General features: G+C 69.4%; 44 protein-coding genes and 1 riboswitch (2 of these 45 cut by a window edge). Of the genes, 21 read left to right on the top strand and 23 right to left on the bottom strand.

The genetic code is table 11. The features are described 5' to 3' along the window. On the top strand, nt 1–1,447 hold the 3' portion of the coding sequence (locus HEP74_RS04120; protein WP_185815310.1) for an NADP-dependent malic enzyme. 848 nt of this gene lie to the left of the window's left edge; 1,447 of the gene's 2,295 nt are visible here — the last part of the coding sequence; its start codon lies beyond the left edge, outside the window; it ends in the stop codon at nt 1,445–1,447. Between the two features lie 454 nt (nt 1,448–1,901). Here the strand turns inward: HEP74_RS04120 and HEP74_RS04125 are convergent, their stop codons facing one another. Then, the gene (locus HEP74_RS04125; protein WP_145703540.1) at nt 1,902–2,141 is read right to left on the bottom strand and encodes a helix-turn-helix domain-containing protein; all 240 of its coding nucleotides are present in this window, start codon (nt 2,139–2,141) and stop codon (nt 1,902–1,904) included. Between the two features lie 203 nt (nt 2,142–2,344). On the opposite strand from HEP74_RS04125, the gene HEP74_RS04130 reads away from it, so the two are divergent. Genes HEP74_RS04130 through HEP74_RS04140 form a run of 3 tightly spaced genes read left to right on the top strand, consistent with a single transcriptional unit; the run spans nt 2,345 to nt 4,993 of the window. Further along, the gene (locus HEP74_RS04130; protein ID WP_185815311.1) at nt 2,345–2,542 is read left to right on the top strand and encodes a zinc-finger domain-containing protein; all 198 of its coding nucleotides are present in this window, start codon (nt 2,345–2,347) and stop codon (nt 2,540–2,542) included. 11 nt (nt 2,543–2,553) lie between these two features. Continuing rightward, nucleotides 2,554–3,666, top strand: coding sequence for a glycosyltransferase (locus HEP74_RS04135; protein ID WP_185815312.1), 1,113 nt, complete (start codon nt 2,554–2,556; stop codon nt 3,664–3,666). Beyond that, complete coding sequence (locus tag HEP74_RS04140) at nt 3,647–4,993, top strand: O-antigen ligase family protein (RefSeq protein WP_185815313.1); 1,347 nt, start codon at nt 3,647–3,649, stop codon at nt 4,991–4,993. Before HEP74_RS04135 ends, HEP74_RS04140 begins: the two co-directional genes overlap by 20 nt. A 541-nt stretch (nt 4,994–5,534) precedes the next feature. On the opposite strand, the gene HEP74_RS04145 is transcribed toward HEP74_RS04140, so the two are convergent. Continuing rightward, nucleotides 5,535–6,479 (bottom strand): LpxL/LpxP family Kdo(2)-lipid IV(A) lauroyl/palmitoleoyl acyltransferase, encoded by a 945-nt coding sequence (locus tag HEP74_RS04145; protein WP_185815314.1) that lies wholly within the window; start codon nt 6,477–6,479, stop codon nt 5,535–5,537. 119 nt (nt 6,480–6,598) lie between these two features. On the opposite strand from HEP74_RS04145, the gene waaA reads away from it, so the two are divergent. Next, nucleotides 6,599–7,918, top strand: a complete 1,320-nt coding sequence (gene waaA / locus HEP74_RS04150) for a lipid IV(A) 3-deoxy-D-manno-octulosonic acid transferase (protein WP_185815315.1) — start codon at nt 6,599–6,601, stop codon at nt 7,916–7,918. Nucleotides 7,919–8,152: 234 nt separating this feature from the next. Here the strand turns inward: waaA and HEP74_RS04155 are convergent, their stop codons facing one another. The 3 genes from HEP74_RS04155 to HEP74_RS04165 form a co-directional block, all read right to left on the bottom strand. After that, nucleotides 8,153–9,517 (bottom strand): TolC family outer membrane protein, encoded by a 1,365-nt coding sequence (locus HEP74_RS04155; RefSeq protein ID WP_185815316.1) that lies wholly within the window; start codon nt 9,515–9,517, stop codon nt 8,153–8,155. A gap of 18 nt (nt 9,518–9,535) precedes the next feature. Then, on the bottom strand, nt 9,536–10,195 hold the full coding sequence (locus HEP74_RS04160) for a protein-L-isoaspartate O-methyltransferase family protein (protein WP_185815317.1): 660 nt from the start codon (nt 10,193–10,195) through the stop codon (nt 9,536–9,538). 129 nt (nt 10,196–10,324) lie between these two features. Beyond that, complete coding sequence (locus HEP74_RS04165; protein WP_185815318.1) at nt 10,325–10,984, bottom strand: TetR/AcrR family transcriptional regulator; 660 nt, start codon at nt 10,982–10,984, stop codon at nt 10,325–10,327. 249 nt (nt 10,985–11,233) lie between these two features. On the opposite strand from HEP74_RS04165, the gene HEP74_RS04170 reads away from it, so the two are divergent. Beyond that, complete coding sequence (locus HEP74_RS04170) at nt 11,234–14,251, top strand: ligand-binding sensor domain-containing diguanylate cyclase (protein WP_185815319.1); 3,018 nt, start codon at nt 11,234–11,236, stop codon at nt 14,249–14,251. A 38-nt stretch (nt 14,252–14,289) separates the two neighbouring features. Here HEP74_RS04170 and HEP74_RS04175 read toward each other — a convergent pair whose 3' ends face one another. The 11 genes from HEP74_RS04175 to ilvC form a co-directional block, all read right to left on the bottom strand. Continuing rightward, nucleotides 14,290–15,219, bottom strand: coding sequence for an IS110 family transposase (locus HEP74_RS04175; RefSeq protein WP_221893159.1), 930 nt, complete (start codon nt 15,217–15,219; stop codon nt 14,290–14,292). A 373-nt stretch (nt 15,220–15,592) separates the two neighbouring features. Further along, complete coding sequence (leuB, locus tag HEP74_RS04180) at nt 15,593–16,684, bottom strand: 3-isopropylmalate dehydrogenase (protein WP_185815321.1); 1,092 nt, start codon at nt 16,682–16,684, stop codon at nt 15,593–15,595. Continuing rightward, nucleotides 16,674–17,252, bottom strand: coding sequence for a 3-isopropylmalate dehydratase small subunit (leuD, locus tag HEP74_RS04185; protein ID WP_185815322.1), 579 nt, complete (start codon nt 17,250–17,252; stop codon nt 16,674–16,676). The genes leuB and leuD overlap by 11 nt, the downstream gene beginning before the upstream one ends. Continuing rightward, entirely contained in the window at nt 17,252–17,425 is a 174-nt protein-coding gene (locus HEP74_RS04190; RefSeq protein ID WP_185816766.1) for a hypothetical protein, read from the bottom strand. The genes leuD and HEP74_RS04190 overlap by 1 nt, the downstream gene beginning before the upstream one ends. Continuing rightward, nucleotides 17,422–18,837, bottom strand: a complete 1,416-nt coding sequence (gene leuC / locus HEP74_RS04195) for a 3-isopropylmalate dehydratase large subunit (protein WP_185815323.1) — start codon at nt 18,835–18,837, stop codon at nt 17,422–17,424. The genes HEP74_RS04190 and leuC overlap by 4 nt, the downstream gene beginning before the upstream one ends. A gap of 36 nt (nt 18,838–18,873) precedes the next feature. Next, nucleotides 18,874–19,656: a class I SAM-dependent methyltransferase gene (locus tag HEP74_RS04200; RefSeq protein ID WP_185815324.1), complete on the bottom strand. Its 783-nt coding sequence runs from the start codon at nt 19,654–19,656 to the stop codon at nt 18,874–18,876. 4 nt (nt 19,657–19,660) lie between these two features. Further along, nucleotides 19,661–21,220 (bottom strand): 2-isopropylmalate synthase, encoded by a 1,560-nt coding sequence (locus tag HEP74_RS04205; RefSeq protein WP_185815325.1) that lies wholly within the window; start codon nt 21,218–21,220, stop codon nt 19,661–19,663. Continuing rightward, the gene (locus tag HEP74_RS04210) at nt 21,217–22,323 is read right to left on the bottom strand and encodes a threonine dehydratase (protein ID WP_185816497.1); all 1,107 of its coding nucleotides are present in this window, start codon (nt 22,321–22,323) and stop codon (nt 21,217–21,219) included. The genes HEP74_RS04205 and HEP74_RS04210 overlap by 4 nt, the downstream gene beginning before the upstream one ends. A gap of 195 nt (nt 22,324–22,518) precedes the next feature. Continuing rightward, on the bottom strand, nt 22,519–22,767 hold the full coding sequence (locus HEP74_RS04215) for an ACT domain-containing protein (protein ID WP_185815326.1): 249 nt from the start codon (nt 22,765–22,767) through the stop codon (nt 22,519–22,521). Continuing rightward, nucleotides 22,751–24,472 (bottom strand): acetolactate synthase 2 catalytic subunit, encoded by a 1,722-nt coding sequence (gene ilvG, locus HEP74_RS04220; protein WP_185815327.1) that lies wholly within the window; start codon nt 24,470–24,472, stop codon nt 22,751–22,753. Before ilvG ends, HEP74_RS04215 begins: the two co-directional genes overlap by 17 nt. A gap of 42 nt (nt 24,473–24,514) precedes the next feature. After that, a complete protein-coding gene (gene ilvC / locus HEP74_RS04225; protein WP_185815328.1) occupies nt 24,515–25,525 on the bottom strand; it encodes a ketol-acid reductoisomerase in 1,011 nt (336 codons plus the stop codon). Nucleotides 25,526–26,069: 544 nt separating this feature from the next. Here ilvC and HEP74_RS04230 point away from each other — a divergent pair. The 3 genes from HEP74_RS04230 to ggt all read left to right on the top strand — a co-directional run bounded on the left by HEP74_RS04230 (nt 26,070) and on the right by ggt (nt 31,289). Next, on the top strand, nt 26,070–26,684 hold the full coding sequence (locus HEP74_RS04230) for an ECF-type sigma factor (protein WP_185815329.1): 615 nt from the start codon (nt 26,070–26,072) through the stop codon (nt 26,682–26,684). Next, complete coding sequence (locus HEP74_RS04235; RefSeq protein WP_185815330.1) at nt 26,681–29,431, top strand: serine/threonine-protein kinase; 2,751 nt, start codon at nt 26,681–26,683, stop codon at nt 29,429–29,431. The genes HEP74_RS04230 and HEP74_RS04235 overlap by 4 nt, the downstream gene beginning before the upstream one ends. A gap of 142 nt (nt 29,432–29,573) precedes the next feature. Further along, nucleotides 29,574–31,289: a gamma-glutamyltransferase gene (gene ggt / locus HEP74_RS04240; RefSeq protein ID WP_185815331.1), complete on the top strand. Its 1,716-nt coding sequence runs from the start codon at nt 29,574–29,576 to the stop codon at nt 31,287–31,289. Nucleotides 31,290–31,377: 88 nt separating this feature from the next. Here the strand turns inward: ggt and HEP74_RS04245 are convergent, their stop codons facing one another. Beyond that, nucleotides 31,378–32,955: a BCCT family transporter gene (locus HEP74_RS04245; protein WP_185815332.1), complete on the bottom strand. Its 1,578-nt coding sequence runs from the start codon at nt 32,953–32,955 to the stop codon at nt 31,378–31,380. A 458-nt stretch (nt 32,956–33,413) separates the two neighbouring features. Here HEP74_RS04245 and HEP74_RS04250 point away from each other — a divergent pair, with 458 nt between their 5' ends. From HEP74_RS04250 to HEP74_RS04275, 6 genes are all read left to right on the top strand, one after another. Next, nucleotides 33,414–35,264 carry a methyl-accepting chemotaxis protein gene (locus HEP74_RS04250; RefSeq protein ID WP_185815333.1) on the top strand — a complete coding sequence of 617 codons (1,851 nt, stop codon included), beginning with the start codon at nt 33,414–33,416 and terminating at the stop codon, nt 35,262–35,264. A gap of 217 nt (nt 35,265–35,481) precedes the next feature. Next, a riboswitch (TPP riboswitch) is annotated at nt 35,482–35,582 on the top strand. Nucleotides 35,583–35,691: 109 nt separating this feature from the next. Beyond that, nucleotides 35,692–37,569 carry a phosphomethylpyrimidine synthase ThiC gene (gene thiC, locus HEP74_RS04255; RefSeq protein WP_185815334.1) on the top strand — a complete coding sequence of 626 codons (1,878 nt, stop codon included), beginning with the start codon at nt 35,692–35,694 and terminating at the stop codon, nt 37,567–37,569. A gap of 71 nt (nt 37,570–37,640) precedes the next feature. Then, the gene (locus tag HEP74_RS04260) at nt 37,641–38,306 is read left to right on the top strand and encodes an ion channel (protein WP_185815335.1); all 666 of its coding nucleotides are present in this window, start codon (nt 37,641–37,643) and stop codon (nt 38,304–38,306) included. 254 nt (nt 38,307–38,560) lie between these two features. Then, a complete protein-coding gene (locus HEP74_RS04265) occupies nt 38,561–40,903 on the top strand; it encodes a winged helix-turn-helix domain-containing protein (RefSeq protein WP_185815336.1) in 2,343 nt (780 codons plus the stop codon). A 121-nt stretch (nt 40,904–41,024) separates the two neighbouring features. Next, complete coding sequence (locus HEP74_RS04270; protein WP_185815337.1) at nt 41,025–41,921, top strand: helix-turn-helix transcriptional regulator; 897 nt, start codon at nt 41,025–41,027, stop codon at nt 41,919–41,921. Nucleotides 41,922–41,970: 49 nt separating this feature from the next. Then, nucleotides 41,971–44,847: a TonB-dependent receptor plug domain-containing protein gene (locus HEP74_RS04275; RefSeq protein WP_185815338.1), complete on the top strand. Its 2,877-nt coding sequence runs from the start codon at nt 41,971–41,973 to the stop codon at nt 44,845–44,847. A 487-nt stretch (nt 44,848–45,334) separates the two neighbouring features. On the opposite strand, the gene HEP74_RS04280 is transcribed toward HEP74_RS04275, so the two are convergent. Together HEP74_RS04280 and ppa are read right to left on the bottom strand one after the other, a co-directional pair. Further along, nucleotides 45,335–46,450: an HDOD domain-containing protein gene (locus HEP74_RS04280; protein ID WP_185815339.1), complete on the bottom strand. Its 1,116-nt coding sequence runs from the start codon at nt 46,448–46,450 to the stop codon at nt 45,335–45,337. Nucleotides 46,451–46,612: 162 nt separating this feature from the next. Beyond that, on the bottom strand, nt 46,613–47,146 hold the full coding sequence (gene ppa / locus HEP74_RS04285) for an inorganic diphosphatase (protein WP_179567039.1): 534 nt from the start codon (nt 47,144–47,146) through the stop codon (nt 46,613–46,615). A 194-nt stretch (nt 47,147–47,340) separates the two neighbouring features. Between ppa and HEP74_RS04290 the strand changes: the two genes are divergently transcribed. Continuing rightward, entirely contained in the window at nt 47,341–47,829 is a 489-nt protein-coding gene (locus HEP74_RS04290) for a hypothetical protein (RefSeq protein WP_185815340.1), read from the top strand. A gap of 59 nt (nt 47,830–47,888) precedes the next feature. Here the strand turns inward: HEP74_RS04290 and HEP74_RS04295 are convergent, their stop codons facing one another. Further along, nucleotides 47,889–49,916, bottom strand: a complete 2,028-nt coding sequence (locus tag HEP74_RS04295; RefSeq protein WP_185815341.1) for a sodium-translocating pyrophosphatase — start codon at nt 49,914–49,916, stop codon at nt 47,889–47,891. A gap of 257 nt (nt 49,917–50,173) precedes the next feature. Between HEP74_RS04295 and HEP74_RS04300 the strand changes: the two genes are divergently transcribed. Next, nucleotides 50,174–50,713, top strand: a complete 540-nt coding sequence (locus HEP74_RS04300) for a hypothetical protein (RefSeq protein ID WP_255427886.1) — start codon at nt 50,174–50,176, stop codon at nt 50,711–50,713. 279 nt (nt 50,714–50,992) lie between these two features. On the opposite strand, the gene HEP74_RS04305 is transcribed toward HEP74_RS04300, so the two are convergent. Next, nucleotides 50,993–51,220: a DUF6434 domain-containing protein gene (locus HEP74_RS04305; protein WP_185815342.1), complete on the bottom strand. Its 228-nt coding sequence runs from the start codon at nt 51,218–51,220 to the stop codon at nt 50,993–50,995. A gap of 141 nt (nt 51,221–51,361) precedes the next feature. After that, nucleotides 51,362–51,901, bottom strand: a complete 540-nt coding sequence (locus HEP74_RS04310) for a DUF308 domain-containing protein (RefSeq protein ID WP_185815343.1) — start codon at nt 51,899–51,901, stop codon at nt 51,362–51,364. Nucleotides 51,902–52,036: 135 nt separating this feature from the next. Between HEP74_RS04310 and HEP74_RS04315 the strand changes: the two genes are divergently transcribed. After that, nucleotides 52,037–52,612, top strand: a complete 576-nt coding sequence (locus tag HEP74_RS04315; RefSeq protein ID WP_185815344.1) for a TetR/AcrR family transcriptional regulator — start codon at nt 52,037–52,039, stop codon at nt 52,610–52,612. A 165-nt stretch (nt 52,613–52,777) separates the two neighbouring features. On the opposite strand, the gene HEP74_RS04320 is transcribed toward HEP74_RS04315, so the two are convergent. Then, a complete protein-coding gene (locus HEP74_RS04320; RefSeq protein WP_185815345.1) occupies nt 52,778–54,037 on the bottom strand; it encodes a 6-phosphofructokinase in 1,260 nt (419 codons plus the stop codon). A gap of 145 nt (nt 54,038–54,182) precedes the next feature. Between HEP74_RS04320 and HEP74_RS04325 the strand changes: the two genes are divergently transcribed. The 3 genes from HEP74_RS04325 to HEP74_RS04335 form a co-directional block, all read left to right on the top strand. Beyond that, entirely contained in the window at nt 54,183–54,746 is a 564-nt protein-coding gene (locus tag HEP74_RS04325) for an adenylate kinase (protein WP_185815346.1), read from the top strand. A 1,327-nt stretch (nt 54,747–56,073) separates the two neighbouring features. Next, the gene (gene mpl, locus HEP74_RS04330; protein ID WP_185815347.1) at nt 56,074–57,555 is read left to right on the top strand and encodes a UDP-N-acetylmuramate:L-alanyl-gamma-D-glutamyl-meso-diaminopimelate ligase; all 1,482 of its coding nucleotides are present in this window, start codon (nt 56,074–56,076) and stop codon (nt 57,553–57,555) included. 28 nt (nt 57,556–57,583) lie between these two features. Further along, nucleotides 57,584–57,671 carry the beginning of an LON peptidase substrate-binding domain-containing protein gene (locus tag HEP74_RS04335; protein ID WP_185815348.1) on the top strand. 494 nt of this gene lie beyond the right edge of the window, so only the first 88 of its 582 coding nucleotides appear in the window; its start codon is at nt 57,584–57,586; the stop codon falls past the right edge of the window.

The raw sequence follows: 57,671 nt of genomic DNA on the forward strand, positions 1-57,671 counted from the left end.
CGCGCTGGCCAATCCCAATCCGGAAATCACCCCGGAGGCGGCCAAGGCGGTGCGCCCGGACGCGATCATCGGCACCGGCCGTTCGGACTACCCGAACCAGATCAACAACGTGCTGTGCTTCCCGTACCTGTTCCGCGGCGCGCTCGACGTCGGCGCCACCGGCATCAACGAGGCGATGAAGATCGCCTGCGTCAAGGCGATCGCGGCGATGGCGCGGCGCGAGGCCTCCGACCTGGGTGCGGCCTACGGCGGCGAGACCCCGAGCTTCGGCCCCGATTACCTGATCCCGCGGCCGCTGGACCCGCGTCTGCTGGTTGAGCTGTCCTCGGCGGTGGCGCAGGCGGCGATGGACTCGGGCGTGGCCACGCGCCCGATCGCCGACATGGAGGCCTACCGCGACAAGCTCGGCCAGTTCGTCTACCGCACCAGCCTGATGATGAAGCCGGTCTACGACCGCGCCCGCGCCGACAAGCAGCGTGTGGTCTATGCCGAGGGCGAAGAGGAAGTGGTGCTGCGCGCGGTGCAGAGCGTGATCGACGAAGGCCTGGCGTTCCCGATCCTGATCGGCCGTCCGGACGTGATCGAGGCGCGCATCCAGCGCCTGGGCCTGCGCATCACCGCCGGCGTGGACTTCGAGATCACCAACATCCACGACGATCCGCGCTTCAACGACTACTGGCAGTACTACCACTCGTTGACCGAGCGCCGCGGCGTCACCGTCACCGCGGCCAAGGAACTGATGCGTTCGCGGCCGACGCTGATCGCCGCGGTGATGGTCGCGCGCGGCGAAGCCGACGCGCTGCTCACCGGCGTGGTCGGCCGCTTCCACAAGAAGCTCGGCTACGCGCGCAGCGTGATTCCGCTGGAACCGCGGGTCAGCTCGACCTCGGCGATGACCGGGGTGATCAACCAATTGGGCGCGTTCTTCTTCCTGGACACGCACGTGCAGGAAGATCCGAGCGTGGAGCAGATCGTCGAGGCCACGCTGCAGGCCGCATTCCGACTCAGGCTGTTCGGCATCGAGCCGAATATCGCGCTGCTGTCGCATTCCAACTTCGGCAGCCACGACTCGCGCGACGCGCTGAAGATGCGCCAGGTGCGCGAGGCGCTGCTCAAGCGCAAGCCCGAGCTCAACATCGACGGCGAGATGCAGGGCGACACCGCCTGGGACGAAGCGCTGCGCAAGCAGATCATGCCCAACAGCACCTTGAAGGGCCGCGCCAACCTGTTCGTGCTGCCGAACCTGGAAGCGGCCAACATCGCCTACAACCTGGTGCGCGTGTTCACCGACGGCGTGGCGATCGGCCCGATCCTGATGGGCATCTCCAAGCCGGTGCACATCCTCACCACCAGCGCCACTTCGCGCCGGGTGATGAACATGACCGCGATCGCCGCGGTCGATGCGCAGATCCGCAAGCAGCTGGAAGCGGAGAAGAGCGCGCCGTAAGCAAGCGCTTCGGCGCGTTCGGTACGCATGCGCGCAGCCGCTGATGGCTGCGCGTTTCGCTGCAGTCGTCCGGATCGGTTGGTGTATGTACGGCGGGCTGCCTGCAGCGCGTCCCTATGTCATTGCGTCGGACTTGCCCGATTCCCCGCCGAGATCACCGATCCGGCGATGGGTCGCAAGGCGCGCACGCGCTTCGCAGATGACCGAGTGAAGCAGCGGGGTCTGGTGGACCAGGCCTGAGGCGGGTCGAAGTCAAAGCAGGCTGGTTTGGCGCCTGGCCACGGAATGCCGTGAACGCTAAAAGCAGGCGCGATCAAAGCGTGGCGCGTGAACGATTTAGGAGTTGCCGCGCAAAAACCTGCCGCAAGATGCGCAAAAGCACGACGCCATGCGGCGCCCGCCAACGCGTTTGCGCAGGATCGAACGTGGCGCCACAGCGGGCGCCGCAGCGCGCTCAGGCCAGGCGCTTGCCTACCGGCAGCGGCAGGCTTTCGTGGTCGCCCTGGTTCAGCTTGGACGGCTTGCCGGTCAACAGCACATAGGCATCGACGCCGGTAAGTTCGGCAATCTTCAGCAAATGCCGGGCATTGGGAACGGAACGATTGTTCTCCCAGTGACCCAGGGTGCTATGCGCCACGCCCAGCAAGGCCGCCAGTTCGCGCAGCGTGAAACCGGCATTGCGCCGCGCCTGCATCAATCGCACACCTATATCCACGGGACACCTCAGAGCGGCATGGTTGCGCCGCGTCCCCCGAGCATAGTGGATGTCATCGCTTGGCATCAAGCCGACAGGAAAGGACAAACTCGGGACAGGACCGGCGCCGCGTTCCCCGGCCCGGCGCGCGCCTGGGGCGGGCTGCTAGAATTCCCCGTCTCCTCCCGCCGTGTCCCATCGCCATGAGCCATATCGCCACCGCGCCCGCCAATGCAGAGAAGCGCTACACCGTGCACCGCGCCGACCTGCCGCTGAGCTGCCCGACCCCGGAGATGGCGTTGTGGAACTCGCATCCGCGGGTCTATCTGCCGGTGGACGAAGAACCCAGCCACGAGGCCCAGTGCCCCTACTGCGGCGCGGTCTTCGTGCTGGTCGACTGACCGCCGGGTCGATGCACCGCCTGACCGTGGTGCAGCTGCTGCCGGCGCTGGAGTCCGGCGGCGTCGAACGCTCCACCCTGGAAATCGCCGCGGCGCTGGTCGCGGCCGGGCATCGCGCGCTGGTGGTGTCGGCCGGCGGCCGCCTGCTGCCGGCGCTGGCCGCGACCGGCGCCGAGCACATCGCGCTGGACATCGGCCGCAAGTCGCTGCTGAGCCTGCGCCATGTGCCGACGCTGCGGCGCCTGTTCGTTCGCGAGCGAGTGGACATCGTGCATGCGCGCTCGCGGCTGCCGGCCTGGCTGGGGTGGCACGCGCTGCGCGGGTTGCCGGCGGCGCAGCGGCCGCGCTTCGTCACCACCGTGCACGGACTCAATTCGCCCAGCCGCTACAGCGCGATCATGGCCCGCGGCGAGCGCGCGATCTGCGTGTCGGCCACGGTCCGCGACTACGTGCTGCGCCACTACCCGCAGACCGACCCGGCGCGGCTGCGGGTGATCCCGCGCGGTATCGACCCGGCGCAGTTCCCGCGCCGGGCGCAGCCCGATCCGGCCGCGCGCGCCTGGGCCGCGAGCGAGGCGCCGGCCACCGCCGGCAGCGGCCCGCTGCTGCTGTTGCCCGGCCGCGGCACCCGCCTCAAGGGCCACGCCGATGCACTGCGCTTGCTCGCCGCGCTGCGCACCGAGGGCAGCGATGCGCGGCTGTGGTTGCCCGGCGCGCGCGAAGCCGGGCGCGAGGCCTACCTGCAGGAGTTGGAAGCCGAGGCCGCCGTGCTGGGCATCGCCGACGCGATCGCGTTCACCGCGCCCACCGCGCGCATCGCCGAGGCCTATGCCGCCAGCGATCTGGTGCTGCAGCTGTCGCGCAAGCCGGAAGCGTTCGGCCGCACCGTGGTCGAGGCGCTGGCGGTGGGACGGCCGGTGCTGGGCTGGGCGCACGGCGGCGCCGGCGAACTGCTGGCGCAGCTGCAGCCGTCCGGTGCGGTTCCCGCGTTCGATCCGGCGGCCCTGCACGCGGCGGCGGCGCGCCTGCTGGCGCAACCGCCGGCACCGCCGGCGCAGATCCCCTACACGCTGCAGGCGATGCAGCACGCGACCCTGGCGGTGTATGACGAACTCCGGCGCTGATTCCTCCCTGCTCGCGCCGCTGACGTCGGCGCGCAGCGAACGCTGGGCCCCGGTCTGGGTGCTGGCGTTCGTGGCGCTGTGGCCGGCGCCCGGCCTGGCCGCGGGCGTGCTCGCGCTGGGCGCGCTGGCGACCCTGGCGCGGCTGCTGCACAGCCGCTTCCGCGGCGGCGCCAGCCTGCTCAGCGGCCCGGCGTGGGCGCTGACCACGCTGCTGTTCCTGAGCTACTGGTTGCCGCAGCCGCTGTCGGCGCTGGATGCGGTGGACGTGCCGCTGGCGCTGCGCGAATCGGCGGTGGACCTGCGCTTCCTGCCGTTCCTGTGGCTGGTGGCGATGGCGGTGGCGACGCCGCGCGGCCGCCGCACCACCTTCAACGGGCTGGCGATCATCGCCGCGATCTGGACCGTGGATGCGCTGGCGCAGGCGCTGTGCGGCACCAGCCCGCTGTTCTGGTCGATGGACCAGCTGAAGTGGGCGATCAACCACCACGGCCTGTGCACGCCGCAGGAAATCGCGCTGGCCGACCGCCTTAGCGGCGTGTTCGGCCCGTGCAACCTCAAGTTCGGCCAGGTGCTGGCCAGCCTGTCGCCGTTCCTGCTGTTCGCGGCCGGGCGCCGCGGCGGCGCCTGGGGCTGGCTGCTCGCCGCGGCGGCGGTGGGGGTGGTGCTGGTGCTGGCCGGGTCGCGCGCGTCGTGGATCACCTACGCCCTGGTGCTGCTGCTGTCGGGCTGGCGCCTGCTGGGCCTGCGCCGGATGCTGGCGCTGGGCGTGGCCGCGGTGCTGGTCGCCGGCGTGCTCGGCGCGCTCTCGCCGCAGGTGCGCGAACGCTTCGCGCGCACCACGCTGGCGCTGAGCGGGCGCCCGGCCGACGTGAACGCGGCGCTGGCCGGGCGCACCCAGATCTGGGACGCCTCGTGGTGCATGATCCGCCAGCATCCACTCAACGGCGTCGGCGTGCGCGGCTTCCGCGAGGCCTATGTGGCCTGCGACCCGGATCCGGCGCATGGCGGCGCCTGGGGCCGCGAGCCGGCCTTCCACGCCCACCAGATCGTGCTCGAAGTGCTCAGCGAGACCGGCGTGATCGGCTTGCTGCTGTGGCTGGCCGGCGCCGCGCAGGCGTGGCGCGCCTGGCACTACGCCTCGCCACAGGCGCGCGAACGGGCACGGCCGGCGATGCTGGCGTTGCTGGTGACGGTGTTCCCGTTCAACACCCACCTGGCGTTCTATTCGTCGTTCTGGGGCTCGCTGGCGCTGATGCTGGTCGGCCTGTATGCCGGTGCGCTGCTGGCCGAGGAGCGCGACGCCGAGGGCGCTGCAGGAACTCTATAGTCCCTCTCCCACCGGCGACCGAAGGAAGTCCCGTGGGAGAGAGGGGTTGGGGTGAGGGTCCGGCGCGCAAGCGACTCGCGGAGTTGGGTGCACGAGGCTTCGCCCGTACCCTCATCCGCCCCTGCGGGGCACCTTCTCCCGATGGGAGAAGGGAGCAGCGCTAGCCCCTCTCCCACCGGGAGAGGGGTTGGGGTGAGGGTCCGGCGCGAAAGCGACTCGCGGAGTTGGGTGCACGAGGCTGCGCCCGTACCCTCATCCGCCCCTTCGGGGCACCTTCTCCCGATGGGAGAAGGGAGAAGCCGGTAGCCCCTCTCCCGTCGGGAGAGGGGTTGGGGTGAGGATGCGGCGCGAAAGCGACTCGCGGAGTTGGGTGCACGAGGCTGCGCTCGTACCCTCATCCGCCCCTTCGGGGCACCTTCTCCCGATGGGAGAAGGGAGCAGCGCTAGCCCCTCTCCCGTCGGGAGAGGGGTTGGGGTGAGGGTACGGCGCGAAGCGTCTCGTGGATCTGAGCGCGAGGCCGCACCCGTACCTACATCTCGCTCAATCGCGCTCGTAGAACGTACTGCGGCCGCCGGGCTGGCGCTTGAAGCGGCGGTGGATCCACAGGTATTGCGCCGGCGCTTCGCGCACCATGGCCTCGATCGCGGCATTGACCCGCGCGGTGTCGGCGACCATGTCCTGCGACGGGAAATCCTTGAGCGGCGGGGCGATGCGCAGCACGTAGTCGGCGCCTTCGCGGCGGTGGAAGTACGGCACCACCGCGCAGCCGGTCAGCCGCGCCAACTGGTGGGTGGCGGTGATGGTGGAGGCGGGCATGCCGAAGAACGGCACGAACACCGTGTCCTTGCCGCGCATGTCCTGGTCCGGCGCGTACCACAGGAAGCCGCCGCGCTTGAGGTGGCGCACGCTGCCGCGCAGGTCCTCGTTGGCGAACATGGCGATGGCGTAGCGCAGGCGGCCGCGCTTGACCGCCCATTCGAACACCGGGTTGCGGTGGCGGCGGTACATGCCGGCCAGCGGCACGTACTGGCACAGCAGCCGGCCGCACATCTCCAGGGTCATGAAATGGCCCGACACCAGCAGCACGCCGCGCCCCTGCGCCTGCAGCGCGCGTAGGTGCTCCAGGCCCTCGATGCGGGTGCGGCGGCGGATCGGGCCGATGCTGCCCCACCATGCGCGCGCGAACTCGAACACGCCCACGCCCAGCGCATCGAAGCTGTCGTGCAGCAGGCGCGTGCGCCAGGCCTCGCCCTGTTCGGGGAAGCACAGCTTCAGGTTGACCTCGGCGGCATGGCGGCGGCTGCTGGCCAGGCGCAACGCGATCCAGCCGACGCCGCGGCCGAGCGCGCGTTGCAGCAGCCAGGGCAGCCGCGCGATGGCCACGGCGATGCCGAGCAGCAGCCAGGTCGGCCAGTGCCGCGGCGAGCGCGGCGGCGGCGTGGCGGTGGTGGCGGCGGACGGAAGAGCGGGGGTTGGATCGGACATGCGCCAAGTTTAGCCGGGAGCGGGCAGCGCGGCATTGGCGCGGCACGGCGGCGTCTCCGCTTGGTGACCACGGTCGCGATGTCTGCCGCCTGCGCGACGCAACCCGCTATGCTTTCGCGATGCGCAACGATTTCATCGAACGGCTGCTGCGCGGCCTGTACTCGACCGTGCTGTACATGCTGCTGCCGGTCACCGTCTATCACCTGGTCTGGCGCGGGTTCCGCGTGCGCCAATACTTCCAGCGCTGGGACGAGCGCTACGCCTCGTATCCGCAGGCGCGCGGGCGGCCGCGGGTGTGGCTGCACGCGGTGTCGGTGGGTGAGGTCAACGCCGCCGCACCGGTGGTCAACGCGCTGCGCGCGCAGCGCCCGGACATCCGCTGGGTGATCACCACCATCACCCCGACCGGATCGGAGCGGGTGCGTGCGCTGTGGGGCGATGCGCTGGACCACGTCTACCTGCCGTACGACGTGCCCGGCAGCGTCGGCCGCTTCCTGCAGCATTTCCGCCCGAGCCTGGCGCTGATCCTGGAAACCGAGCTGTGGCCGAACATGCTGTTCGGCTGCCGCGACCGCGATATCCCGGTCTACGTGCTCAACGCGCGGCTGTCGGCGCGCTCGCTGCGCGGCTACCGCCTGCTGCGGCCGTTGATCGGGCGCGCGCTGCGCACGGTCACCTGCGTGGCCGCGCAGTCGCAGGCCGATGCCGAACGCTTCATCGAACTCGGTGCCAATCCGCAGCAGGTACGCGCGCTGGGCAACCTGAAGTTCGACATCGCCGTGCCCGCGCAGTTGCCGCAGTTCGTCGCCGCGTTCGGCGAACGCGTGGCGGCGACCCGGCCGGTGTGGATCGCCGCCAGCACCCACGAGGGCGAGGAGGCGGCGGTGATCGAGATGCACCGGCAACTGCGCCGGCACTGGCCGGACCTGCTGCTGCTGTGGGCGCCACGCCATCCCGAGCGTTTCGCCAAGGTCGAGGCGCTGGCGCGCGACCAGGGCTGGCGCGTGGCCACGCGCCGTCAGCAGCAGTGGCCCGGCGCCGAGGACAGCGTGTTCGTGATCGATACGCTGGGCGAATTGATGATGTTCTACGCCTGCGCCCAGGTCGCCTTCGTCGGCGGCAGCCTGCAGCCGATCGGCGGGCACAACCTGCTGGAGCCGGCCGCGGTCGGCACGCCGTCAGTGAGCGGGCCGCACCTGCACAACTTCGCCGAGATCTCGCGGCGCATGCGCGAGGCCGGCGCGGTGGCGATCTGCGAAGACGCCGCAGGGGTCTGTGCGGCGCTGCACGAATTGCTCGGCGACGCGGCCGCGCGCGCGCGCATGGCCGAAGCCGGCTGCGCGCTGGTCGCCAACGGCCGCGGCGCGCTGCAGCGCGCGCTGCAACTGATCGCCGAGCATCTGCCGCCGCTGGCGCACGACGCGCCGGCGAACGAGTAGCGCGGTTTCGACGCGGGCATTGCAGTTGGCTGCGCGTTGTAGGAGCGGCTTCAGCCGCGACAGGATCTATCGGTAACGCCGTCGCGGCTGAAGCCGCTCCTACAAGTGGCATCCTGATCTCGATCGGAAGTCCCTGGCGCCATCAGGCGTTCCTTCCACCCTTACGCCGTCCCCAAGCAAAAACGGCGGACCCGAAGGCCCGCCGTTCGCGGTAGCGCAGTTGCCGGCGCAGCGTTACTGCGTGCTGCTGGCGGAATTGAGCTTGGATTCGGCGCTCTGCGTCAGCAGCGCGTTGATCGACTGCACTTCGGCCACGTCCAGCGAGCCCAGCGCCTGGCTCAGCAGCAGGCGGTTCTGCAGGAAGTTGTAGCGCGACTGCGCGTAGTTCAGCTGCGCCTGGTACAGGGTGCGCTGGTTCTGCACCACGTCCAGCACGGTGCGCGTGCCCACTTCCAGGCCGACCTGCGAGGCGTCGTACGCGGCCTGTGCCGAGACCACCGCCAGGCGCCGCGCCTCGATTTCGCTGATGCCGGCGACGACGGTCTGGTAGGCGTTGCGGGTATTGCGGTCGAGCGCGCGCTTCTGCTGCTCGAATGTGTCCTGGGCGATGTCGCGCTGCGACAGCGCCTGGCGCACCGCCGACTGGGTCGCGCCGCCGGCGAAGATCGGGATGTTCAAGGTCAGGCCGATGACGTTGCTGTCGCTGCGCGGCGAGTTGCTGCCGGACACGCCGTCGCCCCAGCTCGCATCGCGGCCGACGCTGGCCGACAGGTTCAGCGTCGGCAGGTGGCCGGCGCGGGCGGTGGAGACGTTGTCTTCGGCTTGCTGCACTTGGTACTGGTAGGCGCGCAGCGACGGGTTCTTGTCCAGCGCCGAGGCGATCAGGCTGTCGATGTTGCCGCTGTCGGCCGGCAGCTGCGGACGGAAGTCCTCCGGCAGGCTGCGCAGGTCGTGCACCGGCTGCCCGGTGATCTCGGTCAGCGCCTGATACAGGTCTTGCAGCGAGTTGCGCGCGGTGATCGTGTCGGCGCGCGCCTGGTCGTATTCGGCGCGCGCTTCGTGCACGTCGGTGATCGGCGCCAGGCCCACTTCCAGGCGCTTGTCGGCATAGTCGAACTGCTTCTTGGCGGCGGCTTCGTTGGTTTCCGCGGCGACCAGCGACTCGATCGCGACCAGCACGTTGAAGTAGGCCGCCGAGGTGCGCACGATCAGGTCGTCGTTGGCCGATGCCAGCGTGTAGTCGGCGGCCAGGCTGCGTGCCTTCTGCGCGCGCAAGGTGGAGAACTGGGCGAAGTTGACCAGCGTCTGCTGGCCCTGGATCGCGTAGCTGCGGCTCTTGCCGGTGCCGGCCAGTTCGCCGGTGCCGCGCTCGATCTCGTTGTGGCTGCGCTGCAGCGAGGCGGAGCCGTTGATCTGCGGCAGCAGCGCCGCGCGCGCCTGCACCGCGCCTTCCTTTTCGTACAGCCGGTTCGATTCCGCGCTGGCCAGCTGCGGGTCGCTATTGCGGGCCATTTCGTAGACTTGCAGCAGGTCCGTGGCGTTGGCGGCCAGCGGAAACAGCGCGGCGGCCAGCGCCAGAACGAGGGATCGGCGGATCATTGCGGCTTCCTTGATGGATCAGAATGTGAACTGGGGGACTGGCGCGGCGCCACGCAGGTAGTACGCCAGGTCGGTTTCGAACAGCGATTCCACGCGCGGCGCACCGGCATCGGCGTGGACCAGCACCGCGTCCATCACCGGGGCGCGGCCGCGGACCGCGAACAGGCGACCGCCGGGCCGCAGCCAGGCCAGGAACTGCGCCGGGATCTCGGTGACCGCGGCGGTGACGCAGACCACGTCGAAGCGGCGCTCGCTGTGCCAGCCGAACGCGTCGGCGGTCTCGATGCGCACGTTGCTGCCCAGCCCGGCGGCATCCAGGTTGGCGCGCGCGGCGGCGGCCAGCGCCGGCTCGATCTCCAGGCTGACCACCTCGCGGCCGAGCTCGCCCAGGCAGGCGCTGATGAAGCCGCTGCCGGTGCCGATCTCCAGCACGTCCTCGCCCGGTTGCAGGTCCAGCGCCTGCAGCATGCGCCCTTCGATCACCGGCTTCATCATGTACTGGCCGTGCCCCAGCGGGATTTCCAGATCGGCATAGGCCACCGCGCGGTGGCTTTGCGGCACGAAGGTCTCGCGCGGCAGCCGCGCCAGCACGTCGAGCACGCGCAGGTCGAGCACGTCCCAGGGACGCACCTGCTGTTCAACCATCGTTTCGCGGGCTTGGGAATAGTCGATCGTCATCTGGGGCATCCAACGCGGTGGGTCGCGCATTTTAGCCGGCGCGGGGGCCGTGCGTATGCTGCAGCATCGCCGCAGCGGTGCCGCCGCGCGCAGTGCCGGAAGTCATCGGGCCGCCCGGCCGGCGCGGACTCAGCGCGCCGCATAGGCGCGCAGGAAGAAATCCACGCTGGCCTCGACATGGGCCTGGATCCGCGCCCGGCTGGGGTCGCGGCACAGGCCGCACATCATCAGCGAGTGCAGTTCACCCTTGATCAGGCAGAAGAACTGGGAGGCGGCCAGGCCCAGGTCGGCAATCTCCAGCTCGCCCGCCGCCACGTGCGCCTGCAGCAACTGAGCCAGATCCTGCTGGGTGCGTTTGGGACCGGCATTCCAGAACATCTCGCGCACATGCTCGTCGCCGGTGCCGGGGGCGAGCATCATGCGGTGGGTGGCCATCGCCGCCTCGCTGCTGATCATCGCGAAGAAGGCCAGGCCGATCTCCACCAACTGGGCGCGCAGCGGGCCTTTCAGCGCATGCCCGAACAGGTCGTCGGGCAGCAGCGCCTGGCACTGCGCGCGCACCGCCTCGGCGAACAGGGTCTCCTTGTCGCCGTAATGGCTGTAGACGGTGAGCTTGGATACCCCGGCGCGGGCGGCGATGCCGTCCATGCTGACCCCGCCGAAGCCCAGCTCGGTGAACATGTGCTTGGCCGCGTCCAGGATCGCCGCACGCTTGCCCATGTCCTTCGGACGGCCCGGTCCGGCGGCGCGGGAAGAGGCTTTGGGGGAGAGAACGGGTTTGCTGACCATGACGGCAATACTAGACCAGTCGGTTCGATATTTATACTACACCGTTAAGTTCACTATTCAGGATGTCAGCCGTGCCGGCCGCCGATCGAACGGATCGGTGCGCCTGGCATTGGGCTGAGCGGCGTCATGGACTGCCGCCGTTCGGCAATGTGAGGAACGTCCTGACATCGGCGGCGAACATGTAGTGATAAATTGGCTTCTCGTGCGGTTTGGAGACCGCGTGCTGCCGAGGGCATGATTCGGGAAGCAATGGAGCAGGGGGACCGGCGTCACACAACCATCGGCAGCGCGTCTGCGCTGCGCCGACGCCTGCGCGGGCGCATCGGTTTGTTCCTGATGCTGCTGTGCGCCTGCTGCGCGGCAGGGTCCGCTGTGGCCCAGGCAACGCTGCCGGTGACCGCGCGCAGCATCACCGACCGGCCGACGGTGGTGCGCTGGACGATGGACGAAGGCCTGCCGCACAACCTGGTGCATGCGCTGGCGCAGGACCGCGACGGCTTGCTCTGGATCGGCACCTGGGAAGGCGTGGCGCGCTTCGATGGCCGCGCCTTCACCGTGTTCGACCGGCAGAACACCCCGGGCATGGAGATGTCCGGCGTGTTCGCGATCGTGCCCGAACGCGACGGCGGGGTGCTGGTCGGCACCGCCTACGACGGCGTATTTCGCTACGCGGGCGGCACCTGGGAGCATCTGGGCGATGCGCTTGCGCAGCGGCTGCAGGTGGCGTCGATGCTGCGCGCCCGCGACGGTGCGTTGTGGGTCGGCAGCGAGGACGGCTTGTTCCGGATCGAGGCCGATGGCCGCCTGAGCGCGGCCGGCGCCGCCGCCGGGCTGCCGAAGACGCGGGTGGCGGCGTTGCTGCAGCAGGCCGATGGCAGCGTGCTGGTCGGCACGGCGCACGGATTGTTCCGCCTCGACCCGGCCACGGGCCGCGCGCGGCGTTGGGGCCGCACGGAGGCGATGCGCACGGCGCCGATACGGCGGCTGAGCCGCGACCGCGACGGCGGGTTGTTGGTCGCCGGCGACGCCGGCGTGTTCTGGCTGCACGCCGACGGCGCGCTGCAGTGGTTGCGCCAGGGCCAGCGCGTGGATGCCGCATTGCAGGATCGCCAGGGCCAGTTGTGGACCAGCCTGTCCAGCGGCCAGTTGCTGCGGCGTTCGTCGAGCGGGGTCAGCGAGGAGATGCTGTCGATCTCCGGCGTGGTCAGTCCGGCGCTGATCGAGGACCGCGAAGGCCTGATCTGGGCCGGCAGCACCGACGGCCTGTTCCGCGTCGCTATGGGCGATGCCGGCGGCCTGACCCGGCACGACGGTCTCGGCGGCGACTACGTGCGCGTGGTGCAGCAGAGCGCCGATGGCGCGGTCTGGATCGGCCATGCCGCCGGCCTCGATCGCTGGCAGCACGGCCGCATCGCCACGTTGCGCATCGCCGCCGCCGGCCGCGATCCGTCGGTGCTGGCGCTGGTCGCGGCCAACGATGGCGGCATGTGGGTCGGTACCTACAACCAGGGAGTCCTGTTGCTGGCGCCCGACGGTGCGGTCCGGCAACGGCTCGGCGTCGAGGCCGGCATTCCTCAGGCCATGGTGCGGGCGTTGTTGCAGGATGCGGACGGCGGGCTGTGGGTCGGCAGCAATGCCGGCCTGGCCTATCGCAACCGTGGCCGCACCCGCCTGTACACCCTGGCCGACGGGCTGCCGGCGCTGCAGGTGCAGGCGCTGTACCGCGATCGCGCCGGCGTGCTGTGGATCGGCACCAGCGACGGCATCGCGGCGCTGTCGGCCGACGGCACGCTGCGCCGCTGGCCGGCCGGCGCCGCGTTCCCCGCGCATAACGCGTTCGATTTCCTGGAGGACGTCGACGGCGCGCTGTGGATCGCCAGCGACCGCGGCCTGCTGTGCCTGCGCAACGGCCGCTTCCGCATCTACGACCATCGCGTCGGGCTGCCGCGCGACAAGCTGTTCCGGGTCATCGACGATGGCAAGGGGCATCTGTGGGTGACCAGCAACCAGGGCGTGTTCCGCATCGCCCGCGACAGCATCGCGCAACTGGATGCCGGCCGTCGCGCGCAGTTGGCGGTGGACGTGGTCGATCGCAGCGACGGCATGCCCGGCAGCCAGGGTAACGGCAGCAGCGCGCCGGCCGGCTGGCTGAGCCGCGACGGCACCTTGCTGATCCCGACCTCCGCCGGCCTGGCGCTGATCGACCCGGCGCTGCCCAGCCGGCATTCGCTGCGCGCACCGGCGGTGGTGATCGAGCGGCTGCAGGTCGATGGCCGCGAGCAGCCGTTGCGCGCCGAGTACCGATTGCCCGGCAGCGTCGGCCGGCTCAGCGTCGACTACGCCGGACTGAGCTTCCGCTCGCCGGACAAGATGCGCTACCGCTATCGCCTGCATGGCTTCGATCGGCAGTGGATCGAGGCCGGCAGCAGCGAGGAGGCGGTCTATACCAACCTGCCGCCTGGCGACTACCGGCTGGAAGTGCAGGCGACCACCAACGCGATGGACTGGTCGCGCAGCGATCTGGTCGGGCGCGCTTCGCTGCAGTTGGACGTGGTGCCGCCGTTCTGGCAGCGCGGTCCGTTCGTGGTGATCGCGGCGATCGCGTTCAGCGGCCTGCTGCTGTGGTGGTACCGCGGCCGCAGCAATCGCTACCTGCGCCGCCAGCGCCGGCTCAACCGCATCATCGCCGAGCGCACCCACGAACTGCGCGCGAAAAACCTGGCGCTGAAGCTGGCCGATTTCGAACGCGAGGAGCTGGTGCGCAAGCTCGCCTACCAGGCCGGCCACGACGCGCTGACCGGTCTGCCGAACCGGCGCACCGCCGATCCGCACCTGACCGCGGCGCTGGAGCATGCACGGGCCACGCAAACGCCGCTGTGCGTGGCGCTGCTAGACATCGACAACTTCAAGCGGATCAACGATCGCCACGGCCACGAGATCGGCGACGAAGTGCTGCGCCGGGTCGGCGAGGTGCTGCGCGCCACGCTCGGCGAACAGGCCTTCGCCGCGCGCCACGGCGGCGAGGAGTTCCTGCTGGTGCTGCCGGGACTGGACCGCGAACAGGCGCGGACGCGGCTGGACGATCTGCGTCGCCGCGTCGCCGCGATCGTGGTCCACGACGTCGATGGGCGCACCGTGCAGTGCACGGCCAGCGTCGGTTTCGCCTGCGTCAGCCCGGCGCTGCAGAGCCGGCGTGAATTGCTGGTGCTGGCCGACCAGCGCCTGTACCAAGCCAAGCACGAAGGCCGCGATCGGGTGATCGGCTAGGGCGCAAAGCGCAGGTGCACCCATGTAGGAGTCAACTGTCATGCAGCAGCAATGGCAGGAGGTGCGTACGGTGCTCGATCGCGCGCGATGGCATTGAGCCAGCGCAGGTATTTGTGCATGCAGGCCACGATGGCGACCTTGGCGGGTTTGCCTGCGGCGGTCAGGCGGGCGTAGGTGTGTGCCAGCGGGGAGCCGGTGCGGATCGAGGCCCAGGTGGCCATGTACAGCACCCGCCGCACGTCGGCGCGTCCGCCCTGGATGCGGCGTTGGCCGCGCCAGCGGCCGCTATCGCGATTGAACGGCGCCAGCCCGACTAGGGCGACGATCTTGCGCGCAGGCACGGTGCCCAGTTCGGGAAGCCGCGCGGCCAGGGTGGCGCGCAGGATCGGACCGAGCCCGGGCAGTTTGGGCAGATCAGAGCAGGCCGCCCCCGCCCGTGCGATCTGTCGGGACACCTCACGGATACGCTGCTGCAGCAGCGCGATCACCTGGAGCCACTGGTCGCGCACCGCCTCGCAGGTCACGTGCTCCAGGCACCGGCGCTGCGCATCGCGCTGGGCAACCAGGGTGCTGCGCAGGTGAAGCAGTTCGCGCAGCGCCTGCAGCGGTGCAGGGAGCACCGCGGTGGGCTGGGCGTGGATGCACTGGGCCGCCATCGCCAGCAAGCGCGCATCCAGGGCATCGGTCTTGGCCTTGAGGCCCAACGCGTGCGCCAGCGCCCGGGGGCGATGGGCAGGCAGCCGGACCGCGGGCAGGCCGGCCTGCGTCAGCGCCTGCAGCACGGTCTGTTCGTAGCCGCCGCTGGCTTCCAGCACGATCCGCTCGCATCCCATCGCGGCCAGGCGTTCGGCCAGGCAGGCGCGCCCCTCGGGTGTATTGGCCTGGGTCCAGGCCCACCCGTCCGGCAAGACATGCATGGCCAGTTCGGCCTTGGAAACATCGATCCCGACAAAACGCTGCATGGACATAGACGTTCTCCGCAGTAGACTCAGGGACGAGAGATCTCCTGCCGATGCCCATGCTTGTAGGTTCGAGCTCGCAGCTCAGGCAACTGTTCGGGCTTTGGGGGCAGGAGAATCGGAGTGCGGCGGCCCTGACTCCTACTCGTGCTCATGAGGCACTGCGACTTAGCGGCCTGCCGCACTCCGCTCTCACCTCAACGATATACCCGCGTTAGACACAAGCGGCTTCAGCCGCGACACACAGCACGGCGAGCCTGCGGCGCGGAATCCTGTCGGGGCTGAAGCCCCTCCTACAGGAGCGATCCGCGCCGCCCGATGCGCGAGCGTTCGGCCGCTGCCTACCCGCGCAGCGGCCGAACGCAGTGACCAATCCCACTACCTACTCCTGAATCTCGGCCGGCACCGATCCATGCGCCTGCAACTGCTCCACCACCGCGCGCGCGGCCGCGTTGGTGGAAATGCCATGGCCGGGGGCGGCGAGGTCGGCGGTGAAGGCGTGCGCGTTGAGCGCGGCGTCCACGGCCTGCTCGATCGCCTCGGCTTCCGCGTCCAGGCCCAGCGAATGGCGCAGCAGCAGCGCGGCGCTGAGGATGGTGGCGTAGGGATTGGCGATGCCCTTGCCGGCGATGTCCGGGGCCGAGCCGTGGATCGGCTCGTACAGGCCGATGCGGCCTTCGCCCAGCGACGCCGACGGCAGCAGCCCCAGCGAACCGGCGAGCATCGACGCCTCGTCGGTGAGGATGTCGCCGAACATGTTCTCGGTGACGATCACGTCGTACTCGCGCGGCTTGGCCAGCAGGTGCATGGCCATCGAATCGACCAGCTGGTGCTCCAGGCGCACGTCCGGGAATTCGTCGCGGCCGATGCGCGTGGCCACGTCGCGCCACAGCCGCGAGGTCTCCAGCACGTTGGCCTTGTCCACCGAGGTGACGTGGTTGCGGCGCTGCTGGGCCAGGCGGAACGCGCTGCGCAGCACCCGCTCGATCTCCTCGACGCTGTAGCGGCACAGGTCGCTGGCGTCGGTGGCGGTGCGGGTCTTGTCGCCGAAATAGATGCCGCCGGTCAGCTCGCGCACCACCACGATGTCCACGCCGGTGAGCAGGTGCGGCTTGATCGGCGAGGCGTCCAGCGCCGCCGGATGCGGCTTGACCGGGCGCAGGTTGGCGAACAGGCCCAGGCCGCGGCGGATCGCCAGCAGGCCTTGCTCGGGGCGGATCTTGGCGTTGGGATCGGACCACTTCGGCCCGCCGACCGCGCCCAGCAGCACCGCGTCGGCCTGCTGGCAGGCGGCCAGCGTCGCCGCCGGTAGCGGCTCGCCGTGGCGGTCGATGGCGATGCCGCCGATGTCGTGCTCGTGGAACTCGAACGTGTGCTGGTAGCGGCGGGCGATGGTGCGCAGCACCGAGACCGCGGCGGCGGCGACTTCGGGGCCGATGCCGTCGCCGGGCAGGACGACGATGTCAGCGTGCATGGGTGGTCTCGTACTGTTCGATGGCGGGTTGGCGCAGCAGCAGGTAGCCGAGTTCGTCGACGCCTTCGAGCAGGCAGGTCTGCGAGAACTCGTCGAGCGGGAACGGATAGACGCGGCCGTCGGGCGTGCGCAGTTCGCGCGCGGCCACGTCCACGGTCAGCGCGTCGTCCGGGCGCTGCATCAGGGTCTGCACGTCGGCCTCGTCCAGCACGATCGGCAGCAGCCCGTTCTTGAGGCTGTTGTTGCGGAAGATGTCGGCGATCTCGCTGCTGACGATGGCGCGCAGGCCCAGGTCGGTCAGCGCCCACGGCGCGTGTTCGCGCGAGGAGCCGCAGCCGAAGTTGCGCCCGGCCAGCAGGATCTGGCGGCCGGCGTTCTGCGGCTGGTTGAACGCGAATTCCGGGTTCGGCGTGCCGTCGGCCTGCCAGCGCCAATCGTTGAACGCGTTGCGGCCGAGGCCGGCGCGCTCGGTGGTGGACAGGAACCGCGCCGGGATGATCTGGTCGGTGTCGATGTTGGTCTGGCGCAGCACCACGCTGGCCGAGGTGAGGGCGGCGAATCCGGCCATCAGCAGGTCTCCTGTGACACGGTGGCGGTGGCGTCGGGCAGCGTCGCCGGCGGCAGCGCCGGAGTGGGGACGTGCGGCGGCAGCAGCGGCTTGCCGCGATGGGCGAAGGCGCGGGTAGTGGCGGCGACGAAGGTCAGCGTGGCCGCGAGCGCGGCGATGTGCGGCACCATCACGCGACCTCCGCGAACAGCGTGCGCGGGTCGCTGACCTTGCCGTTCACCGCGGCCCAGGCCGCGGTCATCGGCGACGCCAGCAAGGTGCGCGAGCCGGGACCCTGGCGGCCTTCGAAATTGCGGTTGCTGGTGCTCACCGCCAGTTGCCCCGGCGCGACCAGGTCGCCGTTCATCGCGATGCACATCGAGCAGCCGGATTCGCGCCACTCGGCGCCGGCCGCGCGCACCACCTCGTGGATGCCCTCGGCCTCGGCCTGGCGCTTGACGATCTCCGAGCCCGGCACCACCAGCATGCGCACGTTCGGCGCGACGCGGCGGCCGCGCAGCACCTGCGCCACTTCGCGCATGTCGCTGAGCCGGCCGTTGGTGCACGAGCCGACGAACACCACGTCCACCGGGGTGCCGATCAGCGCGTGGCCCGATTCGAAGTGCATGTAGTCCAGGCCCTTCTGCGCGGCCGCGTCCTGCGCCGCCGGAATCGGCACGTCCACCGCGATCGCGGTGCCCGGGTGGGTGCCCCAGGTCAGGGTCGGGCGGATCTCGCGCGCGTCGATGCGCACGTCCACGTCGAAGCGCGCGCCCGGATCGCTGCGCAGCTGCGACCAGCGCTGCACCGCGGCGTCGAACTCAGCACCCTTGGGCCCGCGCGGCGTGTTCGCCATCCAGTCGAAGGTGATCTGGTCCGGCGCGACCATGCCGGCGCGCGCGCCGGCCTCGATCGACATGTTGCACAGGGTCATGCGCTGCTCCATGTCCATCGCCTCGATGGTGGAGCCGCGGTACTCGAGCACGTGGCCGGTGCCGCCGTTGACCCCGATCACGCCGATGATGTGCAGGATCACGTCCTTGGCGCCGACGCCCGGCGCCAGCGGCCCGTCGACGGTGATCGACATGGTCTTGGCCTTGCGTTGCAGCAGGCATTGCGTGGCCAGCACGTAGCCGACCTCGCTGGTGCCGATGCCGAACGCCAATGCCCCGAAAGCGCCATGCGTGGAGGTGTGGCTGTCGCCGCAGACGATGGTCATGCCGGGCTGGGTGAAGCCCTGCTCGGGCGCGATCACGTGCACGATGCCGCGGTTGTCCGAGGCCATGTCGAACAGCTCGATGCCGTAGTCGGCGCAGTTGCGCGCGAGCATGTCCACCTGCGCTTCGGAGGCCTTGGTGTAGTACGGCAGCTTGCCGTCGGCGCCGCGCGGCAGGGTCGGCGTGGAATGGTCCATCGTCGCCTTGGTGCGGTCGGGACGGCGCGGCGCCAGCCCGCGCGCCTTCAGTTCGGTGAACGCCTGCGGCGAGGTCACCTCGTGGATCAGGTGCAGGTCGATGTACAGCACCGCCGGGGCGGTGCCGCTTTCGGGGACGACGACATGTGCGTCCCACAGTTTGTCGTACAGGGTGCGGGGGGCTGGGTTCATTACCGATAACCTTGCGTGGGTCTGGAACGTGCGGGCTCAGGCGTCGGCCTGGGCCGGTACCATGGCGTGGAAGCGCAGGCGGACGTAGTCGGCGCTCCAGCGGCCGCGATCGTCGCACAGCGTTGGCGTCAGCAATGCGACGGCAGTAGCGAGAACGTCCTGCCGTGTCGTGGCGTTCAGGCCGACCAGAAACGGGTCGGCGAAGGTGCGCAGCCAGCCGGCCATGCCGGTCGGCAGCGGCGTGGGCCGCGGCAGCAACGCGATCTGCAGCACTTGGAATCCATGCGCCTGCAGGCGCTGCGCATAGGCGTCGGCGCTGGGGAAGAACCAGGCGAACGCTGTTGCCGGCGCGCCATGCAGGCGCAGCGCCGCATGCAGCGCGGTGACGATCGCCGCCACGTTGCCGTGGCCGCCGAATTCGCCGACGAAGCGACCGCCCGGACGCAGCGCGCGGCGCACGCCGCCGAGCACGAGGTCCGGCTCGCGCATCCAGTGCAGTGCGGCATTGCTGAACACCGCATCGAAACGCTGCTCGAACGCCAGCGCATGGCCATCCAGCACCTGCGCGTCCACGCCGCGTGCGCGTGCGGCGTCGACCAGTTCGGGCGATGCGTCCACGCCGAGCACCTCGGCGCCGCTGGCCGCCAGTTTGGCGGTCAGCACGCCGTCGCCGCAGCCCAGGTCGAGGATCCGCTCGCCCGGCTGTGGTGCCAGCAGCTCCAGTACCGGCGTGCCCAGTGCCGGCACGAAGCCGGCATCGTCGGCATAGCCCTGCGCGTTCCAGCGTTGGCCGGCGGCGGGCACGATGGTTGCGCTCATGTGCTCAGGCGGCCGCGGTGGCGGCGCTGGCATGCGCGCCCTGGCGCTGGCGCAGCACGCGGTTGGCCACGTCCAGCCAGGCCAGCGCGCTGGCCTCGATGATGTCGCGGCTGGTGCCGCTGCCGTCGTATTCGATCTCGCCGTGGCGCACGCTGAGGTTGGCTTCGCCGCGCGCGTCGGCGCCGATGCCGACGCTGTGCACCTGGTAGCTGTCCAGGGTCAGCTGCACGCCGGTGGCCGCGGCCAGCGCGGCGAACAGCGCATCCACCGGGCCGTCGCCTTCGGCGCGCTCGCTGACCCGCTGGCCGTCCGGATCGGACAGCTCGACCTGCGCGCTGGCGCGCTGGCCGCGGTCGCTGACGGTCATCGACGACAGCCGGTAGCCCTGGCTTTCCGGCGCGTCCTGCATCATCGCCTGCAGGTCGGAGTCGTTGACCACGCGCTGCTGCTCGCACAGCGCCTTGAACGCCTCGAACGCCAGGTTCAGTTCGGCCTCTTCCAGCACGTAGCCCAGCGCGCGCAGGCGCTGCTCGACCGCGGCGCGGCCGCTGTGGCGGCCCAGCACCATCTGCGAGGATTCCCAGCCCACGTCTTCCGGACGCATGATCTCGTAGGTGCCGCGGTGGCGCAGCATGCCGTGCTGGTGGATGCCCGACTCGTGGGCGAAGGCGTTGCCGCCGACGATCGCCTTGTTGCGCTGCACCGGCATGCCGACCAGCCGCTGCAGCAGCTGCGAGCTGGCGACGATGCGCTGGGTGTTGATCGCGGTGTCGATCTCGTAGAACGCGTTGCGCACCTTCAGCGCCATCGCGATCTCTTCCAGTGCGCAGTTGCCGGCGCGCTCGCCGATGCCATTGATGGTGCATTCCACCTGCCGCGCGCCGCCTTCCACCGCGGCCAGCGAGTTGGCCACGGCCAGGCCCAGGTCGTTGTGGCAGTGGGTGCTGAAGATCACCCGCTCGGCGCCGGGCACGCTGGCGATCAGCCGCGCGAACATGCCGCGGATCTCTTCCGGCGTGGTGAAGCCGACCGTGTCGGGCAGGTTGATGGTGGTGGCGCCGGCGGCGATCGCCACCGCGGTCACTTCGGCCAGGAAGTCTTCCTCGGTGCGGGTCGCGTCCTCGGCCGAGAACTCCACGTCGTCCACGTACTGGCGCGCCAGCGACACGTGTTTGCGCACCGATTCCAGCACCTGCTCGCGGCTCATCCGCAGCTTGTGCTCGCGGTGCAGCGGGCTGGTCGACAGGAACACGTGCAGGCGCGGCTTGGCCGCCGCCTCCAGCGCGCGCGCGGAGGTCTCGATGTCGGTGGCCAGGCAGCGCGACAGCACCGCCAGGGTCGGCTCGCGCAGTTCGCGGCCGATCAGCGCCATCGCCTCGCGGTCGGATTGCGAACTGGCCGGGAAGCCGGTCTCGATGATGTCCACGCCCAGCTCGGCCAGGGCGCGCGCCATGACCAGCTTCTGCGGCGGGGTCATGCTGCAGCCGGGGGATTGCTCGCCGTCGCGCAGGGTGGTGTCGAAAATGCGGATGCGGGGGGTCTGGGAAGAAGGAGAAGTGTTCACCAGATGGTTTCCTCTACGGCGGCGGTGGCTGGCGGATGGGAGAGCGAAGACGCGGGGCGAGCGGGAGCGGGCGGGGCGGCGGCACGTTGGTTGCGAAGTCGCTCGGCATTGCGGCGGCGCGGCTTGCGTGGCGCGCGTGGGCGCACCTCCGACAGCAGTGTCGCCAGCACGCCGGCGTCGATGTTGCCACCGGACACCACCGCGCATTTGCGCTTGCCGGAGACGCGGCGCCCGGCCGCCAGGGCCAGCGCGCCGGCGCCCTCGGCGATGACGTGCTCCTCCAGCGCCAGGCGGACCAGCGTTTCGCGCAGTTCCGCCTCGCGCACGATCACCACGTCGTCGAGCAGGCTGGCGCACAGCCGGCGGGTGATGAACCCGGGGATTTTAACCTTGACGCCGTCGGCCAGGGTGGGCACCGGGTCGATCGCGCGGATATCGCCGCGGATCGCCCGCGCCATCGAATCCACGCCCTCGACCTGCGCGCCGACGATGCGCACGCCCTGCGAGCGCAGCGCCAGGGCCACGCCGGAGGCCAGGCCGCCGCCGCCGATCGGCACGATCACCACGTCCGGGGCGTGCGCGGCCAGCTCGATGCCGACCGTGCCCTGGCCGGCGATCACGTCCGGGTCGTCGAACGCGGACAGGAAGCGGTAGCCGTTCTGCTCGGCCAGTTCGCGGGCGAAGGCGTAGGCTTCGTCGTAGCTGTCGCCGTGCTGGCGCACGGTGGCGCCCCAATGGGCGACGCCGGCGATCTTGGTCTGCGGCGCGCCGTGCGGCATCACCGTGATCGCCTGCACACCCAGGCGGTGCGCGGCCCAGGCCACGCCCTGCGCATGGTTGCCGGCCGAGGCGCAGATGATGGTGCGCTCGTCGCCGCGCTCCAGCCCGGCCAGCAGCGCATTCAGCGCGCCGCGCACCTTGTAGGAGCCGGTGCGCTGCAGGTTCTCCAGCTTCAGCCACACGCCGAAACGCTCGGCGTAGTGCACCGGCGTCGGCGGCAGGTAGCGGCGCAGCCGCGCCTGCGCGGCCAGCACGTCGGCGACGCTGACCGCTACGTCGCCTACGTCGGGCTCCTGCAGGGCGGGGCGGCCGGTGTCAGGCATGAAGGGGCCGGGATTGGGGATTGGGGAGTAGGGATTCGACATGCGAATCCTGTGCCCGAAGAAGCGACCTCCGTGGAAGAAGACTCCTCCGCATCGTCGCCCGGCCCTGCCGCGCAGCCGGCATGAAGCCCGAGACCATGGAGCTGCAAGCGCAGCCTCCGAATCCCGAATCCCGAATCCCGAATCCCGGCTTCATCATGGCGCTACATCCAGCGCAGTCACCCGTACCGACTCGCAGTCGTACACCTTCTCCATCTGCAGGCGCAGGCTCTCGCCGGGGCGAATGCCGTCCACCACCATCTGCAGGTGCCAGCGGCCGGCATCGTCGGGCGCAGACGCGCCGCTGATCGACAGCGGCGCGAAGCCGCGCCGCTCGGCCATGCCGATCGCGCGCAGCAGCGCGCCTTCGGCCGGCTTCAGCACCAGGTCAAGCTGGTATCGCATGGGGGATCTCCTGGCGCTGGGTCGCGGGGTTGCTCTCCAGCATGGTGCTGTTGGCGGTATTCGGCGGCACCAGCGGCCACACGTTGGCGCGCGCGTCGATCGCCACGTGCAGCAGGGCCGGACCCGGCTGCGCCAGCAGTTCGGCCAGGCCGTCCTCGACCTGGCCGCGCGCGGTGATGCGCTTGGCCGGGATGCCGAACACCTGCGCCAACGCGGCGAAGTCCGGGTTGTCGGACAGGTCGATCTCGCTGTAGCGCTCGGCGAAGAACAGCTCCTGCCACTGCCGCACCATGCCCAGCGAACTGTTGTCCAGCAGCACGATCTTCACCGGCAGCTTGCAGCGCGCGATGGTGACCAGCTCCTGCACGTTCATCATGAAACTGCCGTCGCCGCTGACCAGCACCACGGTGCGCTCGGGGCAGGCGAACTGCGCGCCCATCGCCGCCGGCAGGCCGAAGCCCATCGTGCCCAGCGCGCCGCTGGTCAGGTGGTTGCGCGGATGGTTGAAGCGGCAATGCTGGGCCACCCACATCTGGTGCTGGCCGACGTCGCAGGCGATCACGGTGTCGGCCGGGGCCAGCTCGCTCAGCCGCTTCAGCAGGCCGGGCGCGTAGATGTCGTCGCCCGGCGCGTCGTAGCGGGCGCCGAACTTTTCGCGATGGCCGATGCAGCGCGTGTGCCATGCCTCGCAGGTGCTGGTCGCCGCGCTCAGCGCGCGCAGCGCTTCGGCCACGTCGCCGGGCACGGCGATGTCGGCATGGCGCAGCTTGGAGATCTCGCAGGCGTCGGCATCCAGGTGGATGACCCGCGCGAACGGGGCGAACTCGGCCAGCTTGCCGGTGGCGCGGTCGTCGAAGCGCGCGCCGACCACGATCAGCAGGTCCGACTCCTGTACCGCCATGTTGGCGGCGCGGGTGCCGTGCATGCCGAGCATGCCCAGGTAGTGCGGATGCCCGTGCGGCAGCGCGCCCAGCCCGCGCAGGGTCAGCACGGTGGGAATGCGGGTGGTGTCGACGAACTGGCGGAACGCGTCCACCGCATCGGCCAGGGCGATGCCGCCGCCGCCGTAGATCACCGGCTTGTCGGCGCCGGCGATCGCCGCCAGCGCTTCGGCCAGGGCCGCGGCGTGCGGCGCCGGCGGGGTCGGCACCGCGGCCGGCACGTGGTCGGGCAGGTGCGAGGCATCGCCCAACTGCACGTCCTTGGGCAGATCGATCAGCACCGGCCCCGGACGCCCTTCGCGGGCGATGCGGAACGCGTCGCGCACCACCTGCGGCAGGTCGTCCACGCGGCGCACCAGGAAGCTGTGCTTGACAATCGGCAGGGTCAGCCCGAACACGTCCAGTTCCTGGAACGCGTCGGTGCCCAGCAGCGGCGTGGCGACCTGCCCGGTCAGGCAGATCATCGGCACCGAGTCCAGCATCGCGTCGGCGATGCCGGTGACCAGGTTGGAGGCGCCCGGGCCGGACGTGGCGACGCAGACCCCGACCCGCCCGCTGGCGCGGGCGTAGCCGTTGGCGGCCAGCGCCGCGCCCTGCTCGTGGCGGACCAGGATGTGCTTGAGCTGGCTGTCTACCAGCGCGTCGTAGAACGGCATGATGGTGCCGCCCGGATAGCCGAACAGCGTGTCCACGCCTTCGGCTTCCAGGGCCTGCGTCAGCCAGCGCGCGCCGTTGCGGGGCGTGCCGTGAGCGGAGGAGTTCATACGGTGGCGACCTTTCGGTAAAAGCGGGTGGGGGAGCCGCGGTTACGCGGCTTGCTGGCCGGTCGCGGCCGGCTTGGCGGCCGCGGCGTCGCCGTTCAGCCAGACCATCTTGGCGCGCAGCTGCTTGCCGACCACTTCGATCGGGTGCTCCAGGTCGGCCTGCTTGAACTTGTTGTAGTTCGGCAGGCCGGCTTCGTATTCGGCGACCCAGTTCTTGGTGAAGGTGCCGTTCTGGATGTCGGTCAGCACGTCGCGCATGCGCTCCTTGGTGGCCGCGTCGATGACCCGCGGGCCGCTGACGTAGTCGCCGTACTGCGCGGTCTCGGAGACGAACTCGAGCATGCGGGTGATGCCGCCTTCGTAGAACAGGTCCACGATCAGCTTCAGTTCGTGCAGCACTTCGTAGTAGGCGATTTCCGGCTGGTAGCCGGCTTCCACCAGCACTTCGAAGCCGGCCTGGACCAGCGACGAGGCGCCGCCGCACAGCACCGCCTGCTCGCCGAACAGGTCGGTCTCGGTCTCTTCCTTGAAGGTGGTCTTGATCAGGTTGGCGCGCGCGCCGCCCAGGCCGGCGGCGTACTCGAGCGCGAACTGCTCGGCCTTACCGCTCTTGTCCTGGTACACCGCCCAGATGCACGGCACGCCGCGGCCGATCTCGTACTCGCGGCGCACCAGCGCGCCCGGGCCCTTCGGCGCGACCAGCACCACGTCCAGGTCGGCGCGCGGCTTGATCATGTCGAAATGCACGTTCAGGCCGTGCGCGAACAGCAGGCAGGCGCCCTGTTTCATGTTCGGCGCCAGCACCTCGTCGTACAGCTTCTTCTGCACCATGTCCGGGGTCAGCACCGCGACCAGGTCGGCGTCCTTGACCGCCTCGGCGGGGCTCTTCACCACGAAGCCGTCGGCCTGCGCCTTGGCTTCGGTCGGGCCGCCCGCGCGCAGGCCGACGGTGACGTCGAAGCCGGACTCGCGCAGGTTCAGCGCGTGCGCGCGGCCCTGGCTGCCGTAACCGACGATGGCGATCTTGGTGGTGGGCTGGGCGGAACTGGTCATGGGGCGAATGTCCTCGGAACGGTGTGGGTAGGAAGGGAAACGTGTGTTTCGCGGTTACTAAAATGAAAAACCCCGCGCCGTTGCCGGTGCGGGGTCTGATCGAATCCAGGCTGCTTGTCGCTTACACGCCGGTTCGTCCCGCACTTGTGGGCGAGGTAATAAGCACGAGTACGAGGAGCGACGCGGCGGCGTCCGCGCGCAGCGCGGCGGGCAGGCGAGTCGGCTTCGGGCTGGTGTGGCGATGCAACATGCAGCGAGATAAACATGGCCTTTGCGGGGCTGTCAACCCTGTGGCCGGCGCAAAACAGCGAATGTGCCGAAAGCCGCACCAGCACAGCATCGTTACGCCTGAAACGGTGCGCCGGCGCAGCGAATGCACGTCCGATTGCGCGGAAAATCGGCGTCTTCCGCGCCTGCCACGCGGCGTCAACAGGCGGTCGCCATCCTGCGGTAATCTGGCGCGGCTGCCACGGCCCGGCCGTTGCCGGCCACCTTCAATCACTCCCGTTCGACGATCCGGCGCATGCATTCCGAACCTCTTCCCGTGGCTGTCGCCCCGCGCAAGCCCTCCGCGTCGGCCGTGGCCGAGAGCGAGCAGGTCACCGGCCTGCTGCAGCGCTGGCGCAGCGGCGATGCGCAGGCCGAAGCGCAATTGCTGGAACTGGTCTATGCCGCGCTGCGCGAGATGGCCGCCGCGCGCATGGCGGCGCGCCAGGGCGATGCCTTGCTGCAGCCGACCGCGCTGGTCCACGAAGCCCTGCTGCGCATGCTCGACGCCGACGTGGAGTACCGCGACCGGGTGCATTTCTTCGCCCTGGCCTCGCTGAAGATGCGCGCGGTGCTGGTCGACTACGCGCGCGCCAACCTGGCCGCCAAGCGCGGCGGCGGGGCAATGATGATGACCCTGTCGCATGCCGACCGCGACGGCGCCGCGCCCAGCGAGGAATACCAGGTGCTGGCGCTGCACCAGTCGCTGCAGCGCTTCGCCGGTTTCGACCCGCGCGCGGCGCATGCGGTGGAGCTGGCCTATTTCGGCGGCATGACCCACGACGAGATCGCCTGCCTGCTCGAGGTGTCGGTGCCGACCGTCGAGCGCGACCTGCGCATCGCCCGCGCCTGGCTCAAGCGCGAACTCAGCGCCGATCCGGGCCGCCCGTGAGCGACGAACGCTGGCAACAGGTGCGCCAGCTGTTCGAATCGGTCTGCGACCTGCCGCCGGCGCAGTGGCAGCCGACCCTGCAGCGGCTCAGCCAGGATCCGGCGCTGGTGCAGGAGGCGCTGGCCCTGCTCGCCGCGCAGACCGTGCAGTTGCAGCAGTTGGCCGCACCGTTGCGGGCGCTGGCCGGACGCATGGCTGCGCCGGAACTGGGCGTGGGCGACCGGCTCGGCCCGTGGCGGCTGACCCGCTTCCTGGCCAGCGGCGGCATGGGCAGCGTGTTCGTCGCCGAGCGCGCGGACGAGCAATATCAGCGGCAGGTGGCGGTGAAACTGCTGCGCGGCCTGCCCGACGCGCTGACCGCGCAGCGGCTGGCGGCCGAGCGACAGATCCTGGCCAGCCTGCAGCATCCCAACATCGCGCGCCTGTACGACGGCGGCGCCACTCCGGGCGGGCAGCCGTACCTGGTGATGGAGTACGTCGACGGCGTCGCTCTGGACCGCTACCTGCAGGCGCAAGCGCCGGACCTGCCGGCGCGGCTGCAACTGTTCCTGCGCATCTGCCGCGCGGTGCAGGCGGCGCACCAGCGCCTGGTGCTGCATTGCGACCTGAAGCCGGGCAACGTGCTGGTGCGCGCCGACGGCGAGCCGGTGCTGCTGGACTTCGGCATCGCCCGGCTGCAGGACGCGGCCGACGGCGCCGAGCGCGGCCGCTTCTGCACGCCGCCCTATGCCAGCCCGGAGCTGCTGGCCGGGCAGCCGGTGGGCGTGGCCGGCGACGTCTACAGCCTGGGCGTGATGCTGATCGAAGTGCTGTCCGCGCAGCGCCTGCCGGCGCACGCCGGGACCGGTGCGGCCTGCCCCCCGCCCAGCGCGCTGGCGCAGCTGCCGGCGTTGCGCCGGCAGCTGCGCGGCGACCTCGACGCGATCGCGGCCAAAGCCTGCGCGCAGGATCCGGCGCAGCGCTACGCCAACGTCGCCGAGCTGGCCGCCGATCTGCAGCGCCATCTCGGCCATCGCCCGGTGCAGGCGCGCCGCGGCGGTCGCCGCTATGCGCTGGTCCGCCTGCTGCGCCGGCGCTGGCGCGAAAGCGCGGTGGCCGCGGCGGTGCTGCTGCTCAGCGCCGGCTTCATGTGGCGCCTGCTGGAGACCCGCGCGCAGGCGCAGCACGAAGCGGCGATCGCACTGCAGGTCAGCCAGTTCATGACCGATGCGTTCGATGCCGCCGACCCGCGCAGCCGCGGCGCCCAGGGCACCGCGACGATCAGCGCGCAGCAGGTGCTGGACCGTTCCGCCGCGCAACTCGACCGGGGCCTGGCGCAATCGCCGGCGGTGCGCGCGCGGCTGCGCGCCACGCTCGGCCGCGCCTACATGAACCTGGGCCAGGAAACGCGTGCCGAGGTGTTGCTGCGCCAGGCCGCGCGCGAACTGCGCAGCGCACAGGTGGGCGAACCGGCGTCGGCGTCGCAGGCGCTCAGCGACCTCGCAGTGCTGCTGTACAACCAGGATCGCGGCGCTGCGGCGCTGGCGGCGGCCACCGAGGCGCTGCGCCTGGCCGAACCCGGCGAAGAGCGCGACGCGCTGGCCAAGGCGACCAATGCGATGGGCCTGGCCTTGAGCCGGGTCGGCCGCGCCGACGAGGCCGTGGCGATGCTGCAGCGCTCGCTGGCGCTGCGCATGCAGCCGGGCGTGAAGACCGACGGCGGCCCCTCCACGGCGATGCACAACCTGGGCCAGGTGTTCAATGCCAAGGGCGACCTGGTGCAGGCCGAGCACTGGTACCGGCGTGCGCTGGCGTTGAAACAGCGCGAATTCGGCGCGCGCAGCGTCGACTACCTGCACAGCGCCGAAGGCCTGGCCAAGACGCTGGCGGCGCGCGGCGCCTTGCCGGCGGCGAGCGCGCTGATGCAGCGCAACCTGGAGCTGTCGCGCGCGCTGTACGGCGCGCGCAGTCCGCTGCTGGCCGATGCGGAAAACGAACTGGCGTCGGTGTACCAGGATGCCGGCGATTTCGCTGCGGCACGGGTGCACTATCTGCAGGCGCTGGCGATGTTGCCGGCGCTGGGCCTGTCGCAAAGCGTCGACCATGCGCGCTATCTCAACAACCTGGCCACGCTGGAGGAATCGCGCGGCGATCTGCCGACGGCCGAGAAGTTGTATCGGCAATCCTGGCAGATCCGCCGGCAGGCGCTGGATGCGGACAACCCGATGACGCTCAACGCCGAGGGCAACCTGGGCCGCATGCTGATGCGCCAGGGCCAGCTGGGCGAAGCCGAGCCGCTGTTGCGGCATGCCTACGAGGGCATGGCGCGGCTGTATCCCGCCGATCATCCGCGGCAACTGGTGCAGCGCCTGAGCCAGGTGGAACTGCGCATGCGCAGCGGCGAACTGGCGCGTGCGCAGCGCGAGTTGGACGCGCTCCGGCCGGCGGCCGGCTGGCCGTCGACGCAACTGCAGCGACGGCGCGACATGTTGGCCGCGGAGTTGGCGCAGCGCGCCGGCGACAGCGCCGCGGCGCTGAGCGGCTGGGAACGGGTGGTGCAGGCGAACCAGGCCGAACTGGGCAGCGCGGCGGTGCCCACGGCGATGGCGCGGGTGTCGCTGGCCGAAGCGCTGCTGGCCCTTGACCGGCGCGACGAAGCGCGCGCGCAACTGCAACAGGCGCGTCCGGTGCTGGTCGCGCAGCTGGCGCCGCAGGCCGAGTTGCTGCGGCGCCTGGATGCCGGGCAACAGACGCTGGCGTTGCGCTGAGTGTCTGCGCGTCGGATGCAGCGCCGCGACGCTGTCGTCATCGCGCTGCATCGGGCTCGCTCCAGATGCGCCTGCGCCGCCGCAGCTGCGCGCGCGGCTCCGCTCGGGTAGGGTGGCGCGGTATCCGCTGCGGGGAATGCGCATGTCCGTTTCGAAGTTTTCCTTGGCCTGCCTGGCGCTTGCGCTGGGCCTGCCGTCACTGGCCGCTGCGGCCGACCGCGTCACCGGCCAGGCGTTCGCCACGCGCTCGGAAGTGATCGCGCCGCACGCGATGGCCGCCACCTCGCAGCCGCTGGCCACGCAGATCGCGCTGGACACGATGCAGGCGGGCGGGTCGGCGGTGGATGCGGCGATCGCCGCCAACGCCGCGCTCGGCTTGATGGAGCCGACCGGCAACGGCGTCGGCGGCGACCTGTTCGCGATCGTGTGGGATCCGAAGACGCACAAGCTCTATGGCTACAACGGTTCGGGCCGTTCGCCCAAGTCGCTGACGCTGGCCGAGTTCCAGCGCCGCGGGCTGAAGGACATTCCGCCGACCGGGCCGCTGCCGGTCTCGGTACCCGGCGCGGTGGACGGCTGGTTCGCGCTGCACGAACGCTTCGGACGCAGGCCGATGGCGCAGAACCTGGCGCCGGCGATCCGCTACGCGCGCGAAGGCCACCCGGTGGCCGAGACCATCGCCTACTACTGGGACCGCTCGGTGCCGCGGCTGTCGCAGTATCCCGGCTTCAAGGAGCAGTTCACCATCGACGGCCATGCGCCGCGCAAGGGCGAACTGTGGAAGAACCCGAACCTGGCCAATACGCTGCAGCAGATCGCCGACGGCGGCCGCGACGCGTTCTACAAGGGGCCGATCGCACGCACCATCGATGCCTATTTCAAGGCCAATGGCGGCTTCCTCAGCTACGACGACCTGGCCAGCCACCATGGCGAATGGGTCGAGCCGGTCAGCAGCAACTATCGCGGCTACGACGTGTGGGAGTTGCCGCCCAACAGCCAGGGCATCGCCGCGCTGCAGATGCTCAACATCCTGGAGGGCTACGACTTCTCCAGGATTTCGTTCGGCTCGGCCGAGCACATCCATCTGTTCACCGAGGCCAAGAAACTGGCCTTCGCCGACCGCGCGCGCTTCTACGCCGATCCGGCGTTCCAGCCGGCACCGCTGGCGCGGCTGATCTCCAAGGACTATGCCGCGCAGCGTCGCGCGCTGATCTCGATGGACAAGGCCTTGAAGGAAGTGCAGCCGGGCACGCCCAAGCAACTGGAAGAGGGCGACACCATCTACCTCACCGTGGCCGATGCCGACGGCATGATGGTGTCGCTGATCCAGTCCAACTACCGCGGCATGGGCAGCGGCATGGCGCCGCCGGGTCTGGGCTTCATCCTGCAGGACCGCGGCGAGATGTTCGTGCTGAAGAAGGATCATCCCAACGGCTACGCGCCGGGCAAGCGCCCGTTCCAGACCATCATCCCGGCGTTCGTGACCAAGGACGGCAAGCCGTGGCTGAGCTTCGGCGTGATGGGCGGGGCGATGCAGCCGCAGGGCCACGTGCAGATCGTGATGAACCTGATCGATTTCCACATGAACCTGCAGGAAGCCGGCGACGCGCCGCGGATCCAGCACGAAGGATCCACCGAGCCGACCGGGCAGGCCACGGCGATGAGCGACGGCGGCGAGCTGAATCTGGAAACCGGCTTTTCCTACGACGCGATCCGCGCGCTGATGCGCAAGGGCCACCGCGTGATCTTCGCCGACGGCCCATATGGCGGTTACCAGGCGATCCTCCGCGACCCGGCCAGCGGCGTGTACTACGGCGCCTCGGAAAGCCGCAAGGACGGGCAGGCCGCCGGCTACTGAGCCTGCGCCGCGGCGGTGCCGCGGCCGGCGCGCGTGCGGTGATCGGCGCGTTGCCGCCGTACGCGCGCCGGTGCTGCCGCCTGCGCGCTCACTCCTGCGCTTGCGCGCGCCCAGCCTCGGTGCGGGTCTGTTCCTGCGCCGCTTGTTCGCGCGCGATCCAGGCCTCGATCATGTGCCTGGCGCGTCGATCGCGTCGGCGTTCCCGCGTGTGCTCGGCGTCCAGCACGCGATAGAGCGACACGATCACCAGCACCATCAGTACCGCGAACGGCAGCGCGGCGATGGTGATCATGCCCTGCAGCGCGTCCAGGCCCCCGGCCAGCAACAGCACTGCCGCGATCAGCGCCACCGCCACGCCCCACACCAGCTTGCGCGCCAGCGGCGGATCGCCGGCCTCGTCGGTGGACATGCTGGCCAGCACCAGCACCGCCGAATCGGCCGAACTGACGAAGAAAATCGTCAGCAACAGCAATGCCACGCTGGACAGCAGCAATGAACCAGGCAGGCTGTCGAACAGGGTGAACAGCACCGTCTCGTAGCCGTTGCCCAGCGCCTGCAGCATGTCGACGTGGCCGAACAGCTGTGCCCACAGCGCGGCGCCGCCGAACACCGAGAACCATACGAAGCCGAGCAGGGTGGGAGCCAGTACCACGCCCACCACGAACTCGCGGATGCTGCGCCCGCGCGAGACGCGGGCGATGAACGCACCGACGAATGGCGCCCAGGCGATCCACCAGGCCCAATAGAAAATGGTCCATTCGGCCACCCATTTGCTGCCGGAGAACGGCGACATGCGCAGGCTCATCGTCACCAATTGGTTGAGATAGGAACCCAGCGTGGTGGTGAAGGTGTCGAAGATGAAGCCGGTCGGGCCCAGCACCAGCACCGCGGCCAGCAGCAGCGCGGCCAACGCCAGGTTGAAGTTGGACAGCCACTTGATGCCGCGCTCCACGCCGCTGGCGGTGGAGGCCATGTACAGCACGAAAGCCACGGCGATGATGGCAATCTGCACGGGGATGCTCGCCTGCACGCCGAACACGCGGTGCAGGCCGGCGGCGATCTGGATCGTGCCGAAGCCTAGCGTGGTGGCGACGCCGATCGCGGTGGCCACCACCGCGGCGATGTTCACCGCCTGCCCGATCCAGCCGCGATGATGGCGGCCGATGACCGGCTGCAGCATGTCGCTGACCAGCCCACGGCCGTTGCGGTTGTACTGGAACCAGGCCATCGCCAGGCCGATCAACGCATAGATCGCCCAGGGATGCAGGCCCCAGTGGAAGAACGCGTAGCGCATCGAGGCGCGCGCCGCCTCCATGCTTTGCGGCGCCAACCCTTCCGGCGGTTTGAGGAAGTGCGAGATCGGCTCGGCCGCGCCCCAGAACACCAGGCCGATGCCCATGCCGGCGGCGAACAGCATCGACAGCCAGCTGGCGCGCGAGAAGTCCGGCTCGGCGTCTTCGCCGCCGATGCGCAGATGGCCGAAGCGGCCGAAGGCCAGATACAGCATGAAGGCCAAGGTCAGGAATACCACCAGCAAATACATCCAGCCGGCGCCGCGGATGACCTGGGCCAGCGCCGCTTGCACCACGTCGTCGAACGGGCCGGGCGCGAGGCCCGCTATCAGCACCAGCAAGGCCACCAGCGCGATGGAAATACGGAACACCATGCAGCAGCGTCTCCGGGCAAGGAAGCGAGAGGGAGCGTGCCGGCCTTGCGGCGATGCGCAACACAGGTGGCACGCAGCGGTTGCCGTCTGGAATCGCTGCAGCAGCGGCGAAAGGCAATCGCGAACGAAGCGGCAACGATACCGGGCGCATCGTCACGGTACCGTTATGGTGCGCTTCGGCCCGCGCTGCAATCGTGCGGAGCCAGGGTTCTTTCCCGCAGGCACGCCAAGCCAGGGGCCGCGCAGCCGGATCCGTTGCATTGCGCGCATTCGACGCTGGTTCCCTTCACGATGCTGTCCGCGTCCATCGGCTGTGATCCTCGCCGTTGCGGCGCGGCCGCAGGCGACTGAATCCGCAAGAGCCCGGACATGACGCCGATCCCGGTTGTGCGTGTACTCGCTCAGGTTGCACGGCGGCGGCCGATACCATGGCGGAAGAATTCCTGGAGGGGAAGACGATGTCGTTGTTCACACGCGGTCCGAACGCCGATGCCGGACATGCCGCGGCCTTGCCGGACGCACCGGTGGCGCTGCTGCGATTGGACCCGCAAGGCCGGGTCTGTGCCGCCAATCGCGCCGCGCTGGACCTGCTCGGGGTGCACACCGAGGGCTTGCTCGGCGAACCCAGCGAAGCGGTGTGGGGCCTGCCGTTGGCGTCGCTGGCCGATACGGAGGGCAGTTGGTTGGCACCCGGCGCCGATCCGGCGCGGCGCGTGCGCTACCAGCGCGATCGCGACGGGGAAGGTTGGCTGCTGTCGCTGCCGCATCCTGAAACCGCCGCGCTGCTGCGCGACGTCGCCCTGCTCGGCGCCGGTCAGGCGCAAGGCGCCATCAGCCCGGCGCTGCAGGCACTGGCGCAGCAGCTGCAGGCCGGTGCGCAGGCGCAGGCCTTGCTCGACCGGGTCGGCGAGCGTCTGACCGGGTGCGATCTGGATCTGGGGCTGAGCACGCCGCTGTCCGCGCAGGAAACCGAGGCGATGGCCGGGCGGCGCCTGTCGGCCGGCTTCGGCAATCTGGCCGAGGCGATCCGCCAGGCGGTGGCGCTGTCGCTGCAGATCGCCGCCGACGTGCCGCACGTGGTCGCCGAGAACGACGAGCTGGCGCAGCAATCGCAGACCCAGATGGAGGCGCTGCAGACGGTGGTGGCGACCACCCGGCGGCTGCTGCAGGGGCTGCACGAGATGGACCAGGAACTGCGCGCGGTGATCGCGGTGGCGGCCAGCGCCGACGACAGCGCACGCCAGGGCGCGGAAGCGGCGCGCGCGCTGGGCCAGGCGATGCGCGAGGTGGAGCGGCGCTCGGCGCGCGCCACCGAAGTCATCGAGGTGATCGACGCGGTCGCGTTCCAGACCAACATCCTGTCGATCAACGCCAGCATCGAGGCGGTGCATGCCGGCGCCGCCGGGCGCGGCTTCGCCGTGGTCGCCAGCGAGATCCGGCGCCTGGCCGAACGCGCCGCCGCCGCCGCGCGCGACGTGCGCGTCATCATCGGCGAGACCGGCAGCGCCCTGCACGACAGTGCCGCCTCGGCGCAGCGCACCGAGCAGGTGCTCGGCGGCATCGGCCAGTTGCTCGGCCGCGCCAGTGCGGCGATGGAAACCGTGGCCACCCGCGTCGCTGCGCAAGGCGAAGAGATCGGCGGCATCGATCGCGCGGTCGAGCACGTGGTCGGGCTCAGCCGCAGCAACCTGGAGCATGTCGCGCGCGTGGTCGAGCGCAGCGCGGCGCTGGCCGCGGGCAGCACCACGCTGCATGACTGCGTGGGCCTGTTCCGCTTGCCGGCCGATCCGATGCAGCAGCCGCGGCACGCGCGCATCCGCGAACTGGCGACGGCGGCCGCCAGCAGGATCGGGCAGGCGCTGGCCGATGCGGTCGCGCGCGGCCGCATCGGCGAGGACGCGCTGTTTTCCACCGACTACACGCCGATCGCGGGCATCGATCCACCCAAGTACCGCACCACCTTCGATGCGTTGTGCGACGAACTGCTGCCGCCGCTGCAGGAACCGCTGCTGGCCGCGCATCCATGGATCGTGTTCGCGATCTGCGCCAATCCGGACGGTTATGTGCCCACCCACAACCTGCGCTTCAGCCAGCCGCTGAGCGGCGACCGTGCCCGCGATCTGGTCGGCAACCGCACCAAGCGCATGTTCACCGATCGGGTCGGGCGCAGCGTCGGTCGCCATACCCAGCCCTATCTGTTGCAGGTGTATCGGCGCGACACCGGGCAGATCCTGTTCGACCTATCGGTGCCGGTGTACGTGCGCGGCCGCCACTGGGGCGGACTGCGCGTGGCCTACGTGCTGGAATGAGCGTCGCGGCGGACGCCGCACAAAAAAACGCCACCGGGGTAAGCCGGCGGCAGGGAGAGAGAGACGTCGTTCTTGTGGGGCCCAGGCTAGGCGCGGTATGTCGCCGGGGTTTGCCGCAATGGCGTGCGCGCGTGCCGGCGCTGACAAGAAGCGGGTCCGGTTGTGCGCCGATTCAGCTGCGCGCGGTTGGCTGCGGCCGCAGAAACGGGTCTAATGGGCGCAGAAGCGGGGGTACCGCCGGCGCAGGCCGCGGTTGAGACAGTCCCTTCGAACCTGATCCGGTTGATACCGGCGTAGGGAAGCTTCGCAAGCCCGGTCCATGCGCTTTTTGCGCCGGTCCGTGCCGCGCCGCCGCTTCGTCCGTGATGCGAGTTCGCTCGCAACCGCCCGCACTCGCTGCAGGCTCTCAGAAATAGGACGAATGCCGATGAATGCCGTACCCAGCCCGTTGCTGCAGCAGGCCGATACCCTGTCCGAGTCGGTGACCCGGCCGATCCCCGGTTCGCGCAAGATCTTCGTGCCAGGCTCGCGTCCGGACCTGCGCGTGCCGATGCGCGAGATCCAGCTGACCCGCACCCCGACCCTGTTCGGCGGCGAAGACAATCCGCCGGTCACCGTGTACGACACCTCCGGGCCGTATACCGATCCGGACGCGAGCATCGACCTGCGCGCCGGCCTGACGCCGCTGCGCGCGCGCTGGATCGAAGAGCGCGGCGACACCGCCGCGCTGGAACAACTCAGCTCCGATTTCGGCCGCGGCCGCGAGCACAACGCGCGGCTGGACGCGGTGCGCTTCCCGGCCCGGCACCTGCCGCGGCGCGCGCTGGCCGGTGCCAACGTCACCCAGATGCACTACGCGCGGCGCGGCATCGTCACTCCGGAGATGGAGTTCGTGGCGATCCGCGAGAACCAGCGGCTGGAGGCGGTGCGCGATGCGCTGCTGCGCCAGCAGCATCCCGGCGAGGCGTTCGGCGCCAGCATCCAGCACGTCATCACCCCCGAGTTCGTGCGCGACGAGATCGCCCGCGGCCGCGCCATCCTGCCCAACAACATCAACCATCCGGAAAGCGAGCCGATGATCATCGGCCGCAATTTCCTGACCAAGATCAACGCCAACATCGGCAACAGCGCGCTCAGCTCGGGCATCGCCGAGGAAGTGGAGAAGCTGGTGTGGTCGATCCGCTGGGGCGGCGACACGGTGATGGACCTGTCCACCGGCAAGCACATCCACGAGACCCGCGAGTGGATCATCCGCAACGCGCCGGTGCCGATCGGCACGGTGCCGATCTACCAGGCGCTGGAGAAGGTCGATGGCCGCGCCGAGGAACTGACCTGGGAGATCTTCCGCGACACGCTGATCGAGCAGGCCGAGCAGGGCGTGGACTACTTCACCATTCACGCCGGGGTGCTGCTGCGCTACGTGCCGCTGACCGCCAAACGCGTCACCGGCATCGTCTCGCGCGGCGGCTCGATCCTGGCCAAGTGGTGCCTGGCGCATCACAAGGAGAACTTCCTCTACACCCACTTCGAGGACATCTGCGAGATCATGAAGGCCTACGACGTGGCCTTCTCGCTGGGCGACGGGCTGCGCCCGGGCTGCATCGCCGATGCCAACGACGCGGCGCAGTTCGGCGAGCTGGAAACGCTGGGCGAACTGACCAAGCTGGCGTGGAAGCACGACGTGCAGACCATGATCGAAGGCCCCGGCCACGTGCCGATGCAGTTGATCAAGGAGAACATGGACAAGCAGCTGCGCGAATGCGGCGAGGCGCCGTTCTACACGCTGGGGCCGCTGACCACCGACATCGCGCCCGGCTACGACCACATCACCTCGGCGATCGGCGCGGCGATGATCGGCTGGTTCGGCACCGCGATGCTGTGCTACGTGACGCCCAAGGAGCACCTGGGCCTGCCCAACCGGCAGGACGTGCGCGACGGCATCATGGCCTACAAGATTGCCGCGCACGCGGCCGACCTGGCCAAGGGACATCCGGGCGCGCAGGTGCGCGACAACGCGCTGTCCAAGGCGCGCTTCGAATTCCGCTGGGACGACCAGTTCCATCTCGGCCTGGACCCGGAAAAGGCCAAGGAATTCCACGACGAGACGCTGCCCAAGGACGCGCACAAGCTGGCGCACTTCTGTTCGATGTGCGGCCCGCATTTCTGCTCGATGAAGATTACCCAGGACGTGCGCGACTACGCCGCCGAGCACGGCGTCGGCGAGACCGACGCGCTGCACGCCGGCATGGCCGAGAAATCGGCGCAATTCCTGGATGCCGGCGCCGAGGTCTATCGGCAGGAATAGGCCGGGGGATCGTCCCGCCGCCGTGGCGTGCGCTTGTCTATGATGCGCGCACGCCACTTCCGGAATTCCGCATGCTCCGCTACGCGCTCGCCTTGCGCCGCCACCCGTCCGCGTTGCTGCTGGGCGTGCAATTGCTGGGCCTGCTGCTGTATCCGCTGATGGAAGACACCGCCGCCGGGCGCGCGCTGTTCGGCGCGTTCGGCATCGTGGTGCTGGGCCTGGCGCTGTGGGTGGTCAACCGCAGCCCGTCGGTGCTGTGGATCGCCTGGTGCCTGGCGCTGCCGTCGGTGGTGCTGTCGATCGCCGCGGCGCTGTGTCACAGCCCGCAGCTCGGCGCGTTCGCGCAACTGCTGGAAAGCCTGCTGTATTTCTATACCGCGGCCAGCCTGATCGCCTACATGCTGCAGGACCACGAGGTCACTCGCGACGAACTGTACGCGGCCGGCGCGACCTTCACCTTGCTGGCATGGGCGTTCGCCTTCGCATTCTCGGTGTGCCAGCAGTGGCTGCCGGGCAGCTTCATCGGCGCGCAGACGACGCAGTCGCCGCGGACCTGGATGGAGCTGCTGTATCTGAGTTTCAGCGTGCTGTCCGGGGTCGGCCTCAGCGACGTGCTGCCGGTGCTGCCGCTGGCGCGTTCGCTGGTGATGCTCGAACAGTTCGCCGGGGTGATGTATATCGCCCTGGTGGTGTCGCGGCTGATTGGGCTCAGCGTCACACGCAAAACCAAAGCCTGAACAATCGCTAAAAAAAACGCGCCAACTGGCGCGTAATCTTGCAACGTTTATGTGAGTTTCGTCGGCGGAGAGAGAGCCTGTAGTGCTTCGCCGCGGTTGGCGGCGGCAACGACTAGGGTAGAATTTGTCGGCATCGCCACGCCTGGCCGCATTCGTCGCATTGGTTTGCCGAATCTGCCCGTTGACGCCATACGGCGCCACTTTTGCCGTGACGTGGTTCCCACTCCATCGCAGATCGTCGTCGCCTTAGTCGCATGTCCTCGTCATCCTCCGCCACTCCACTGCTTCCGGAACGGTTGCAGGTCGGCGATTGCCTGGTGCTGCTGTCGCTGCGCGAAGTGCATGCGCCGCGCGCGCGGCGACCGCAGCGGCTCACGCCCAAGGCGATGGGCGTGCTGCGCGTGCTGTTGGCGCAGCCGGGACAGGTGGTGGAGCGCGAGACCTTGCTGGCCCAGGTGTGGCCGGACACGCAGCCGACCAACGATGTGGTGACCCAGGCCATCACCCAATTGCGCAAGGCGTTTACTGCCGGTGCGAAGGGCGACGCGCCGGCCTATATCGAGACGCTGGCCAAGACCGGTTATCGCCTGGTGGCGCCGGTGCAGGCGCTGGCGGACATGGAGGCCGATGCCGGCGCGCCGGCGGCTGCTGCGGCGAGCAAGGACCTGCGCGCCGATGCCGATGCCGACGTCGCGGTGCCGGCGGTCGCCGACGCAGCGCCGTCGCCGGCCGCGGTGGTGCCTGCGCCGCCGTCGCGCCGTTTGCAGGCGCTGCTGGCGGCCGCCGCGGGCGCCGGCCTGATGTTGCTGGCGATGCTGGTCTGGTGGCTGCCGCGGGGCGGCCAGGACCCGGCCGGCAGCGAGCAGGAGCGGGTGGTCGGCAGCCCGGAGCGGCCGTACCGATTGATCACCACCATGCCGGGCTTCGAGGTGGAGCCGGCGTTGTCGCCGGATGGTGCGCAGGTGGCGTATGCCGCCGGGATCGAGGGCCGCGCAGGGACGCAACTGCTGGTGCAGGCGACCGGCCGTGCGGCCGGCGGCGTGCCGCCGCGCTCGCTGGGCGTGCCGGGCAAGGGCTATTCCGACAGGTTGCCGGCCTGGTCGCCGGATGGCCGCCGCATCGCCTTTGCCCGGCTGGGGCCGGAGGGTCAGTGCCAGGTGCTGCTGGTGGCCGCCGACAAGCCTGGCGTGACGCGCGAAGCGACCCGCTGCGACGGCACCGAGCTGCTCAGTTTCGACTGGACGCCGGACGGGCGCGGCCTGCTGTTCGGCAGCATGACCGGGCGCCAGCCCAGCCGCGGGATCCGCGTACTGGATCTGGCCAGCGGGCACTGGCGTGCGCTGCCCTACACGCTCGGAGCGGGCGATTTCGACTACGCGCCGCGTTATTCGCCCGATGGCCAGTGGATCGCCTTCGTGCGCAACCCGCAGATGGGCGGCCTGTGGCGGATGCCGGCCGGCGGCGGCCGCGCCGAGCCGCTGACCCGCGAGTTCGCCGAGATCCGTGGCTGGGACTGGACCCAGGACAGCCGCGGCCTGGTGTTCGGGCGCCGGGTCGACAGCGAGACGCGCCTGTATCGGCTGGATACCGCCTCGCAGCGCCTGCGCGACCTGGACCTGGGCGACGCGCAGTCGCCGACCCTGTCGCGCGACGGCGAACGGCTCGCGTTCGTGCACCGGCGTCCGCAGTTCGCGCTGTATCGCATCTCCGCCGCGGACCGCCAGGGCAACCGCGAGAGCCAGCGCCTGTTCGCCTCCACCGGGCGCGACAGCCAGCCGGTGATCGCGCCCGACGGCCGCCAACTGGTCTTCACCTCCGACCGTTCCGGCAGTTTCGCGCTGTGGTGGGGCGACGTGACCCGGCCGCAGTCGCTGCGCCTGATCGAGGGCGTGCGCCCGGAAACCGGGCAGGCGCCGGCCTGGTCGGCCGACAGCCAGTCGCTGCTGGTCAGCGGCCGCGATGCGCAGGGACGCTCGGCGATCTACGAAGTGCGGCCGCAGTCGGGCAGCGTCGTGCCCTTGCCGGTGCCTTCCGGCGAACCGCTGCAGGCGGCGTACACCGCCGATCCGGCGCAGCTGCTGGTGCTGCTCGGCGAGAACGGCCGCACCCGGCTGCAGTTGTACGACCGGCGCAGCCTACCGTGGCGGCGGCTGGCGGCGCTGGACGATGTCTCGCAGCTGCGCGTGGACCCGGACAGCGGGCGCGTGCTGTTCACTCGCCTGGCGCGCAGCGGCCTGTGGCGCGCCGACGCGACCCTGGACCCGGCCAGCGTGGCGGCAGTCGACGCGGCGGTGCCGTCGCTGTGGCGCTACCGCACCTGGGCGCTGGGTGCGGGCGGCGAGGTGCGCTATCTGTTCCCGACCGGCGAGTGCGCCAGCCGGCTGGCGCGGATCGGCGGCGGCCTCGGCGACAGCGCATGCCTGGACCGCGACCGGCTCAGTTCGGCCAATGGCTTCAGCATCGATCGGCGCAGCGGCGACGTGTATGCGGCGCTGGCGGTGGAGGATGGCAGCGACATCGGCTTCATGCGCATGCCCGAGAGCACCGGCTGGTTCTCGGTGATCGCCTCCAAGTGGTTGCTGCATAAGGGAAAGTGAGCATCGTAAGTTGTTCGTGACCGCTTCGTGCCGATTTCGGACAAACATCGCCACATCGTCCTGACCCTGCCGCCACATCCGGCAACACTGCGCGCCGGTTCAAGCAAAGCGGGTGCATCGGATGCGACAAGTCTTCCTGGCCGATCGTGGGCAGCAACGGATCCTGGATAACGAGGACGCGCCCACCGGCTCGGCCTGCCTGGGCGCGGCGCGCCTGGGTAGCCTGCAGGCCTCGGCCGCCGCGTTCACGGTCTGGATCCAACTGCGCGGCAGCGCCTGGATCGAAGCCAAGGAAGGCCGCTTCGAACTGCAGCGCGGTCAGTGGCTGGCCTTCGAGCGCGATTCGCGGCCGCTGGTGCAGGCCGATCGCGACGGCTTGTGCATCGGCCTCAGCCTGGACGCCGACGCATTGAAGGCGCTTGGGCGGATGGCCGATGCGACCCTGTATGCCGGCCGCGGCGTGCTGCCGCCGCGCGAAGCGCGGATCGCGCTGCGGCTGTGGCGGCAGGCGGCGGCGCGGCCGGGCGATGTGCTGGCGATGCGTCCGGTGTTGCTGCACCTGGCCTCGATGCAGGGCGAGTTGTCGCACCGCGTGCAGCGTTGCCCCGGGCGTTCGCGGGTGCGCAAGCGCCAGGTGTTCGGGCGCATGCAGCGCGCGCATCTGTATCTGGAAGGGCACCGCGACCGCGTGGTGCGGATCAGCGAACTGGCCGAACTGACCAACTTCTCCAGTTGGTATCTGTCCAAGACTTTCCAATGCCTGTACGAGGAAAGCCCGCAGGCGCTGTCGGCGCGCCTGCGCCTGGAGCGCGCCGCGGACCTGCTGCGCGACACGGCGATGATGATCGGCGAGGTCGCCGCGGCCAGCGGCTTCGACAACTGTTGCAGCTTCGCCCGCGCCTTTCGTGCGCGCTTCGGCGTATCCGCTTCGCAATATCGGCAGGCGGCGACCGTGCCGCCAGAGTCGGCAAAGTCTGCGAACGGCCCCAGCAAAGCGCCGGTGCTCACCGGAACGTAACGTGCCCAGGGCGCTTAACACGCCCCTAACGTTACCCCTGGAGAGATGAATGAACCTTCGCACTTCCGCAGTGCGGCTGGGCCTGTTGCCCGCCAGCATCGCGATCGCGTTGACGCCGGCTATCGCCGGCGCGCAAGAAGCCACCGCTACCGATAGCAATCCGACCAACCTCGACCGTATCGAGGTCACCGGTTCGCGCATCCGTCAGGCCAGCTCGGAAACCGCGCAGCCGGTAATCGCGCTGCAGCGCGCCGACATCGAGAAGCAGGGCTACACCAGCGTCGCCGATATCGTGCAGAACCTGTCGGCCACCGGTTCGCCGGCGATCAGCCGCGCCGATGCGTTGTCCTCGGGCGAAGAAGTCGGCGGCCAGTACGTCGATCTGCGTAACCTCGGCCCGCAGCGCACCCTGGTGCTGCTGGACGGCAAGCGCATGGGCGTCAGCTCCGGCGGCTACACCGATCTGGCCTCGATCCCGACCTCGATGGTCGAGCGCGTGGAAGTGCTGACCGACGGCGCGTCGGCGCTGTACGGCTCCGACGCCATCGCCGGCGTGATCAACGTGATCACCCGCAAGAACTTCGATGGTCTGGAAGCCAGCGCCTACGTCGGCCAGTACGGCCAGGGCGACGGCCACAAGGAAACCTACAACTTCGTCTACGGCGCCAGCAACGACCGCGGTTCGCTGACCCTCGGCGCCGAGTACAGCAAGGAAGATCCGGTCTACGCCAAGGATCGCGATTACAGCGCGTCGCCGAACGGCTACTTCCACCCGGTTCCGACCGCCGATGCCTCCAACGGCTGGAGCGCGATCAGCGAGAAGGGTGTGCTGCTCGACGCGGACGGCAACATGTATTCGCTGAATCCGGGCGGCAACCCGCGCAACTTCGCCGACTACCACGACTTCAGCAACGCCGATCTGTCCAACCCGAGCCAGCAGATGTTCCTGCAGACCGGGATCGAGCGCCGCTCGGTGTTCGCCAACGGCAACTTCGATTTCACCGACAACGTCCGTGGTACTGCCAGCGTGCTGTACACCGAGCGCGAGACGCTGCAGCAGGTCGCCGGCTATCCGTACCGTTCGGTGGCGTTCGACAGCCCGCTGTCGGGTGAGAGCTACTTCAATCCGCTGCCGGGCCAGGACGTCGATTTCATGCGCCGTACCTGGGAAGTGCCGCGCCAGACCCGTTCCGAGCTGAACACCTTCCGCTTCAGCGGCGGGCTCGAAGGTTCGTTCCAGCTGGGCGACAATTACTGGGATTGGGACGTCGGCTACGTCTACAACCGCAACAAGGGCACCAAGACCGGTACCGGCAACCTGTTCGTTCCGAACGTGCAGAACGCGGTCGGCCCGTCGTTCCTGGACAGCGATGGCGTGGTCAAGTGCGGCTCTGCCGGCAACGTGATCGCCGGTTGCATGCCGTGGAACCCCCTGCTGCCGAACGGTACCGCCGGTGCCGGCTCGCTGGCCGATCCGGCGCTGCAGGCGTATCTGTTCCTGCCGTCGCACGACACCTCGATGAGCACCACCAAGGTGTACAGCGCCAACCTCAGCGGCACCATCATGGCGCTGCCGGCCGGCGACCTGGCGATGGCCGCAGGCGTCGAGCACCGCAGCGAAGACGCGCGCTACGATCCCGACGCCCTGCTGCAGTCCGGCCTGAGCACCGACCTGGCCGGCGCGCCGACCCGCGGCGGTTACTCGCTGGACGAGGTGTACCTGGAGTTCAACATCCCGGTGCTGGCCGACATGCCCTTCGCCAAGGAACTGTCGTTCGACGTGGCCGGTCGTTACTCGGACTACAACACCTTCGGCGACACCACCAACAGCAAGTTCGGCCTGAAGTGGAAGCCGATCGACGACCTGCTGGTGCGCGGCACCTACGCCACCGGCTTCCGTGCGCCGACCGTGTCCGACCTGTACGGCGGCACCTCGCAGACCTTCGACTCCTACACCGATCCGTGCGACACCCTGTTCGGTGCCGCGACCCGCAACGCGGGCGTGGCCACGCGCTGCGGCGGTACGGTGCCGGCGAACTTCCGCCAGGAAGCCTCCGGCGGCGTGGATGCCAGTGGTCCCGGGTCGCAGTCGAACTACGCGTACCTGTCCGGCTCCAACCCGGAGCTGCTGCCGGAAACCTCCAAGACCTACACGCTGGGCCTGGTCTACAGCCCGAGCTACGTGAACGGCCTGGACATCAGCCTGGACTGGTGGAAGATCCGCATCGACAACGTCATCGCTGCCGAATCGGTCACCTCCATCCTCAACCAGTGCTACGTGCAGAACATCGGCGCGGCCTGCGACCGTTTCGTGCGTGATGCCACCAGCGGCCAGGTCATCGACGTGACCCGTACCCTGATCAACGGCGGCTACCAGGAAACCGCCGGCTACGATCTGGGCGTGCGCTACCGTCTGAGCGACACCGGCTTCGGCAACTTCGTGTTCGACTGGAAGACCACCTACGTGGACTACCAGGAATACAAGCGCGACAACGAGTCTGAAACGCCGATCGAGCAGCACAATGGCTGGGGCAGCAGCGACTGGGGTTCCAACTTCCGCGTCCGTTCCAACTTGAACGTGGATTGGAGCTACGGCAGCTTCGGCGTCAACTGGGGTGTGCGTTACTACTCCGGTCTGCGCGAGGCTTGCACGTACGATCTGGGTGGCGGTTCGGAGTGCAACGAGCCGGGCTTCACCTCCGCGTACACGCTGGAGCAGCCGTCGCGCACAGTCGGTTCCAACACGTTCCACGATGTGCAGATCCGCTACAACGCGCCGTGGGATGCCACCGTGTCGTTGGGTGCCAACAACGTGTTCAATCACCAGGGCCCGATCATGTACAGCCAGCCCAACTCGAACTTCTCGTACAACGGAAGCTTCGACATCGGCCGCATGCTCTACATGAAGTACACCCAGCGCTTCTGATCCATCGGCGTCTGAGTAACAAAAAAGGACGGGCCGCAAGGCCCGTCTTTTTTTGCTTTCGGCGCACATCGAATGCGGCGGCGGCGAGAGGTTGAGCGGTGAGCGAGGAGGGCGGCGGTTTTTTTGTGGGAGCGACTTCAGTCGCGACGGACACTACCGATAACGCGTCGCGATTGATGGCCCGACGCCACCCGGAATGACTCCCGCAAGAAAGGCCGCAGCGCCGGTGTCCCGCTATCGCTGCGGCGAATGGTCATGGCGGCAGTGTCGGACACGAGGGGGGGCGAAGACAGCGAAGCTGAGCCGATGTGTCTACTTGGATGGTCTGTGTCGATGACGCATCGCCGGAATTGCCGGCAAGCCGCCGGCGTCAGCGCCGCGTGGGGCACTGCTCATTCCTTTCGATACGATGCGCGATGGGGTCGGCTCTCACGTGAGAGCCGCTTTCCCATCAACTTCCCGCGCCGCGAGGGCAGCGCGGCCGCGGCTAGGCCGAGGTCAGCCCCATCAGGTTGTCCGCCTGTTCGCGCCAGGTCGGCAGCTTGTTCAGCGTGCCGGTCTTGGCCAGGTAGTCCTCATCGATCTCCGAGCCGCTGGCCAGCGCCATCGCCACGTGCACCGCGCCGGTGACCCAGAAGCTGCGGGTACTGGAACGCTGCGGCTCGCGGTGGAACGCCACCGCTTCGATGATCGGCATCGGCAGGCCCCACAGGCCGAGCAGGTAGGCGCCCGCCTCGGCATGACCGGGACGTTCGTCGTCGCCTTCGACGGCAGGCTCGCGCTCGTTGCGGATGCCCGGCAGCAGCAGGCCGATGTCGGCCAGCAGCGCGGCGGTCGCGCCCAGTTCGGCGCTGGAGGACGGCAGCATCTTCGACGCCAGCTTCGACGCCAGCAGCGAGCGCTGCTGCAGCGCGTTGCGTTCGGCATTGGACAGCCCCTGCACCGAGAACACTTCGCTGGCCAGGACCAGGTCGCGCAAGGTGGCGATGCCCAGCCGCGTGACGGCGGTGCGCAGGTCGGAAATCGTGCGGCCGTTGGAGAAGTACGCCGAATTGCACAGCTGCAGCACCTTGGCCGCGATCGCCGGATCGGCCGAGACCAGCTTGGCCAGGTCGGCGGCGTTGCTGCCGTCGTCCTGTTCCAGCGCATGCATCAGACTCAGGTACAGGTGCGGCGGCGAGGGCAGCTTCTCGATGCGGCCGATGCTGGCGCGCAGCCGGGGATCGCCCAGCAGCTCCTGCAGTTCCTCGATGCTGGTGACCGCCTCGAGCAGCATTTCCGGCGACAGCGGCAGCGGCAGGAAGCGATGCGCCACGCCGATGATGCGCGCCGGCGGCGCGCGGTTGCTCTGCTCGGCGTCGATCAGCGCGATGCGGATGGTTTCCGGACTCAGCGTGCGGATCTGGCCGAGCAGGGTGGCCGTGGTCAGGTCCGGCAGCGCCGGCGCGGCGATCACCGCATCCAGCTGCACGGTCGCGGCGGCGGCGATGGCGGCATTGCCGTCGGTCACGGTCTGGACCTGCCAGTCCTCGCCCAATTCGCGGATGTATGCGGTGACTTCGGCCGGCAGGCTCGCCTCGTCGCCGACGAACAGGATACGCAAGAGACTACCCCCCAAGAGGGGCCGGTTCACGCTCGACCGGCCCGGACATTCGTTCAGCAATGTACTCTAAACCCCGGAATACGGCAGCGTCCGTATTCGTAAAACGTGAAGCGAGTCAGCCACGGCGGGCGATCCCCCCCGCCGCGGCGTCGGTTCGTCAGGTCAGGCGCCGGCCTTGTAGCGCTCGACCGCGTCCAGCAGGATCTGCTTGGCCTCGGCGGCGTTGCCCCAGCCGTCCAGCTTGACCCACTTGCCCTTCTCCAGATCCTTGTAGTGCTCGAAGAAGTGGCCGATGCGCTCCATCCAGTGGCCCGACACCTGGGCGATGTCCTCGATGTGGCCGTAGCCCTCGAACACCTTCGCTACCGGCACCGCCAGGATCTTCTCGTCGCTGCCGGCCTCGTCGCTCATCTTGAGCACGCCGACCGGGCGACAACGCACCACGCAGCCGGGCACCAGCGGCAGCGGCAGCACCACCAGCACGTCGGCCGGGTCGCCGTCGCCGCACAGGGTGTTGGGCACGTAGCCGTAGTTGCAGGGATAGCGCATCGGCGTGGAAAGGATGCGGTCGACGAAGATCGCGCCGCTGGCCTTGTCCACTTCGTACTTGACCGGCTCCGAATCCTTGGGGATTTCGATGACGACGTTGATTTCTTCCGGGAGATTCTTGCCGGAGGTGACCAGTTCCAGACCCATGCGCTAGCTCCAGTGGAGTGGCTTCAAAGAGGCCTGCATTCTAGTCGGTTGGCTGTTGCAATGCAGCGTGGGCGGCTCAGCCTATTCCTACAAGGCTTTCGGACTCCGTACCGCTGCGCATGGGCAGGTTTCCGATAGTGCCATTCGCTCTCCCGGGAGACGCTGTGTCCACAGTCCACCCAAGGAGCAAGACGATGAAAGGAATCCGGTATTCGATGGGCCCGCTGCTGGCGGTCGTGTTGCTGGCCTGTGGCGCATCCCACGCACAGGCGCAGCAGCAGGTCTACGTGGATGCGGTCGACTATCCCACCGCGGGCGCGGGCTGGGAGGCGTTCGACGACCTGGAGCGGCGTCTGGCCGAGGACTTCGACCAGAGTTGCGGCGACACCTTCTGCGAGGGCGAGTACAGCGACTACCAGCCGCTGCGCTACCGCTGCTCGGTACGCCAACGCGATGGGGCGATCGGGCAGTGCGTGTGGACCTTCGGTGCCAGCGAGGCCAGCATCGACCCGGCCACCGGCCAGGTGCAGGTGGATGCGAAGCTGTGGCAGTGCCCCACGCCGTTGCTGCCGCAGACCCGGCTGGTGGCGCTGTACCAGGCGCTGGCCGGGGAGCATCCGTTGTTCGCGCCGCTGCCGCACAGCCAGCGCAGCGTCAACGACGGCTTGATCGATTGCCTGTAGTCGCGCTGCGTGCGGCCCGGCGCCGGCGGATCGCCAGCGCCGGTGCCGGGCGCGTGCCGCTACAGCAGCGGCACCATCAGGAGGGCGACGATGTTGATGATCTTGATCAGCGGATTGATCGCCGGGCCGGCGGTGTCCTTGTACGGATCGCCGACGGTGTCGCCGGTGACCGCTGCCTTGTGCGCCTCGCTGCCCTTGCCGCCGAAGTGGCCGTCCTCGATGTACTTCTTGGCGTTGTCCCAGGCGCCGCCGCCGGTGGTCATCGAAATCGCCACGAACAGCCCGGTGACGATGGTGCCGATCAGCAGGCCGCCGAGCGCGCGCGGGCCGAGCAGCAGCCCGACCACCACCGGCACCGCCACCGGCAGCAGCGACGGCACGATCATTTCGCGGATCGCCGAACGGGTCAGCATGTCCACCGCGCGGTCGTACTGCGGCTTGCCGGTGCCTTCCATGATGCCGGGGATCTCGCGGAACTGGCGCCGCACCTCCTCGACCACGGCGCCAGCGGCGCGGCCCACCGCCTCCATCGCCATCGCGCCGAAAAGGTACGGGATCAGGCCGCCGAGCAGCAGGCCGATGATCACCGTGTGGTCGGACAGGTCGAAAGCGAAGGTTTCGCCCGGATGCGCGGCGCGCAGGTTGTGCGTGTAGTCGGCGAACAGCACCAGGGCGGCCAGCGCGGCCGAACCGATCGCATAGCCCTTGGTCACCGCCTTGGTGGTGTTTCCGACCGCGTCCAGCGGGTCGGTCACCGCGCGCACTTCCGGCGGCAGCTCGGCCATCTCGGCGATGCCGCCGGCGTTGTCGGTGATCGGCCCGTAGGCGTCCAGCGCGACGATCATGCCGGCCATCGACAGCATCGCCGTGGCAGCGATGGCGATGCCGTACAGGCCCGACAGCGCGAACGCGCCCCAGATCGCCGCGCACACCGCGATCACCGGCAGTGCGGTCGATTTCATCGAGATGCCGAGCCCGGCGATGATGTTGGTGCCGTGGCCGGTGGTCGAGGCCTGCGCCACGTGCTGCACCGGCTTGTACTGGGTACCGGTGTAGTACTCGGTGATCCACACGATCAAGCCGGTCAGCACCAGGCCGATCAGGGCGCAGCCGTAGAGCTTGGTCGCGCCAGCGGCGGTGTCGCCCATCAGTTGCTGGGTCACCGGCCAGAACGCCGCCGCGGCCAGCAGCGCGGACACGATCACGCCCTTGTACAGCGCGCCCATGATCGAGCCGCCGGGACGCACGCGCACGAAGAAGGTGCCGACGATCGAGGCGACGATCGACACCCCGCCGAGCACCAGCGGATACAGCACCGCGTTGCGCCCGGCCTCGGCCGCCATCAGTCCGCCGAGCAGCATGGTGGCGATGACGGTGACCGCGTAGGTCTCGAACAGGTCCGCGGCCATGCCCGCGCAGTCGCCGACGTTGTCGCCGACGTTGTCGGCGATCACCGCCGGGTTGCGCGGATCGTCCTCGGGGATGCCGGCCTCGACCTTGCCGACCAGGTCCGCGCCGACGTCGGCGCCCTTGGTGAAGATGCCGCCGCCCAGGCGCGCGAAGATCGAGATCAGCGAACTGCCGAAGGCCAGGCCGACCAGCGCGTGCAGGCTTTCCTCGACGCTGCGTCCCAGCCATTGCAGCACACCGTAGTAGCCTGCCACGCCGATCAGGCCCAGCCCGACCACCAGCATGCCGGTGATCGCGCCGCCGCGGAACGCCACGTCCATCGCCGGCCCCAGCCCGCGCCGTGCCGCCTCGGCGGTGCGCACGTTGGCGCGCACCGACAGGTTCATGCCGATGTAGCCGGCCACGCCGGACAGTACCGCGCCGATCGCGAAGCCCCCGGCGGTGTACCAGCTCAGGAAGAACCCGACCAGCAGCAACAGCGCCACGCCGGCGATGGCGATGGTCTGGTATTGGCGGTTGAGGTAGGCGCGTGCGCCTTCCTGAATCGCATCGGCGATCTGCCGCATGCGTTCGTTGCCGGCGGGCTGCGCCAGGATCCAGCGTGTGGACACGATGCCATAGAGTATTGCCAAGGCCGCGCACGCCAGTGCCACGGTGACCGCATATCGTTCCAGCATGACCCCTCCCAAGGATGTGGATGACGCCCAAGCGGTGGGACGTACAACGGGATCACACCTAAAGGAGTCTGAGGCATGCAACGACTCCGCGGCCGCAATGCGCCGGTGGTGCGTATCGCAATGTTCGACCTGGCTTGAACCGGGCCGAGTATGCGCCCGGGTTCTGCCCATCGCCAGCGTTGGGCGCCTACGCTGTCTTGGCGCCGCGTTCAGTCGGCGCGTGGCAGCGTTGCGCATCGCTTCCAAGGAGCAAGCCCATGCAATCGACCATCACGGCGCGGCTGCGCGCACTCGCTTCGACCCTGGCGCTGGGCCTTTGCGCCTGCGCGCCGCTGGCGGCGCTGGCCGCCGATCCGGTCCCGGAACTGCAGCGCCAGCCCGGTGCCGCGCAGGCGGTGGGCGTGGTGCACACGATCCGGCAGATCCCCGAAGCCTGTGTGCGCTTCGAAGGCGTCTACACCGGCGATGCGGCGCAGCCCTACAAGTTTTCCGCGGTGCGCAGCAGCCCCACCTGCCAGCCGCGCGCCAAACTGGTGGAGTTCGACCAGGCCAAGCCCAGCGAAGCGACCGGGTGGAAGTTCAACGATGTGATCCGCGTGCCCAGCGCCGCCTGTCCGTCGCAGCAGGCGGTGGTGCGGGTGTGGCGCAAGCCGGTGGCGACCAAGGCGGATCTCGACGGCCAGGGCCAGTCGCGGATCTATCTGGAAGAGGCGAAGAAGCAGGCGGCAACCGGCGCGATCGCGCAGGTGCCGCAGTTCGCCGCGCAGATGACGCTGGAAGGCAAGGACTGCCGCTGAGCCGGTGCGCGTAAGCGCATTCCTTGCGGAATGCAGCCGCTGCGCGACTGTTCGTGCAGCGGAGCCGATGCGTTGCATGGACATCGCGCGGCCGGGCACGTTTCCTGTCTGACGCGATGCGCTTGCATGCTCGCGCCGTTCGCCGTTCGCCGTTCGCCATCCGCGCTCAGCCCGGCCAGCGGCTGCCCGAAATGCATTTTTTCTCAGCCGTGAACGCGCGTTGCCGTGCGCCGCCGCCAGTTTTTAATCGAACGTATAGGCCACGCGAACCGCGCAGCGTTATCGCGCTAGCGACAGTCCTGCCCGCCGCCGGCGCAGCCATTCGTCGGCAACGTCGCCCATGTTCTTGGGCGCGCCGTCCTTGATCCACGCCATGAAGGTCCGATCGAACTTGAACTCGGCTCCGCACGCACCGGCCAGGAACCGGCGCACGGCCTGGGTATTGCGGTAGGTCTCGTCCACCGGCGTTGCGCGGGTGATCGGACCGTTGTGCCAATCGACGTCCATTCTGGTTCCTTGTCGTCGGTTTGCAGGGCGGATGCCGGTTGGCGTGCGCTAGCGTAACCGCATCCTTCGCCGTGAATCCGCCGCGCCTGTTCGCCTGGACAAAAATTCTCCAATGCGGCAAGCGCGTTCTCGCCAGGCGCTTCAGGAAATCGAGGACGCCGGACGCGGTTTCCGGAAGCTCAGCCACAGGCCGGAAAGCAGGAAGTAGAGGCCGCCGAAGCCAGCGTAGGGCGCGAGCTGGGCGAGGGTGGGCGTGGCGCCGAACGACTGGACGACGAAGAACACGCCGGCGAGCGCCGATTGGGCGCCACTGATCATCATGAAGACCTGGCCGCCGAGCTTGCGGCGGCGGATGCCGACGGCGAGCTGGAACAGTCCCGCGAGCAACGCCCATGCGCCGAAGACCAGGACACCGCCCGCGTTGCCATGCAGCGCGAATGCGACCGCCATGGCGACGGCAGTGACGGCACTGACCAGCGCGTTGAACGTCTGCCCCGGGTTGGCACGGAGTCCGCCGCTGCGCCGCGCATCCATAACGTTCGCGAGCGCGTCCCAGGCTGGGTAAATCACCATGAGTGTTCCGGCGAGCGCCGCGGATCCCGGCGAGGAAAGCAGGACCGCGGCGATCCAGGCGAAGGCGACGCCGGCGCGCAGGAGGTAGAAATTGCGAAGTGCGTTCATGGGACATCCTTGGGAAGAGGATTAAACCTACTAGTTGGTAGGTAAATAGTCAATGCGCTCGTGAGGCAGCTTGATTTAAGGCCGTGCAGGACTGGATGGGTCGAGTGGCTACCTACCAGGTGGTAGAATTCAGCCATGACGACGCAGCAGAAACTCATCGATTCGGCCCGCTACCTGATCCAAACCCGGGGCTACAACGGCTTCAGCTACGCTGACGTCGCCGAACAGGTGCAGGTGCGCAAGGCGAGCATCCACCACCATTTTCCTGCCAAGGCCGATCTGGCGCGGGCGGTCGTGGAGGAATCCCGCGCCCTGATCGTTGCGCAGACCCGGATGCTGGAGAGCGGCGCCTTCGACCCCGAGCAGCAACTCGGCTTCTATACCGGCTACTGGGAGCGATGCATCGCCGACGCGTCCGCGCCTTTTTGTGTCGCCGGCATGCTCGCCAGCGAATTGCCCACACTGCCCGACGATCTGGCCGAGCATGTGCGCGCGCATTTCCGCGACCTGTCGAACTGGCTGGAAATCGTGCTGACCAAGGGCGCGCAACTGGGCCGGTTCCAGCTGCAAGGCTCCGCCCGCCTGGAGGCGGAAGCGTTCATGTCGATCGTGTACGGCGCGATGCTCACCGCACGCGCCTATGGCGAACCGAAGGTGTTCGCGGAGATCGTCCAAAGCGGGCTGAAGAAGCTTCTGCGCCCGCCAGGATGATCCGCCGCTCGGCGCTCAACCGGCGCCGCGCGCCGGGTACAGGATGGCGGGCGTTGAGGGACCAGGCCGCAGCGAGAGCGGCACTGTGCCGGCGGCCACGACCGAAGCACGCTGGAAGCCGAGTCCCGAGTCCCGAGTCCCGAGTCCCGACACCAGCGCCACGCCTCACCCCTCCCAGGCGGGCAGCTTCTTATTCACCGCCACATTCTTCAGCGCCACGTACTTCGGCAGGCCGTCGCTGCGGTCGTAGGGCGGATAGGCCTCGCCGCGGATCAGCGGCTGCAGGTAGCGGCGCGCCTTCTCGGTGATGCCGAACCCGTCCTTGCGCAGGAACGCCGGCGGCATCTTCTTCTCGTGGTTGGCGATCTTGCTAAGCGGCGCGGCTTCGATCTTCCAGCGGTACGGCGCATCGCTGCTGCGCACGATCACCGGCATCACCGCGTTCATGCCCTTCAGCGCAAACTGCACCGCCGCCTTGCCGGCCGCCTGCGCCTGCTCCCAGTCGGTCTTTGAGGCGATGTGGCGGGCCGAGCGCTGCAGGTAGTCGGGCAGGGTCCAGTGCACCTTGTAGCCGAGTTCGGCCTTGACCTTGCCGGCCAGGTACGAGGCCACGCCGCCGAGCTGGCTGTGGCCGAACGCGTCGGTGCCGCCGCCGGCATCGGCGACGAAGCGCCCGTCGGCGGTCTGGATGCCTTCGCTGGCCACGACCACGCACCAGCCGACCTTGTCCACCACCTTGCGCACCTGCGCCAGGAATGCGGCTTCGTCGTAGGCGCGTTCGGGGAACAGGATGATCTGCGGCGCGTCGTCGGGCGACTGCGCGGCCAGTCCGGCCGCGGCGGCCAGCCAGCCGGCGTGGCGGCCCATCGCTTCGTAGACAAAAACCTTGGTCGAGGTCTCGGCCATCGCCGCCACGTCCAGCGCCGCTTCGCGCACCGACACCGCGGTGTACTTGGCGGCCGAGCCGAAGCCGGGGCAGGTGTCGGTGACCGCCAGGTCGTTGTCGATGGTCTTGGGCACGCCGATGCAGTGCAGCGGATAGCCGAACGCGTCGGCCAGCTGCGACACCTTCCACGCCGTGTCGGCCGAATCGTTGCCGCCGTTGTAGAGGAAATAGCGCACGTCGTGCGCCTGCAACACCTGCAGCAGGCGCTCGTACTTGGCGCGGTCGGCCTCCAGCGACTTGAGCTTGTAGCGGCAGGAGCCGAACGCGCCGCCGGGCGTATGGGCCAGCGCGCGGATCGCGGCGGCCGACTCTTTGGAAGTGTCGATCAGCTCCTCGCGCAGCGCGCCGAGGATGCCGTTGCGCGCGGCCAGGACCTTGACCTTGCGTGCGCGCGCCTCGCCGATCACGGCGGCGGCGCTGGCGTTGATGACGGCGGTGACGCCGCCGGACTGGGCATACAGCAAGGTGCCTTGGGCCATGGTCGGGACTCGCTCCTGGGGTGGGGACATTGCCGGGACATTGCCCGGATGCGTTAAGCTGGGGGCCTTGCGGTACAGCGCAGGCGTGGCCCCCGAGTCTAACGCCGCCGGCCGCGCACGGTAATTTCCTCGAGGAGTCAGGTTGATGCGATTGGTTCTGTTGGGACCGCCCGGATCGGGCAAGGGCACGCAGGCGAGCCGCCTGAAGGACAAGCTGCAGATACCGCACATTTCCACCGGCGATCTGCTGCGCGCCGAAGTCGCCGCCGGCACCCCGCTGGGCGTGCAGGCCAAGGAAGTGATGGCGCGCGGCGACCTGGTTTCCGACGACATCCTGCTCGGCATGCTCGAATCGCGCCTCGGCCGCGACGACGTCGCCAACGGTTTCATCCTCGACGGCTATCCGCGCAACCTGGCCCAGGCCTCGGCGCTGGACGAACTGCTGGCCAAGATCGGCCAGCCGCTGGACGCGGTGGTGCAGCTGGACGTGGCCACCGAACTGCTGGTCGAGCGCATCGCCGGCCGCGCCAAGGCCGAAGGCCGCGAAGACGACAACCCCGAGTCGGTGCGCAAGCGCCTGCAGGTGTACAACGATTCGACCGCGCCGGTGATCGGTTTCTACGACAAGCGCGGCACCCTGGCGCGCGTGGACGGCGTCGGCTCGTTGGACGAAGTGCTGGCACGCATCCTGGCATCGATCGGCCGCTGAGGCGGCCCTGCGTCGAGCGGCCGCCTTGCTGCGGCGCTCGACGCGACCCATGGAGCTGACGGTCTCGCCTCATCCGCTGCGCTTCTTCGCAGGCCTGAGTCCGTCGCGCTCGCTTCACCGTAGGAGGGGCTTCAGCCCCGACGGTTTCCGAAGTCCCAAGGGACTTGCAGCCTGTTCGCTGGGTGCACTGTGGGAGGGACTTCAGTCCCGACGCATTATTGCGCCGTCGGAAAGCGCGCCGCTTCGCTCGTCGCGGCTGAAGCCGCTCCTACAGGGACTTGCGACAAGCTAACTGGGTGCACTGTGGGAGGGACTTCAGTCCCGACGCATTGCGCTGGCGGAAAGCACGCCGCTTCGCTCGTCGCGGCTGAAGCCGCTCCTGCAGGGACTTGCGGCAAGCTGACTCGGTGCACTGTGGGAAGGACTTCAGTCCCGACGCATTGCGCTGCCGGAAAGCACGCTGCTTCGCTCGTCGCGGCTGAAGCCGCTCCTACAGGGACTTGCGGCAAGCTAACTGGGTGCACTGTGGGAGGACTTCGGTCCCGACGCATTGCGCCGCTGGAACGCGTGCCGCTTCGCTCGTCGCGGCTGAAGCCGCTCCTACAGGGGCTTGCGGCAAGCTAACTGAGTGCACTGTGGGAGGGACTTCGGTCCCGACGCATTGCGCCGCCGGAACGCGTGCCGCTTCGCTCGTCGCGGCTGAAGCCGCTCCTACAGGGACTTGCGGCAAGCTAACTGGGTGCACTGTAGGAGGGGCTTCAGCCCCGACAGGCTGTGTCCGAAGTCTGCACCTCACACTTCGCTTGTCGCGGTCGAAACCGCTCCTGCACGGGATAGGACGTAAGGCTCGCGTGTACGGGGTGCGCGCAGGGTTCAAGCCCGCCAGGCGTCGACCCAACTCCGGCTGCCGCGCGTCCGCGCCACGCGGTTGGCGAGCCGCTTTCTGCGCAAGATCCAACCGCATCCGCCGTCAACAGTGGCACGGCAAATCCATGCCTCCCGCCACGCGTGGACGCGGGCGGGAGGCCGGAACCGTTAGGTGCCAGCGAACGGGCTTGCTCAGAGCCCCACAACATGAGCTCCCTTGGGGATGGCCTCTTGGGGAGTAGGACCGTAGGGGGTTGCGGCTGGCTCGTTCATTTTCGATGTTGGCTCCCGACTTGCCTATCGGGAACTTTCTTCAGGGGGTGTGGGGGATTTCCTACTTGACGTCGTCGCCGTTTCGAGGGAAGAGCTGGGCAGCTTGCCCTTCGATGGCGCCGCACCGCGGGCCGGCAGCCGCATCGTGCCGGTTTGCGCGCGTCGGGGGATCGGCGACAATCGCGGCATGAGCAAGATCCATATTCTCGGCATCGCCGGTACGTTCATGGGCGGTGTCGCCGCGCTGGCGCGCGAACTCGGTGATGAGGTCGAAGGCAGCGACCAGGCGATCTATCCGCCGATGTCCACGCAGCTGGAGCACCTGGGCATCGCGCTGAAGCAGGGTTACCTGCCCGAGCACATCGGCGCCGACTGCGCGCAGGTGATCGTCGGCAATGCACTGTCGCGCGGCAATGCCGCGGTCGAGGCGGTGCTGGATTCCGGCCGTGCCTACACCTCCGGCGCGCAGTGGCTGAGCGAGCGGGTGCTGCCCGGGCGCGACACGCTGGCGGTGGCCGGCACCCACGGCAAGACCACCACGACCAGCATCCTGACCTGGCTGCTGCAGGCGGCCGGCCGCGAGCCGGGGTTCCTGATCGGCGGCGTGGCCGAGGATTTCGGCGTGTCCGCGCGTTTGGGCGGCAAGGCATCGTCACCCGGCGGTGCGCAACGCGATCCGGGCGTAGAAGCCGTCGCTGCGCGCGAGCACGCAGCGGTCGCCACCGGCGCGCATGCGCGCGTCGGCGAAACCGCCGCCGCGGAAGCGCGGCCGCTGTTCGTGGTCGAGGCCGACGAGTACGACACCGCGTTCTTCGACAAGCGCAGCAAGTTCGTGCACTACCGGCCGCTGGTGGCGATCCTCAACAACCTCGAATACGACCACGCCGACATCTTCCCCGACGTCGCCGCGATCCAGCGCCAGTTCCACCATCTGGTGCGCACCGTGCCGCGGCGTGGACGGCTGATCGTCAACGGCGAGGACGCGCATCTGCGCGAGGTGCTGGCGATGGGCTGCTGGACGCCGGTGGAACGCTTCGGGTTCGATCCGGCGTTCGAATGGAGCGCGCGCCCGATTGCCGCCGACGGCAGCCATTTCGCTGTCTTGCACCATGGCCAGGAACTGGGCCAAGTGCGCTGGCCGCTGCTCGGCCGCCACAACGTGATGAACGCGCTGGCGGCGCTGGCCGCGGCGCATGCGGTCGGCGTGGCGCCGGCGCAGGTGATGCCGGCGCTGGCGCAGTTCCGCAGCGTCAAGCGGCGCCTGGAAGTGCTTGGGCAAGCGCAGGGCATTACCGTCTACGACGACTTCGCGCATCACCCCACCGCGATCCGCACCACCCTGGAAGGGCTGCGCGCGAAAGTGGGCGCGGTGCGCATCGTGGTGGCGATGGAGCCGCGCAGCAATTCGATGCGGCTGGGTGCGCATGCCGAGGCGCTGGCGCCGGCGCTGGACGCGGCCGATGCGGTGGTGTTCCTGCAGCGGCCGGAACTTGCCTGGGACGCCGGCAAGGTGATCGCCGCGGTACGCGGCCAGGCCTGTGCCGCCGCGGACGTGGACGCGCTGCTGGCGGCGCTGCAGGCGCAGGCGCGCGCCGGCGACCATGTGGTGTTCATGTCCAACGGCGGCTTCGACGGCGCGCCGCGGCGTTTCCTGGCGGCGCTGCAATGAGTGTCATGCTGTGCGCCGGAGCGCCCACATGAGCGAGGAGCGCAGCACGCTGGCGCTGTTCCCGCTGCATGCGGTGCTGCTGCCGGGTGCGTCGATCAAGCTGCGCGTGTTCGAAC

The sequence above is a fragment of the Xanthomonas sp. SS genome (genome assembly GCF_014236835.1).
In the GTDB taxonomy this organism is placed as follows: domain Bacteria; phylum Pseudomonadota; class Gammaproteobacteria; order Xanthomonadales; family Xanthomonadaceae; genus Xanthomonas_A.

Excerpts from the sequence above, each read along its gene's own strand:
- HEP74_RS04275 (WP_185815338.1), top strand. The coding sequence starts at position 41,971 with ATGAACCTTCGCACTTCCGCAGTGCGGCTGGGCCTGTTGCCCGCCAGC.
- HEP74_RS04310 (WP_185815343.1), bottom strand. The coding sequence starts at position 51,901 with ATGAACGCACTTCGCAATTTCTACCTCCTGCGCGCCGGCGTCGCCTTC.
- thiC (WP_185815334.1), top strand. The coding sequence starts at position 35,692 with ATGAATGCCGTACCCAGCCCGTTGCTGCAGCAGGCCGATACCCTGTCC.
- HEP74_RS04145 (WP_185815314.1), bottom strand. The coding sequence starts at position 6,479 with ATGTCCGATCCAACCCCCGCTCTTCCGTCCGCCGCCACCACCGCCACG.
- HEP74_RS04155 (WP_185815316.1), bottom strand. The coding sequence starts at position 9,517 with ATGATCCGCCGATCCCTCGTTCTGGCGCTGGCCGCCGCGCTGTTTCCG.
- leuB (WP_185815321.1), bottom strand. The coding sequence starts at position 16,684 with ATGCACGCTGACATCGTCGTCCTGCCCGGCGACGGCATCGGCCCCGAA.
- HEP74_RS04265 (WP_185815336.1), top strand. The coding sequence starts at position 38,561 with ATGTCCTCGTCATCCTCCGCCACTCCACTGCTTCCGGAACGGTTGCAG.
- waaA (WP_185815315.1), top strand. The coding sequence starts at position 6,599 with ATGCGCAACGATTTCATCGAACGGCTGCTGCGCGGCCTGTACTCGACC.
- HEP74_RS04245 (WP_185815332.1), bottom strand. The coding sequence starts at position 32,955 with ATGGTGTTCCGTATTTCCATCGCGCTGGTGGCCTTGCTGGTGCTGATA.
- HEP74_RS04165 (WP_185815318.1), bottom strand. The coding sequence starts at position 10,984 with ATGGTCAGCAAACCCGTTCTCTCCCCCAAAGCCTCTTCCCGCGCCGCC.
- HEP74_RS04125 (WP_145703540.1), bottom strand. The coding sequence starts at position 2,141 with ATGCAGGCGCGGCGCAATGCCGGTTTCACGCTGCGCGAACTGGCGGCC.
- ilvG (WP_185815327.1), bottom strand. The coding sequence starts at position 24,472 with ATGAACTCCTCCGCTCACGGCACGCCCCGCAACGGCGCGCGCTGGCTG.
- ggt (WP_185815331.1), top strand. The coding sequence starts at position 29,574 with ATGTCCGTTTCGAAGTTTTCCTTGGCCTGCCTGGCGCTTGCGCTGGGC.
- HEP74_RS04140 (WP_185815313.1), top strand. The coding sequence starts at position 3,647 with ATGACGAACTCCGGCGCTGATTCCTCCCTGCTCGCGCCGCTGACGTCG.
- leuD (WP_185815322.1), bottom strand. The coding sequence starts at position 17,252 with ATGGCCGGATTCGCCGCCCTCACCTCGGCCAGCGTGGTGCTGCGCCAG.
- HEP74_RS04290 (WP_185815340.1), top strand. The coding sequence starts at position 47,341 with ATGAAAGGAATCCGGTATTCGATGGGCCCGCTGCTGGCGGTCGTGTTG.
- HEP74_RS04305 (WP_185815342.1), bottom strand. The coding sequence starts at position 51,220 with ATGGACGTCGATTGGCACAACGGTCCGATCACCCGCGCAACGCCGGTG.
- HEP74_RS04300 (WP_255427886.1), top strand. The coding sequence starts at position 50,174 with ATGCAATCGACCATCACGGCGCGGCTGCGCGCACTCGCTTCGACCCTG.
- HEP74_RS04260 (WP_185815335.1), top strand. The coding sequence starts at position 37,641 with ATGCTCCGCTACGCGCTCGCCTTGCGCCGCCACCCGTCCGCGTTGCTG.
- HEP74_RS04270 (WP_185815337.1), top strand. The coding sequence starts at position 41,025 with ATGCGACAAGTCTTCCTGGCCGATCGTGGGCAGCAACGGATCCTGGAT.
- ppa (WP_179567039.1), bottom strand. The coding sequence starts at position 47,146 with ATGGGTCTGGAACTGGTCACCTCCGGCAAGAATCTCCCGGAAGAAATC.
- HEP74_RS04325 (WP_185815346.1), top strand. The coding sequence starts at position 54,183 with ATGCGATTGGTTCTGTTGGGACCGCCCGGATCGGGCAAGGGCACGCAG.
- HEP74_RS04160 (WP_185815317.1), bottom strand. The coding sequence starts at position 10,195 with ATGACGATCGACTATTCCCAAGCCCGCGAAACGATGGTTGAACAGCAG.
- mpl (WP_185815347.1), top strand. The coding sequence starts at position 56,074 with ATGAGCAAGATCCATATTCTCGGCATCGCCGGTACGTTCATGGGCGGT.
- HEP74_RS04315 (WP_185815344.1), top strand. The coding sequence starts at position 52,037 with ATGACGACGCAGCAGAAACTCATCGATTCGGCCCGCTACCTGATCCAA.
- HEP74_RS04200 (WP_185815324.1), bottom strand. The coding sequence starts at position 19,656 with ATGAGCGCAACCATCGTGCCCGCCGCCGGCCAACGCTGGAACGCGCAG.
- HEP74_RS04135 (WP_185815312.1), top strand. The coding sequence starts at position 2,554 with ATGCACCGCCTGACCGTGGTGCAGCTGCTGCCGGCGCTGGAGTCCGGC.
- HEP74_RS04210 (WP_185816497.1), bottom strand. The coding sequence starts at position 22,323 with ATGCCTGACACCGGCCGCCCCGCCCTGCAGGAGCCCGACGTAGGCGAC.
- ilvC (WP_185815328.1), bottom strand. The coding sequence starts at position 25,525 with ATGACCAGTTCCGCCCAGCCCACCACCAAGATCGCCATCGTCGGTTAC.
- HEP74_RS04295 (WP_185815341.1), bottom strand. The coding sequence starts at position 49,916 with ATGCTGGAACGATATGCGGTCACCGTGGCACTGGCGTGCGCGGCCTTG.
- HEP74_RS04215 (WP_185815326.1), bottom strand. The coding sequence starts at position 22,767 with ATGCGATACCAGCTTGACCTGGTGCTGAAGCCGGCCGAAGGCGCGCTG.
- HEP74_RS04170 (WP_185815319.1), top strand. The coding sequence starts at position 11,234 with ATGGAGCAGGGGGACCGGCGTCACACAACCATCGGCAGCGCGTCTGCG.
- HEP74_RS04175 (WP_221893159.1), bottom strand. The coding sequence starts at position 15,219 with ATGTCCATGCAGCGTTTTGTCGGGATCGATGTTTCCAAGGCCGAACTG.
- HEP74_RS04130 (WP_185815311.1), top strand. The coding sequence starts at position 2,345 with ATGAGCCATATCGCCACCGCGCCCGCCAATGCAGAGAAGCGCTACACC.
- leuC (WP_185815323.1), bottom strand. The coding sequence starts at position 18,837 with ATGAACCCAGCCCCCCGCACCCTGTACGACAAACTGTGGGACGCACAT.
- HEP74_RS04320 (WP_185815345.1), bottom strand. The coding sequence starts at position 54,037 with ATGGCCCAAGGCACCTTGCTGTATGCCCAGTCCGGCGGCGTCACCGCC.
- HEP74_RS04250 (WP_185815333.1), top strand. The coding sequence starts at position 33,414 with ATGTCGTTGTTCACACGCGGTCCGAACGCCGATGCCGGACATGCCGCG.